A 53,879-nucleotide genomic window follows, 5' to 3' on the forward strand; every position below is an offset into this window, starting at 1 on the left:
GGCGGGCGCTTCCCGCAGGTCGGCGGCATGAGCTTCACCTTCGACCTTTCGCAAGAGGTCGGCAGCCGCGTGAGCGATGTCATGGTGGCCGATGGCGAAGGCTGGGCCCCGATCGACCCGGAAGCGACCTACCTGGTGGTAAGCAACAACTTCGTGCGCAACGGGGGCGATGGCTACGCCATGTTCAAGGACGCCGCCAATGCCTATGACTACGGTCCCGACGTGGCAGAGGTGGTGGCCGATTACCTGGCCGAAAACGCGCCCTACACGCCCTACACAGAAGACCGGATCACCCAGAAGTAAGCACGCGGGCGGGCAGGGGCCTTGTGGCCTCCGCCCGCCCTCCCGGGGCATCCGCCAGACCGACAGGCCCGCGCCCTGGGCCGCAAACAGCAGCGCCCGCCGGAAAGGTTCTTCCGGCGGGCGTTTTGCGCCTTTCGGACCGTGCGCTGCGTTAACCCGGGCAGATACCGACAGAAACACCGACGTAATACCGACGTGATACCGACGCGATACAGACGTGGCTCGGGTGGCTCTTCCCCCTTGTTAACCAGCGTTTCGGGGCTGATTCGCCGCCTCCGTGGCACCGCCGTACCGCGCGGCCCGGTCAGATCCCGTTAACCGGCTTCCCGCCGGGGCCGGGGCTGGCTAGAATGGCCGCGGTCCCGACAAGAACGCGCGCCGGAGGGAAAGCGATGGATCATCCGCTGATCGACCTGATCGATGCCCGGATCCGCGAAGCGGAGGCCCGGGGCGATTTCGATGACCTGCCCGGCGCGGGCAAGCCCTTGCCCGAGTGCGATGATCCGGAAAACGCCCTGCTCAACCGCCTCACGAAAGAGGCCGGCGGCGTGCCGCCCCATGTCCTTCTGGCCCGGGAACTCGAAGCGCTGCGCCTGCAGCTGCGCGAGGAACCCGACCGCACGGAGCGCCGCCGCGTGATGAAGGAGATCTCCATGATGGAAGCGCGGATCGACATGGCCAAGAAAAGCTGGTCACGCTGAACCATGTGCGGCCGTTTCGCCACCACCCTGCCGCCAGAGGCCATGGCCCGGCTCTTCGATGCCGCCCCTGCCAATGACCTGCCGGAGGGCCCTGATTTCAACGTCTGCCCCACCGCCCGGATCAGCGTCGTGCGCGACGGGCGGCGCCTTGTGGCGATGCGGTGGGGCTTCCTCCCGCATTGGTACAAGAGCCCCACGGATGGCCCGCTGCTGATCAATGCCCGGGCCGAAACCATCGCCGAAAAGCCCGCCTTCCGCGCCGCCTGTCGCGCGCGGCGCTGTCTGATCCCGACGGCGGGCTTTTACGAATGGAACCGCGACGGGGCTGAGAAACTCCCTTGGTTCATCCGGCGCACCGACGGGCAACCGCTTGTCATGGCTGGAATTTTCCAGGAATGGCAGCGCGGAGAGGACCATCTTGTCACCTGCGCCATCGTCACCACATCGGCCAACGAGGTGCTGGAGCCCATCCATCACCGCATGCCCGTGATCCTTGAGCCGAAGGACTGGCCGCTCTGGCTGGGAGAGGCGGGGAAGGGCGCGGCGCTGCTGATGAAGCCGGCCGCCGCCGGGGTGCTGGAAAGCTACCGCGTCAGCACCGAGGTCAATTCCAACCGCGCCAGCGGGCCAGAACTGATGGAGCCCGTCGTGGTGGAGTGAGCGCCGCTCAAGGGGCTGTTTTCGGGGATCTTTCCGCGAATCCGGGGCAGGGTGCCGGCAGAAAAGATTGCGCTGCGTCAATCATTATGGAACCTTGGGGCCAAGGCACCGTTGTAACTACAGAATGTGGTTCCCATTGGAGGGTGTTCAAATGGCCGAGGCCAGCGCAACGAAGACTGCCGCGACGACTGTCGCGAATGCGAAGAAAACCGAAACGGACTCTGCCGATATCCAGGCGCAGCTGCGTGAGCTGCAAAAGGATGTCTCTGAGCTGACCAAGCTGATCGGCGAATACGGTCAGGCGCAGAAGTCCTATTACACGGGTGCGGCCAAGGCCAAGGCAGAGCAGCTGCGCGGCGAAGCCGAAGCCCAGTATCACCGGGCAGAAGACCAGGCCCGCGAAGCCTATGCCCGGGCCGAAGGCAAGGTGCGTGAAAACCCCGCCGCCGCAGTCGCCATCGCCTCCGGTGTGGGCTTCCTGATCGGGCTGCTGATGTCCAACCGCAAAGGATAACATGTTCGGATCATTGAAATACGCGGTCTCAAGGGCCGCCCGCAAGGCGGGCTACTCCCTTGGGGCCCTGGTCATGATAATGATCGGGTTGGGCTTCTTGACGGCAGCCGCCTGGCTTTACCTGACAGAGATCCGCTCGTCGCTCTTCGCCGCCTTGGTGATTGGCGGGGTCTACTTCGGGCTGGGACTGGTGCTGATGGCGCTGGCCTCCATCGACCGCCCGGTGCCCATGGCGCATCCGTCCCATACGGAACCGCCCGCCGCCGGCTCCATGACTGGGATCATCACCGCGCTCATGCAGGGTGTCGGCGCCGGGATCGCGGCAGGCAGCGCACGCAAGGCTGCGGCTGCACCGCCGCCTCCGCCGCCGCCACCCCCCGCGGATCCCTATGCACCACGGGGCGGGCCCTACAGCTAAGAATGCTTCGGGACAGGATCGCAAGAGAACCGGAAGAGCGCCCCCAGGGGCGCTTTTTCGCTTTCAACGCCGTCCGATTTGCCGTTCCCTTGAGGGATTAGGTGAAAGCGGGGGTGACATGCAGGTCGCGGTAATCGGCGCGGGCATCATCGGGGTCAGCTGTGCCCTGGCGCTTCAGGCGCGGGGGGCTGAGGTCGTGATCTATGATCGCGACGGCCCGGCAGCCGGGGCCTCGCGCGGGAATGCCGGGGTCTTCGCCACCTATGCCGTGGTGCCGGAATTCACCCCCGGCCTGCTGAAGCAATTGCCCCGCATGCTGCTGGACCCGCAGGGGCCACTGTCGATCCGCTTGCGATACCTGCCGTTCCTTGTGCCCTGGGGGCTGCGGGCCCTCGCGGCTTCTCGCCCCGAACGGGTGGCAGAGGTGACAGAGGCGCTTGGGGCGCTGCTCAGCCGCGTGACGCCGGATGCCGATGCGCTTCTGGCCCGCACCGGCACGCAGGACCTGCGGCGCGACAGCGGCGGCTTGCATATCTTCCGCACAGAGGCCGCCCGGCGCAGCCACGCCGCCGAATGGGAGGAGATGGCGCGCCTTGGCGTAGCCTTCAGGGCGCTCGACGGGGATGGGATCCGCGCGCTGGAGCCCGCGATTTCCGAACGTTATTCAGCGGGTTACCAGCTTCTGGACCTGCAACAGACGGTGAACCCCGAACAGCTGGTGCGTCGCCTCTTCGCGGCCTTCCTGAAGGCGGGCGGGCGGTTCGAACAGGCAGAGGTTCAGGCGCTGGACGGGCAGGGCCTGACCGCCCGGATCACCCTGGCGGGGGGAGAGATCCGTCGGCATCCCCAGGTCGTGGTTGCGGCTGGCATCCATTCGGTCGCCCTGTGCCGCAGCATGGACCTGCGCCTGCCGCTGCAGGCCGAGCGGGGGTACAACACCACCATTCCCAATCCCGGTGTGCGCCTGACCCGCCCGACCTGCGTGGTGGAGTCGGGCTATTACATGAGCCCGATGGACATGGGTCTGCGGATCGGTGGCAAGGTGGAGCTGGCGGGAACGCGGGCCGGGGCGCGCTGGTCGCGGGCCCGGGTCATGGCGCGCCATGCCCAGAAGGTGCTGCCGGGGCTCTCCGTGGCGAATGGCAGGCCCTGGATGGGTCTGCGCCCCTCCACCCCGGACAGCCTGCCGGTGATCGGCCCCGTCCCCGGCCATCCCGCCGTCATGCTGGCCTGCGGGCACAGCCACCTGGGGCTGACGCTTTCCGCGCCCACGGGAACGCTGGTGGCGGATCTGCTGGGCGGCAGGGCACCGGCCATTGATCCCGCACCCTACGGGGTGGAGCGCTTCCTGTAACAGGCTGATTTGATTGGGGGAGAGTTGGAGCGGGTAGCGGGAATCGAACCCGCACGACTAGCTTGGAAGGCTAGGGCGCTACCATTACACCATACCCGCTCAACGGGGATCAGACATATTTCCGACCGCTGTCAGGGTCAAGCGGGTAGTTGCGGCAGGCGCGATCCGAAACCCGTCTGACGGTGCGGATCGGCGGACAATTGACAGGGCAAATTGTCAGATGCCGCTTTCCTGTCTATCTATGACGGCAGGGGAGGAGGCTGATCATGGACAAGACACGCCATATCGACACCGTGATGCAGGCCGTGAACTCGGGCTCCGCGGCTGCGCGGTCCTGGCTGGCGGCCTCCTGGCGGCGCTCGGCAGAGCGGCACGGGCTGGACCCGGCGACGCGCGGCGCGGGCCGCAAGCTGGATGAAGCGGACCTGCGCGATCATCGCCGGCGGCTGGATCGCTTCATGACCGTGGCCGCCCCGCAGCTGGACCAGCTTTTCGGGCTGGTGGGCAACTCGGGCTGCGCGGTGGTGCTGACGGACCAGAGCGGGATCGTGCTGGACCGGCGCTGTGCCATGGCGGATGAAGAGGTCTTCAGCCACTGGGGGCTGACCCCCGGCGCGGACTGGAGCGAGGCGGCAGAGGGCACCAATGGCATCGGCACCTGCCTGACGGAGGAACGCCAGGTCATCATTCACCGCGACGAACATTTCATGGCGCGCAACATCGGCATGAGCTGCATGGATGCGCCGATCTTCGGCACCGATGGCCAACTTGTTGCCGCGCTTGATGTTTCTTCGGCCCGCGCCGATCAGACCGAAGGCTTCAACCGCCTGATCGCGGCCACCGTCGAACAGACCGCCCGCGCGATCGAGGCAGAGTATTTCCGCGCCTCCTTCCCGGGTGCGCGCATCGTGGTGGCCGACAGCGGTGACCAGGCGACCTCCATGTTGCTGGCGGTGGATTCCGATGACATCGTGGTGGGGGCCACGCGCCATGCGCGCAAGGCGCTTGGGCTTGAGCCGACGGGGGCGCTTAAGCCCCGCCCGGCCTCGGACATCTTCGGGCGCGGCGACGGACCGACAGGGTTTGAAAAGGCCGAACGGGCCGCCGTGGTCCGCGCCCTGACCCGCGCGGGTGGCAACGTATCAGAGGCCGCAAGGGCGCTTGGGATCGGGCGGGCCACGCTGTACCGGCGGATGAAGCGCCTGGGCATCAGCGAATAGGCGCAACATGTCTCAGCCCTGAGACAGGTGCGGCCCACCGGCCCGCGCCCCCCTCCTGACGAATCGTCCCCCGCGGGTCCAGATGACCCGGACACCGGGTGGAGGACCCGGCGCAACAGGAGGAGACATCATGAACGAGATGACGCAATTTGCGGGGCACTTCACCTCGCCGTTCAAGACGCGTTACGACAACTTCATCGGCGGCAAGTTCGTGGCCCCGGTGGAGGGTCAGTACTTTGACAACATCACCCCGATCACCGGAGAGGTCGTCTGCCAGGTGGCCCGCTCGGGCGCGGCGGACGTTGAGCTGGCGCTGGATGCCGCCCATGCCGCCAAGGAGGCCTGGGGCAAGACCGCTGCTGCTGAACGGTCCAACATCCTGCTGAAGATCGCGGACCGCATCGAAGAGAACCTGGATATCATCGCCACGGCAGAGACCTGGGACAACGGCAAGCCGATCCGCGAAACCACCGCGGCAGATATTCCGCTGGCCGTGGACCACTTCCGCTATTTCGCCGGGGTGCTGCGCGGGCAGGAAGGCTCTATGTCCGAGATCGACGCGGATACGGTGGCCTATCACTACCATGAGCCGCTGGGCGTGGTGGGGCAGATCATCCCCTGGAACTTCTCCGTCCTGATGGCGGCCTGGAAGCTGGCACCGGCGCTGGCGGCGGGCAATTGCGTGGTGCTGAAACCGGCAGAACAGACCCCGGCAGCGATCCTGGTGCTGATGGAGATCATCGCGGACCTGCTGCCCGATGGCGTGCTGAACATCATCAACGGCTATGGCGCAGAGGTGGGCGGCCCGCTGGCTGAAAGCAACCGTATCGCCAAGATCGCCTTCACCGGCTCCACGGAGACGGGGCGCATCATCATGAAGGCCGCGACCAAGAACCTGATCCCGGTCACGCTGGAGCTGGGGGGCAAGTCCCCCAACATCTTCTTCAGCGACGTGATGGCCAAGGATGACGCCTTCCTGGACAAGGCGATCGAGGGCTTCGTGCTCTTTGCCTTCAACCAGGGCGAGGTCTGCACCTGCCCCTCGCGCGCGCTGATCCAGGAGGACATCTATGAAGCGTTCATCGAACGCGCCATTGCCCGCGTGAAGGCCATCAACCAGGGCGATCCCCGTCTGATGGAGACCATGGTGGGCGCCCAGGCCAGCGCAGAGCAGCAGGAGAAGATCCTGTCCTACCTGACCATCGGCGTCGAAGAGGGCGCAGAGGTGCTGACCGGCGGCGGCGCGGCCAAGGTCGAGGGGCTGGAGAACGGCTATTACATCCAGCCGACCATCCTGAAGGGCCACAACAAGATGCGGGTATTCCAGGAAGAGATCTTCGGGCCAGTCGTCTCTGTCACCACCTTCAAGGACGAAGAAGAGGCCATGGCGATCGCCAATGACACGATGTACGGCCTGGGCGCCGGCGTCTGGTCGCGCGACATGAACACCTGCTACCGCTTCGGTCGTGGGATCGAGGCCGGGCGCGTCTGGGTGAACAACTACCACGCCTATCCGGCCCATGCGGCCTTTGGGGGCTACAAGCAGTCCGGCATCGGGCGCGAGAACCACAAGATGATGCTGGACCATTACCAGCAGACCAAGAACATGCTGGTCAGCTACAACCCCAACAAGCTTGGGTTCTTCTGATCCGCACGTGACGACCGCGGGGCCCGGTGTGGCCCCGCGCATCACCCGGTCCTGAACGGCAGTCTCCCTTGTGCCGCCGGGACCAGGACCGGCGCCGGCCGCGGTTCATCCTCCTTCAGCCCTCCTATGGAGATGACAGCGAAGCGGCTGCGTTCGCCAGCGGGGCGCCCGGGCCCCGACCACGGGTGCGCAGCTGTGGTTCCTGACCATGCCCCAGGCGCCGCACCCGAGCCCCCGTCGCAAGGGGGTAACCCCAGGGCCTATCCCCAGGGCAGCCCCGAAGGGGCGAAGCCGTGACAGCGGCTTCGCCCCTTTCCTTGTTTAGGTGGGGGATTTCGACCCGGTTACATGGAGTTGGGCAGGAACAGCACCAGCACCGGGAAGGCGATCAGCAGCGCCACGCGGATGATGTCCATGAAGACGAAGGGCAGCAGCCCCCGGAAGATCGTGCCCAGCTCCACGTCCTTGACGACAGAGCGCAGGACGAAGGCGTTCATGCCGACGGGCGGCGTGATGTAGGAAATCTCCGTGATGACGACGACGAAGATGCCGAACCAGATCAGGTCAAAGCCAAGCGCCTGCACAACGGGGTAGAAGATCGGCACCGTCAGCATGATCATCGACAGCCCCTCCAGCACGCAGCCCAGCACCAGGTAGATCACCAGGATCGTCAGGATAACCGCCCAGGGACCTTCGCCGAAGAACGTGACGAAATCCTGGATGTCGCGGGTCATGCCCGAGAGGTTGACGTAGTTGGTAAAGGTCAGCGCCCCGAAGAGGATGAAGAACATCATCGCGGTGGTCTTGGCCGCGTCAAAGAGCGTGGCAAAGGCCGTGGAGATCGAGAACTTGCCCGACAGGATCGTCAGCAGCAGCGCCCCCGCAGCCCCCATCCCGGCGCTTTCCGTGGGGGTGAAGACGCCCAGGTAGATGCCGCCCATCACGAAGACGAAAAGCACGATCGCACCCAGCGTGCCGCGCAGCGCCCGGAAGCGCTCGGCCAGGGGCAGCTTGGGTTCGGTTGCCAGCTCAAGCCCGCGGAACTTCACGGAAATCACCACGGCAAGGGTGTAGCCCAGCACGCCCAGCAGGCCGGGGATGATGCCGGCCAGGAAGAGCTTGCCGATGTCCTGCTGGGTCATGATGCCGTAAAACACCAGGATCACCGAGGGCGGGATCAGGATGCCCAGCGTGCCCCCGGCGGCGATGGAGGCCGTGGAAAGCTCATCTGGATAGCCGAAGCGGCGCATGGAGGGCAGGGAGATCCGCGTCATCGTGGCCGCCGTCGCCATGGAAGAGCCGCAGACGGAGGAGAAGCCGCCGCAGGCGATCACCGTGGCCAGCGCCAGCCCGCCCTTGCGGTGGCGCAGCCAGGCATGGGCCGCGTCATAGAGATCCCGCGCGATGCCCGATTGCACCACGAAATTGCCCATCAACAGGAACAGCGGCAGGACGGAAAGCGAGTAGTTGCGCCCCTGGTCGAAGAAGGTCGTGCCCAGCAGCGACAGGGCCGGGTTGAAGCCGATGATCGACACCGTGCCGAACAGCCCGATCAGCGTCAGCGCAACGGAGATCGGCAGGCCGACAAGCAGCAGCACCAGCAGGAGCCCCATGCCAAGGGGCCAGGAGGAAAGGAGGGACATGTGTTACGGCCTTGCGGTCAGCGTTCAGCGACGCAGCGCACGGCGAAGATCGCGCAGCGCCACGTACAGCGTGACAAGCACCGCGACGGCGGCGCAGATGGAGCAGCCCCAGGCGAAGGGAGCCACGGGAATGCGAAGCGAATTGGTGACGCCGTTGTAACCGGCAATCTGGTCTCCGTAGATCCAGAGCCGCCAGGAGATGATGGCGAAGATCCCCGAAGAGACGAGCGCCAGAAGCGCCTTGCGCCAGGGCTGGATCCAGGCGGGCATCTGGCTGGTCACCAGGTCCACGGTGACGTGGTCGTCATCCATGCAGACTGCGGGCAGGCCGATGAAGATCACGGAAACCAGAAGCATTTCCGTCACTTCCGTGGCCCCGAGCAGGGGGGAGTTGAACAGGTACCGCCCCAGAACATCGGCCACGGTCAGCGCCATCATGGCCAGCAGGATCAGCCCGCAGACCACCGCCAGCACGCGGCGTGGCCAGCGGTGATGGCCCGCTCCCGGAGACGTGGACGCCTCCGGGCCGCGGGCAAAGGTTTCAGCCGGGGTCGGGCTCATTCAGTTTCGACCCGGGCGATTTCCTCGCGCATCATCGCAAGGGCCGCATCGGCATCGACACCGGTGGAGGCGATCTCTGCCATCTTGGCTTCGACGATGGGCTCAAGCGCGACGGTCCAGGCATCTGCCTGTTCCTGGGTGGCGGAGGTCACGGTGATCTTGCCCTCCATCGCCTCCAGGCCCTTGGCGTCGGCGCGGTCCCACATCCGCCCGGCCAGGCGGGCCAGGGATTCGCCGGTGACGCTGTCGATCTGCTCCTGCACCTCGGGGCTCAGGCTTTCCCATTTCGCCTTGTTCATGACGATGTAGAAGGAGGTGTTGTAAAGCCCGCCGGGCACGGAGATGCCTTCGGAAAGCTGCGGGATCAGGCCGAAGAAGTTCACCGATTCATAGGGGAAGAAGATCCCGTCCGCCACGCCCTGGCTGAGCAGCTCATAGGCCTTGGAAGAGGGGCCTTCGACCGGGACGGCGCCAAGCGCGGTGGTGATTTCCTGGATGATGCCGCCGCCGACACGCATCTTCTTGCCGTCAAGGAAATCGGTGGCAGAGACATCGCCTTCCTTGACGAAGATCTCGCCGGGGCCGTGGGTGAAGACGGCCAGGACCTTGACCTCATCATATTCGCCGGCGGGCTTCAGCATCTCTTCCCAGGTGCGCCAGTAGGCGACCGAGACGGCCTCTGCGCTGTCCCCGAGGAAGGGCATCTCTGCCAGGTTGGTGGTCTTGAAACGGCCCGGGGAATAGCCCTGCACGCCGAAGGTGATATCGGCTACCCCGTTGACGGCAAAGTCATAATGCGCGGGGGGCGGGCCCAGGGGGGCAGGCAGGATATTGGCGGTGACGGCGCCTGCGGTAGCTTCCTCGATCTGCTCGGTCATCGGCACGATCACCTCGGACACCAGCGGGTGGGTCGGGGGCAGCCAGTTCGCCACGGTCAGCGTGGTCTGGGCAAGGGCGGGGGCCGAAAGTGCCATGACGGCACAGGCGGAGAGGCTAAGCTTCTTGAAGAGCATTGCAGTTTCCCTGTTGAGTTGGAGGTCGGTTTTGCGAATTATAGGAATGTTCACGTGACCATTCTTGGTATTTTTGACGTATTTTCACATAACTTGCCACGTTACGGCAACCTGTGAACGCGGTGCGGCGCCAAGGGGCGAGAAAAGAGGCAGCATGGACAATCTTCCCGACCCGCAGAGCGATGTCGAGGGCCGATTCCGCAAACAGGACTGGCCCTATTATTGGATCACCCGCACCTCTGCGCGCTACTTCCTGACGATGGAAAAGCGGCTGAAGCCGGTGGGCCTGGACGTGCCGCGCTGGCGGGTGCTGATGTCGCTTTACGAGGACGAGTACCTGAGCGTCTCCGAGATCTCGGACCTTTGCATCATCAAGCTCAACACGGCCACGAAGATCATCCAGCGGATGATGGCGGACGGGCTGGTCACCACCCGGTCGCGCCCCAGCGATGCGCGGGTGACGGAGGTGACGCTGACCGCCCTTGGCGATGCGCGCCGCAAGGAGGCACGTGCCATCGCGGACGAGGTCTTTGCCGCCAGTTTCGGCGATTTCACCACCGATGAGCGCGAGGTTCTCAACAGCCTTCTGCAGCGCGTCTTCACGCGGCTTGGGGAACTGCAGGGCCGGGGCGAACCTTAGCGTCATCGCTTAATCCACTGTCAGGTGGTGAAAATCCCGCCCGAACCAGATCAGGCTTTCCGATGGGCCCTCTGCCAGCTCCATCGCCTGGACCTCGCAGAAGAAGACCGTGTGGGAGCCCACGGTAGAGCTGTCGGAGATGCGGCAGTCAAAGGCCACGGGCGCATCGCTGAGCAGCGGCGCGCCGGTGACCATGCGGCGCCATGCGGCGGCGTCAAAGCGTTCCTCTCCGGCGTTGCTGTCGGCGAAGACGCGGGACAGGTCCCGGTGCTTGCCGCCCAGCACGTTGACCGCGATCACGCCGTTTTCGACAAAGATGTCATGGCTGCGGTTCTGGCGATTCACGCAGACCAGCAGGGTTGGCGGGCTGTCGGTCACCGAACAGACGGCAGAGGCGGTCATGCCATGCTGCCCGGCCGGGCCATCGGTGGTCAGCACGGTGATCGCGGCCCCGAGGCGGGCCATGCCCTCCCGGAAGGTCTGGATCTCGATATCGCTCTGGCTCGTCATGGGCGCTCCTTAAATGCCGTGGCCCCGGATCTGCCCTGCCCGCGGGATCCCGGGGCGGGCGGCTGGCAGCTTTCCCCCTGTCTGCCCTGTCCGTCCCCTCAAGGGAAGGGGCAGGGAGGCCGGGGGCTGTTCCTCAAGGACCGCTATTGCCGAAAGGCTTCGGTGTCCGGCGGACAAGTCCTTGGGTTCTCTTGGTATTTCCTCACCGCATGAAGAGCCCGCCATTGACGTCCCAACAGGCGCCGGTGACGAAACTGGCCGCCGGAGAGGCCAGCAGCGCGACAAGCTGGGCGACGAACTTGGGATCGCCAAGATCGCCGACGGGAATGTTTTTCAGGAACCCCTCCATCCGGTCCGCGCCCACGATATCATGCACCATGGGGCTGTCCATCGGGCCGGGAGAGATGCAGTTGCAAGTGATCCCGAAGGGCGCGAGGTCACGGGCAAAGACCTTGGTCAGGGTCATGATCGCGCCCTTGGAGGCCGCGTAATGCGCCCCCGTCGCGGTGCCGCCGTTCTGACCGGCAAGGCTGGCCATGTTGACGATGCGGCCATAGCCCATGTCTTTGAAATGACGTGCGAAAATCTGGGATCCGGCGAAGGTGCCGCCAGCGTTCACGGCCATGATCGCGTTGAACTCCTGGGGCGTGATGTCCAGCACCGGCTGGGCCTTGGTGAGGGCGGCGTTGTTCACCAGCACCTGCACCGCGCCGATCTCTGCGACGGCCTTGTCCAGAACCCTTTGGAAGTCTTCGGGCTTTCCCACGTCGAGCGTTTCGGCGCGCGCCATGTCCAGCGCCGGGTCAAGCTCTGCCGCGAGCGCCTGGCAGCCGGGTTCATCCACGTCCGTCAGCAGGACGCGGAAGCCGGCGCCATGCAGGGCGCGGGCGATTTCAGCGCCGACGCCTCTGGCGGCGCCGGTGATGACGGCGGTTTGTACATCCATTGCCGCGGGCGCTGCCATCAGTGGGTCCCCCGCGTGGTGGGCAGGATGCGGGCTGCGGGCGAAGAAACCCTTACCGCGCCGCGCGCTGGCAGGGTCGTCGGGCCGAAGGACGAGAGGTGAACGGGGGTCATGGTCCGCTCCTTGCTGGAGTGTGCCCCTTGCGGGGCGGTATTGAGGGCCGGAATCTGTGAAAGATTCCGGCGGGTTATTACAGGTCGGGGATTTCCAGCGCGCGGCCCATGCGGGCTTCGACGGTCATGTATTTCCACAGCCGGTCATTGCCCTCGCCCACGACGATGGTGCGCAGCAGGTTGCAGGCGGCCTGCACCGTCTCGCGATCGGGGAAATCGGCCAGGATGTACCAGGTGAAGGGGAAGCCCTGAGAGGCGCCGACCATGGTCTGATCGTCATCGAAAGTACCAACGATCTCAACGCCTTCCAGCTTGGCGATGCCGGACATCAGTTCCTGCGTGGCCTGCCAGACCGGGCCGATCTGGTCAAAGGGCAGGCTGAAAAACGTGCCGTGGTTGTTGAAGCAAAGCAGCGTGCGAAGTGGGTCGGTCATGGGCAATGTCCCTGTCTTTTCTGCCCCGTTTCGGGGCCTGTTTTCGGTGTCGGTACGACGTCTGTTTTGCGTCGGTATCACGTCGGTATTACGTCGGTGCGCTCCGCGCGGGGGCGGAAGGCGGTGTTAAGAAGTCCTCAGGGGAAACCCGGAGGGGTGGGCTGGCCGAACATGCCCGCCCCGGCAGAGGTCCAGCTGCCGGAGTTCATGAAGGCGTGCTGTGCGGCGCAGGCGGTATCCACCATGCAGCGGCCCAGCACATGGCCGGTGCGGATGGAATCCGAGCCCCCCAGCGAGAAGGCGATGCGCGCCACCTCTGCGGAGTCCTGTGCCGCGTGGGTAGAGGCAAGGCGCGTGCGCAGGGTCAGTTCGGGATCGACCTCACCCTGGGTAAGGAGCTGGTCCCAGGCTTCCTCGATCGTTTCGAAGAAATGCGCCCGCGCGCCGCGCAGCTTGGCCTCTGCCTTGGCCACATCGGCCTGGACATGGGGGCGGGCGCCGGGATTGGGCGCGCCGGTGATGGAGGCCCGTTGCGCGGCATCCGATTTCAGCCATTCCAGCGACTCCCGGGCCGAGCCGAGCGCCACGACCGCCACCGCATGGGCGGCCAGGGCCACGGTGGGATAGCGGTAGATCGGGTCGTCCTGCTGCGGCTTGCCGCCCCGGATAAAGGTCCAGTCCATGTCGACCTCGACCCCGTCGATGACGATGTCATGGGAGCCCGTGGCGCGCAGGCCGATGGTGTCCCAGCACTGGTCGATCTCTACCTGGTCGGCGCGGAACAGCGCGGCGCGGGGCAGCGGCGTGGCCTCGCCCTCTATCTTGATGCCGACGCCGATCACATCGGCCCCCATGGAGCCAGAGCACCAGGGCCAGCGCCCCGAGACGACCAGCTTGTCGCCGTTCGGCCTGGCCAGCTGCGGCGGGAACATGGCCCCGGCGAAGGTGGTATTGGGATCCTTGCCGTAGATCTCTTCGAAGGTCGCCGGGGGCAGGGCGGCAAGGTAGGTGCAGGAGATGCCGAAGCTGGCGACCCAGCCGGTGGAGGCATCGGCCATCGAGATCGTCTCGATCAGCTTCAGGTAGTCCTGGGGCGGCAGGGCATCGCCGCCCAGACGCTTGGGCACGATGCCGCGATAGGCCCCGATCGCCTTGAGCTTGGCGACCATGTCACGGGGGACATGGCACTTTGCGTCGAACTCCATCCGGCGGGCGCGGATTTCTTCCAGCACGGCATCAAGGGTGATGGGCTGATCGGGCGCGGGGCTGTCCAAGAGGGTGTCGGGGGTCATGCAATCTCCTTCGCGTGGCAGCTTGGGGCGGTTTGCGGGCCGGAGGGACCTAGCCTTGCGGCGCGGCCTTCGGGGGCGGTGCGGTTGCCCGGCAGAACCCGTCCAGCACGGGCTGCGGGCCGCGCCGGGGCGGCTGGGCAGCAGGGGCTGGGAATCGGGTCAGAGGTCATCGGCTGTCCTTGATTTACGTCAATATTACCGTAATAGCGCTCAACCCAAAGGACTTTCTTTCCCTAGGGTCGGATCCTTGGGCAAAAAACGTGAAAAAGCATGTTTTCCCGGCGGGGCTGGGCAGGGGGGCTGGCTGGCCGGGCGTGGCCTTCGGGCAGCATGGCATTTACGCGCGGCTCTGCGAAGCCTCTGTGGGCGGGGCGCGCTGCACACCGGGGCTTTCCCGGATGCAAGTGCTGGCCTAGCGTGGGCCCGACACGCATCAGGAGAGCCTGCCTCATGGATATAGAAGAGCTGCGCCGCGCCACGCCGGCCATCGGCAATGTCGTGCATTTCAACGCGGCCAGCAGCGGACTGGTGCCGGTGCAGGTGCTGTCGGCCATGGTCGCCCATCTTGAGGCAGAGGCCGGACTTGCGCCGCATGAGGCCGGGGTGGCCTCTGTCCCCGCGCGGGAAGGGGTGCGGGCGGAGGTGGCGGCGCTTATCGGCGCGCAGCCCTCCGAGGTCGCCTTTGCCGAAGGGTCCAGCCAGGCCTGGAACGCGGCCTTCGCGGCGCTGCCCGAGTTGCAACCGGGGGATCGGGTGCTGGTGGGGCGCCATGAGTGGGGTGGCAATGTCTTTACCCTGATGCAGGCCTGCGCCCGGCGTGGCGCGCGGCTTGAGGTCATCCCGGCGGGGCCGGACGGGCGCAGCGATCCGGGCGCGCTGTCGGCGATGCTGGACGATCGCGTGCGGCTGATCGTGATGACCTGGATGCCGGCCCATTGCGGCATCGCGGAGCCGGTGGCCGAGGTCGGCCGGATCGCGCGCGCCGCCGGGGTGCCCTATTTCCTGGATGCGGCCCAGGCGCTGGGCGTGGTGCCGGTGGACGTGACGGCGCTGGGCTGTGACGTGCTGGCCGCGCCGGGGCGCAAGGGGCTGCGCGGGCCCAAGGGTAGCGGCATCCTTTACGTGCGGCAGGATTTCCTGGAGCGGCTCACGCCCGGCGGGCTGAACGTGCGCGCGGCCAGCTGGACCGGCACGGCGCCGGAGCTGCGCGCGGATGCTGGCCGGTTCGAGAGCAACGAATGCGCGCCCGCCGGGATCCTGGGGCTGGGCGCCGCGGTGCGCCTGGCCGCAGAGCTGGGCGTGGCGGCGCTGGCGGAGCGCAGTTTCGGCAAGGCGGCCTCTCTTCGGGGGGCGCTGCGGGCGGTGCCGGGGGTGCGCCTGCGCGAAGAGGGCCTGGCAGAGAGCCATATCACCACCTTCACCCATGTGGCCCTGTCCCCGGCAGAGGTGATGCAGCGGCTGGCCGATCAGCGGATCACGGTCAATGCGGTGCCGGCCGCCTACGGGCCGCTGGTGGATCTGCCGCAGGCCGGGGTGATCCGCGCCTCTGTCAGCTACCTGACCACGGAAGAGGAGATCGGCCACCTGGCAGAGGCCCTTTCGGGGATCTGAGCCGGGGCGGGCGGCTTACTCCCACGCCTTACTCCCACGCCTTATTCCCATGCCGGCAGGTCGGGCGCGTAGCGGCTGCGCAGGTAGCGCGCCAGCGCGGCGATATCGGCGGCAGGGAGTTCGCGGGCAAAGGCGGGCATGTCGTGCAGGGCGGTGCCCTCGGGGGCCAGCAGCCCCTCTGCGATGACCTTTTCGGCGGTTTGCGGGCTGGGCGCGCGCAGGGCCGGGCTGGTGCCAAGGGGCACCTGCGCCACGGTGGCGCTGTCGGCAAAGACCGGTTCATGACAGGAGGCGCAGGCGCTGTCGTAGATCCGCGACATCCGTCCGGGCGGCGGCATCACGCGCTGGGTCAGCGCGGCGGGCTGGCCTGTGCCAAGCGTCGCAAGGTAGGTCGCCATGGCGGCGATATCGGCCGGCGGCAGGGTGGAGAGGCCCGCGATGACCTCTGCCATCGGGCCGGAGGCGGCGGCGCGCCCGGCAGCCACCCCGGTGGAGAGATAGGCGCGCAGCTGGTCCTCTGACCAGCCGCCGGGGACCCTGCCTGCCAGAGGCGGAGCGTACCAGCCGTTGACCTCTGCTCCGGCCAGCGCGGCCACCTCGCGTTCCGCCCCAAGCGCGTTGCGCGGCGTGTGGCAGGCAGAGCAATGGCCGACGGTTTCCACAAGGTAGCGGCCCCGGTTCCACTCGGCGTTGCGCGCAGGGTCAGGGCTCAGCGTGCCGGTCTTCAGGTCCAGGAGGTTCCAGCCCGCCAGCGCGGCGCGGGGCAGGGCCATCTGTGCCTCTGGGATCGCGTTGCGCACCGGCTCAAGCGTCTGGAGGTAGGCATAGAGCGCCTGCAGGTCGTCTTCTGCCATCCGGGTGAAGCTTGTGTAGGGGAAGGCGGGGAACAGGTGGCGCCCATCGCGCGAGATCCCCTGCCGCATGGCGCGGGCGAAGGCGGTATAGGACCAGCGCCCCATGCCGGTTTCCCCGTCCGGAGTGAGGTTGGTGGAATAGACCGTGCCGAAGGGCGTTTCTATCGCGCGGCCCCCGGCACTGGGGGCGCCGCCTTCTGCCGTGTGGCAGGAGGCGCAATTGCCAAGCGCGAACAGGTCCGCCCCGCGCTGGAGCGTGTCGGCTGTGTAGATCCCGGCGGCGGGCGGCGTGGCGGGCGCGATGGCGCGCATGCCGGGCAGAAGCGACAGCCCCAGCCCGAAGACCGCCGCCGCGCTGCCCATCAGCCCTATGAGCTTCAGGTTGCGCCGGCGCGGCTTTTCGGGGCCGGGCAGGGCGGCGGGCCGGGGCGCATGGCCGAGCGCTTCGCGCATCTTTTCCGGCGTGAAGGGGGCGTGGCGCATCCGTACCCCGGTGGCATCCCAGATCGCATTGGCGATGGCCGCCGCTGCCGGGACGGCCGCGCTTTCGCCGGTGCCGAGCGGAGGATCGGCGGGATCGGCGATCACATGGGTGCGGATCTCAGGCAGTTGGTCGAAGCTGGCGACCGGGTAATCGGCAAAGCTGCGGTCGCTGACGGAGATCGCATCAAAGCTGACTTCTTCGCGCAGCACCCGGGCGGCGGTCTGGATGACATTGCCGTGGATCTGCTGGCGCACGCCCTCGGGGTTGATCACCAGCCCCTGGTCCTGGCCGACGGCAACGCGGGTCAGGGTGACCTCGCCGGTTTCGGTATCCACCGCCACATCCGCCACCCAGGCTGCCGCAGCGGCGGCCAGGCCCGGGAAGGGGCCGTGGACATAGGTGGCAAAGGCAAAGCCCTGCCCATAGGCCATGCGCCCGTCGCGCTTCAGGCGCGGGGTGCGGCGGGGCTCCCAGCCGGCCTTTTCGGCGGTTTCGCGGATCAGCCGCGCCTGGCGGGGATCGTCGACATGGCGCAGGCGGAAGGCGACCGGATCCTCCTGGGCCTCTGCCGCCAGCTCATCGACAAAGCTTTCATGGGCGAAGGTATTGGGCAGGGCAGAGACCCCGCGCAGCCAGGAGGCGCGCACGATGGGGGCCATGTCATGGACGGTGATCTGCTTGTGGGGCACCCGGTAGGGCGGGATGATCGTGCGGTCGCCCATGTCCGAGGGGCGCGGCTCGGGGCTGATCCGGCCGGTCAGCAGCAGCGCCAGGTTGGGCCCGCGGTTGGAGGGATACCAGCTGTCGAAGCGGTAGCCGTGGAAGGCACTGTCCCTGAGGCTGCCGGAGACATCCATGATCTGGGCGGCGCCCTTGGGTTCCCAGAGCATTTCCTGCGCGCGCGTCAACTGGACCGAGACCGGCTTGCCGCAGGCGCGCGACAGCAGCAGCGCATCCCCGGCCACGTCATCGGCGCAGTTTCGCCCGTAGCAGCCGGCGGCCTGGTGGCGGCGGATCTCTATCGCCTCTTCGGGCAGTTCCACCAGCAGCGCGAGGTCCCCGCGCAGCATGTGCGGGTTCTGGGTGCCGGCCCAGCCCGGGGGCCGCCCGCCGTTCCAGTCCGCCACCGCGCAGGAGGGGCCAAGCGTGCCATGCATGTGCCAGGGCCAGGAATAGGAGCGGTCCAGCCGCGTGCCCTCTTGCAGGGCGGTGTCGATATCGCCGCTTGCCTCGCAGAGGCGCGGGGTGGAGGGCTGGGCACGGATCGTTTGCGCGGCCTCCTCCATGTCCGGCAGATCCGGGGGCAAGGCCCAGTCCACCGGCAGGGCCTCTGCCAGTTGGCGGGCGATATGGGCATGGGTGGCCAGCACCGCCAGGAAATCGCCGATCCGGTGGACGCCAAGGTAGCCGTCGCGCCCGGAGATGGCGCTTTCGTCGTAGCCCAGCAAGGAGTGGCCGATGAAATCGCCGCTATCGCGCCCGGCGTAGGGCGGGCGGATCACGTGGCCATGCACCATGCCCGGCACGCGGACATCCTGGATGTAGTCGAAGTTCCCGGTCAGCTTGGCGGGCAGGTCGTGGCGCGGGGCGCTGGCGCCCACCACGCGGTAGCTCGCAGGGTCCTTCACCGGGTGGTCGGGGTCAAGCTCCAGCACCACCGGCTCGCGCAGCAGCTCTGCATAGGGCAGGGAGGTGTCGCCGTGCAGGAAGTGGCCATCGGCGCTGTGCAGGGCCTCTGGCGGGGCGTTCAGGCGCAGGGCGGCGGCGGCGCGCAGCCAGGCATGGGCCTGGGCGGCGGCGGTGCGCAGGGGGCGGGCGGTGACCTGGATCGTTTCAGAGGCGATGGTGGGCCCCTGGTCCGGCGTCTGCGCCGTGTCGCCCAGCGTCATGGTGACGGACCCCAGCGGCAGGTCGAGCTCTTCCGCGACGATCTGGGCCAGGGCGGTGGTGATCCCGGTGCCGAGGTCCACATGCCCGTTGAAGCCGGTGGCGGTGCCATCGGCGTGCACCACCAGGAAGGTTTCCGCTCCGCGGGGCGTGGCACGGGTGAGGGTCAGGGTCATCTCGCAGCCTCTGGCGGGCGGAAGGCGGGCGGTTTCGCCGGGGACAGCTCAGTCATCCGCGGCCTGCATCAGCTTGGCGGCGGCACGGACCGAGGCGATGATCTCCACGTGGGCCCCGCAGCGGCAGATGTTGTGGCGCAGGGCATCGCGGATCTGGGCCTCTGACGGGTCGGGCGTGCGCCTGAGAAGCGCGACGGAGGTCATGACCATGCCGTTCAGGCAGTAGCCGCATTGCGCGCCCTGGGCCTTGAGGAAGCCTTCCTGCACGGGATGCAGGGTGCCATCGGGGGCGGCAAGCCCTTCCAGCGTGGTGATCTCGGCGCCCTCGACGCGGTGCATGCGCAGCAGGCAGGACCGCGCGGGCACGCCATGCACCAGCACCGTGCAGGCGCCGCACTGGGCCAGGCCGCAGCCGTATTTCGGCCCGTTCAGTCCAAGCTCTGCCCGCAGCACGTCCAGCAGCATCCGGCCGGGATCGACCGAGAGCGCATGGCGGGCGGCGTTCACCTGCACCGAGATTTCCCGTTTCTCGCCAGTCACTTTGTAATGCCTGTCACCTTTTCACGCCCGTCGCCCTTTGAAGCCTGTCACGCCAGTTCCCTTCCCTTGGTGTTTCGCCCGGATGTTGCCTTCGGGTCTGTCTTGTCACCGTCTTTAGCCTTGCGCCAGTGAGCCACGGATCGGCCTGCTGCTCAACTACCCAGAGGCCTTTCCTGCGCCTTCATCAACAGGCCGGGCCCGGGCGCGGCTGGGCGGAGCGAGATTGTATGCATAGAAACAGATGGCAGGTGGTGCGCGTCAAGCCCGCAAGAGGCCGGATCGGACGGCTTGGGACAAAGTGACCGTTTCGGCGGCATTTGCCCCCATCTGCTTGACCCGGGGCCGCGCGGGGGCCATGAAAACCTTGCCCGCAACCCGGAGGATGGTTTGGCCCGAAGACCCACGACACTCGACACGGCTGCCCTTGACCGTGAAAAATCCCGCCGCGTTGGCGCGCTCAGGCAGCTCTGGCCCTTCCTGAAACCCTATCGCGGCATGATGGCTGGGGCCATCGCCGCGCTGATCCTGACGGCCTCTGTTTCGCTCATCCTGCCGATCGCGGTGCGCCGGGTGGTGGATACCTTCAACTCTGATCAGATCGGGCTGCTGGACAAGTATTTCGGCGCCGCCATCGGGATCGCGGGCCTTTTGGCCATCGGGACCGGGCTGCGCTATGCGCTGGTCACCAAGCTGGGCGAACGGGTCGTGGCCGATATCCGCAAGGCGGTCTTCGCCCGCGTGATCGGCATGAGCCCGGCGTTTTACGAAACCACGATGACCGGCGAGGTGCTGAGCCGGATCACCACGGATACAACGCTGATCCAGTCGGTCATCGGCTCTTCCGTCTCTGTCGCGCTGCGCAACGTGCTGATCTTCATCGGCGGCATGGGGTTGATGCTGTTCACCTCTGCCAAGCTGACGGGGCTGGTGTTGCTGCTGGTGCCGCTGGTGGTGGTGCCGATCCTGACGCTGGGCCGCCGCCTGCGCCGGCTGAGCAAGGAAAACCAGGACTGGATCGCGGCCTCTTCCGGCAATGCGAGCGAGGCGCTGCTGTCGGTCCAGACGGTGCAGGCCTTTACCCACGAGGGGCTGAGCCGCGCCGCCTTCGACCAGGTGACCGAGGAAAGCTACCGGTCCGCCATCGCGCGCATCCTGACGCGGGCGGTGATGACGATCATCGTGATCTTCCTGGTCTTCTCCGGTGTGGTCGGCGTGCTGTGGATCGGCGCGCAGGACGTGCGCATGGGCACGATGTCGTCCGGCGCGCTGGTGCAATTCGTGATCTACGCGGTCATGGTCGCCGGGGCCGTCGCCGCGCTGAGCGAGATCTGGGGCGAGCTGCAGCGCGCCGCCGGCGCCACGGAGCGCCTGGTCGAGCTTCTGTCGGTTGAGGACAGCGTGAAGGATCCGGTCAAGCCGCTGGATCCGCCCGATCCGGTGCGCGGCGAGATCACCTTTGAAAACGTGTCGTTCCATTACCCGTCGCGGCCCGGCAGCCCGGCGCTGGACGCGGTGAACCTGACCATCCGCCCGGGAGAGACCGTGGCGCTGGTGGGCCCCTCGGGCGCGGGGAAATCGACGATCATCCAGATGATCCAGCGCTTCTACGATCCCGCCGAGGGCCGGGTGTTGCTGGATGGCGTGGACCTGAGCGCCATGGCGCGCAGTGATTTCCGCCGCTCCGTCGCGCTGGTGCCGCAGGATCCGGTCATCTTTGCCGATACTGCGCGCGAGAACATCCGCTTCGGCTGGCCCGGTGCGCCGGACGCAGAGGTCGAGGAGGCCGCGCGCTCGGCCGCGGCGGATCAGTTCATCCGCGCCTTGCCGGAGGGCTATGAAAGCCCGGTGGGCGAACGCGGCGTGATGCTGTCGGGCGGCCAGAAGCAGCGCATCGCCATCGCGCGGGCCATCCTGCGCGATGCGCCGGTGCTGCTGCTGGACGAGGCGACAAGCGCGCTGGATGCCGAAAGCGAGCGGCTGGTGCAGCAGGCGATCGAGCGGCTGGCGCAGGGGCGGACCACGGTGATCGTGGCGCACCGCCTGGCCACCGTGAAGAAGGCCGATCGCATCGTGGTCATGGACGAGGGCCGCATCGTCGCCGAAGGCCCCCATGACGAGCTGGTGGCCCAGGGCGGTCTTTACGCCCGCCTGGCGCGGTTGCAGTTCACCGATGGCTCTGCCGCCGCCTGAGCGCTTCGGGCCCAAGGCGCCGTAAAGCAACAGGGGCAGGGGCCGGGTGGCCGCTGCCCCTTTTTCATGGCTGGATCATGGCCGCGGCCTGTGCCCGGGCGCGGCAGAGAGATTGTCTTGGCCCCCCGGAACGCTTATCTGTTTCTTCTGACCTGACGCAGGGTTGCTGCGGTGAGGCGCGCGGGATACGCGACGTTGACGGACCTTCAACGCAGCGTAACACTTGCGCAAATTCCCATCCGGGAAACTCTTGTGCGGACCCTGACCCGCCCTGAGGAGGAGCGGAGGGGAGCTGAATGGGAGGAGAGAACTTGGCCTACACAGGTGTCGAGGGCGCAAAACGCCTGACCAATGAAATGCCATGGGAGGCGCGGGACGTTCCCAAGACCGTCTTCGAGATGATCAGCCGGACCGCCACGGCCTTCCCCGAGCGCAACGCGATTTCCTTCCAGCTTGAATCCGGTCCCGGGGACCGCGCAGAGACGCTGAGCTGGCGGCAGTTCCAGGGCCAGGTGGCGCAGGCGGCGAACATGTTCCGCGCCATGGGCGTGGGGGCGGATGACGTGGTGGCGCTGGTGCTGCCCAATTGCCTGGAGACCGCTGTTGTCACCCTGGGCGGCATGGTCGCGGGCATCGTGAACCCGATCAACCCGCTGCTGGAAGCGGAACAGATCGCCTCCATCCTGCGGGAGACCGGGGCGAAGGTCGTGGTCACGCTGAAGAGCTTCCCCAAGTCCGACGTGGCCCAGAAGACCGCAGAGGCCGTGCGCCATGCGCCGGCCTGTCACACGGTGCTGGAAATCGACCTGAACCGCTACCTGGGCCCGCCCAAGTCCTGGCTGGTGCCGCTGCTGCGCCCCAAGATGCCTGCGCGCTGCCATGCGGACGTGAAGCCGCTGCTGGCCGAGATGGCGAAATATCCCACGACCCTGCAATTCGACGACAGGCCGGAAGACCGCGTGGCGGCCTATTTCCACACCGGCGGCACCACCGGCATGCCCAAGGTGGCGCGCCACCTGGTGTCCGGCATTGTCTACAACGGCTGGCTGGGGGCCACGCTGCTGTTCCGCGAGGACGACAGCATCATGTGCCCGCTGCCCATGTTCCATGTCTTTGCCTGCCAGGTGATGCTGATCGGCGCGGCGACATCGGGCGCGCATATCGTCTTCCCCACCCCTGCCGGCTACCGGGGCGATGGGGTCTTCGACAACTTCTGGAAGCTCTGCGAGCGCTGGAAATCTACCTTCATCATCGGGGTGCCCACGGCCTTTTCCGCGCTGATGCAGCGCCCGGTGGATGCGGACCTGTCCACGGTGAAACTGGCGTTTTCCGGCTCTGCCGCCCTGCCGCAGGAGCTGTTCAAGCGGTTCGAGAAGGCCGCCGGCGTCAAGATCCTGGAGGGCTACGGGCTGACCGAGGCGACCTGCCTGGTCTCCTGCAACCCGGACCAGGGCGAGCGCAAGTACGGCTCTGTCGGGGTGCCGTTCCCTTACACGGAGGTGCGCATCCTGGACAATTCCCAGGGGGAGGTCCGCGAATGCGGGCCCGACGAGGTCGGAGAGATCTGCATCGCCAGCCCCGGCGTCTATCCCGGCTCCACCTACACGGAGGCGGCCAAGAACGCGGACCTGTTCCATTACGATCGCTACCTGCGCACCGGGGACCTGGGGCGGCTGGATGAAGAGGGCTACCTGTTCATCACCGGCCGGGCCAAGGACCTGATCATCCGGGGCGGGCACAACATCGATCCGGCGGTGATCGAGGATGCCCTTGCCTCTCACCGCGACGTGGCCTTTGCCGGGGCGATCGGCCAGCCCGATGCCCGCGCCGGAGAGCTGCCCTGCGTCTACGTTGAGCTGGTGGCCGGTGCCACGGCGGATGCCGAGGAGCTGATGGCCCATTGCAAGGTCCATGTTCATGAGCGCGCCGCGATCCCCAAGCACGTGGAGATCCTGGACGAGCTGCCGAAAACCGCCGTGGGCAAGGTCTTCAAGCCGGACCTGCGCAAGCTGGCGATCAAGCGGGTCTATGACGCGGCCCTGGCGGATGCCGGGGTGGCGGCAGAGGTCACGGAGGTCGTGGATGACCGCAAGCGCGGGCTGACCGCCCGGCTGCGCCGCACGGGCGAGGTGGATCAAGAGAAGCTGCGCCATGTGCTGGGCAACTTCACCCGCCCCTGGGAGTGGGCCGAGGCGACCGAAGCCGCCTGAGCCGCGCCCGCCCGTCGCTGAGGGGCGGCAAGGCACGGGCAGTGAGACCAGATTGGCCGGGCCTTCGGGGCCCGGCTTTTGCGTTGCCGGGCGCGCGTGCAGGCCGCTTTCGCCCATGGCCTGGGCACTCACCTTTCTGACTCTGCAAATATGCGGATCCGGCTGCGCGATTGCCAATTCCCCTTTGACTGTCTATGGCAGCGCCGGATCCTTGGATCCGCAACCGGGGTTTCCGGCTGGCTCATCGGGATGGTCCCGACTGGATGGCGCCATGAATTTCGTGATCTTCGTCAACGGTGTCGCGTTGCTGTTCTCAGCCGCCCTGATGCTTCTGGATGCGCTGATCTTTCCCGACACCGCCCGCATTTTTGCCGAATCCGCGCTGTTCACGGGCTTCCCGGGGATTTTGCTGGCGATCTGCGCCTCTGCGACCTTCACCGGCTTGCAGCGGCTGCACGGGTTCCTGCTGACCTCTTCGATATGGGTGACGGCGGCGCTGGCGGGCGCTGTCCCGCTGTGGATGGCGGGGCTGACGCCGGTGGATGCGCTGTTTGAATCCATGTCCGGAATCACCACCACCGGGGCCACGGTCATGAGCGGGCTGGACCAGACCCCCCATGGCGTCCTGCTGTGGCGGGCGATCCTGCAGGCCGTGGGGGGCGTGGGCTTCATCGTGACCGGCATCGCCCTGCTGCCCGTGCTGCGGGTGGGCGGCATGCAGCTGTTCCAGACCGAAAGCTCTGACCGCAGCGAGAAAGAGATCGGATCGGCGGCCTCCTTTGCGGCGGCGACGCTGGCGGTCTACCTGGGGCTGATGCTGCTCTGCGGGGTCTTCTACGAGGCGGGCGGCATGGGGATCTTCGACGCCACGACCCATGCGATGACGACCCTCTCGACAGGGGGCTATTCCAACTACGACGCCAGTTTCGGCCATTTCGACAGCGCTTACCTGCAATGGGTGGGCACGGGGTTCATGCTGGCGGGGGGGCTGCCCTTTGCCTGGTACATCCGCGGCTGGCGCAAGCGGTCCTTCGGCAACGAACAGGTCGCGGCCATGCTGAAGACCCTCTCCGTGGTGATCGTCGTGCTGGCGGCCTGGCTGATCGTGACCCGGTCCCTGCCGGTGGCCGAGGCCTTTCGCCTGGTGGCCTTCAACGTGGTCTCCGTGGTCACGACGACGGGCTATGCGACCACGGATTACACGGTCTGGGGGCCAGTCGCGCAGGTGGCTTTCCTGGGTCTGACCATCGTGGGGGGCTGCACGGGATCGACATCGGGCGGGGCCAAGGCCCTGCGCTGGCTGATCTTCGCCCGCTCCCTGAAGCGCGCAGTGCGCCATGTCCATGCGCCCCACAGCGTGGGCCAGATCCGCTACGAGGGACGCGCCGTGGCGCCTGATGTGCTGAACGGGGTCATGGCCTTCTTCGTCTTCTACGCAGTCACCGCATCGGTGATCGCCATCGTGCTGGCCTTCTTGGGGATGGAGCTGGACGCGGCGGTCAGCGGCGCGCTGACCGCGCTGGCCAACGTGGGGCCGGGCCTGGGCGAGGTCATCGGCCCCGCCGGCAACTTCGCGCCCCTGGGCGCGGCAGAGAAACTGGTGCTGGTGCTGGGCATGTACCTGGGCCGGCTTGAGCTGCTGACCGTCTACGTGCTGCTGATGCCCGCCTTCTGGCGCGAGGTCCGGGGCTGACACAGCCCGCCCGGCGCGAATCTGCCCTCACGTCATCCGGTATTCCGGGCCGGGCCCCAGCGGGATCGCGTGGGGGTGTGCTGCGCGCGCGAATCCCGAAGGCCGGGTGGTAGCCTTGTTCGCGCGACGCGCCGCCGGCGGATCGCGGGATCCGGCCGGGCGTCCTGCGGGGCAGGGCGCGGGGGACTTGTTGCGCCCCAGGGCGGACGAAACGGCGCGGTATCCCTTGCAGGCTAGGCGGACAGGCGCAGAGAGGCAACCCAGGCGCCGAGCGGAAAAACGTTTTGTTTCAAGGGGATTTATGGTGCCGCAGGGGAGGATTGAACTCCCGACCTCACCCTTACCAAGGGTGCGCTCTACCACTGAGCTACTGCGGCGCTACGTGTCGTCGGAAGCTGCTGTCCCGGTGACCGTGGGCGGCTGATTAGACGCAAACGAAGAGGGGTGCAAGCATAATCTGGACCCTTTTTCGGACCTCGTTTAGAGAAGGGTCATGACAGGCAGGAACGGCAAGAAGGGCGAAAGCCCGCAGACACGGGAAGAGCGGCTGAAAGCGGCACTCAAGGCCAACCTTGGGCGGCGCAAGGCGCAGGCGCGGGCACGGGCCTGCGATGACGCCACGGAAAACCCCGCCGCCGGACCGGATGCCGACAATAAGGAAGGCTAGGAGCAGATGGATTCGATTTTGGTGACGGGCAATGGCCCGCTGAACGGGCAGATCCCGATCGCGGGCGCCAAGAATGCCTGTCTCACGCTGATGCCGGCCACGCTGCTGAGCGAGGAGCCGCTGACGCTGACCAATGCGCCGCGGCTGTCCGATATCCGCACGATGACCGAGCTGCTGCAAAGCCTCGGGGCGGAAGTCACCTCGATGCAGGATGGCAAGGTGCTGGCGATGTCCTCTCATGACATCAACAACCACAGGGCGGATTACGATATCGTCCGCAAGATGCGGGCCTCCATCCTGGTGCTGGGGCCGATGCTGGCGCGCGAGGGCCACGCGGTCGTGTCGCTGCCCGGGGGCTGCGCCATCGGCGCGCGCCCCGTGGACCTGCACCTGAAGGCGCTGGAAGCGCTTGGCGCGGAGCTGGAGCTGAAGGACGGCTACGTTCATGCCAAGGCCGTCGGCGGGCTGAAGGGCGGGACCTTCGAGTTCCCCATCGTCTCCGTGGGCGCCACGGAGAACGCGCTGATGGCGGCGACGCTGGCCAAGGGCACGACCGTGCTGAAGAACGCCGCGCGCGAGCCGGAGATCGTGGACCTGGCCCATTGCCTGCGGCGCATGGGTGCGCAGATCGACGGCGAGGGCACCAGCACGATCACCATCCAGGGCGTCGATCGCCTGGGCGGGGCCACCCATCCCGTGGTCACCGACCGGATCGAGCTGGGCACCTTCATGCTGGCGCCGGCGATCTGCGGCGGCCGGGTGGAGCTGCTGGGCGGGCGCCGTGACCTGGTGGAGGCCTTCTGCCTCAAGCTGGAGCAGGCCGGGGTCCATATCGAGGAAACCGAGAAGGGTCTGATCGTGGATCGCAACGGGTCGCGGGTGAAGGCGGTGGATGTGACCACCGAGCCCTTCCCCGGCTTCCCCACCGATCTTCAGGCCCAGATGATGGCGCTGCTGTGCACCGCCGATGGCACCTCTGTGCTGGAAGAGAAGATCTTCGAGAACCGCTTCATGCATGCGCCGGAACTGATCCGCATGGGCGCCAGCATCGACGTGCAGGGGGGCCATGCCACGGTGCACGGGGTCGAGAAGCTGAAGGGCGCGCCGGTGATGGCCACCGATCTGCGGGCCTCTGTCAGCCTGATCCTTGCGGGGCTCGCCGCAGAGGGGGAGACCGTGGTAAACCGCGTCTACCACCTGGACCGCGGCTACGAGCGGGTCGAGGAGAAGCTGGAAGGCGTGGGTGCGAAGATCGAAAGGGTGACGGGCTAGATCATGGTCGAAGACGCAAGGTTCGAGGACGGCGGCGAGAAGGCACTGAACCTGGGGGCGCTGGCCCCCGAGGATCTTCAGGTGATCTCTGCCCTGATCCAGGACGCGGTGATCCCCGCGGCAGAGATGCGCTACCTGCCCAAGGAGCGCCGCTTTGCCATGTTGCTGAACCGGTTCCGCTGGGAAGACGGCGCCCGCGACCGCCACGGGGCGGAGCGGGTGCAATCCCTGCTGATGTTCGAGAACGTGGAAAGCGTCTCCTCGCAAGGGGTCGAGCGCGGCAACCCCGAGATCGTGCTTTCCACCCTGGCGGTTGAGTTCGTTCCCGGGGAAGAGGCGCCCTCGGGGCATGTGCTGGTGACGCTGGCCGGTGACGGCGCGATCCGCCTGAAGGTGGAGGCGCTGGAAGCGGTGCTGCGCGATGTGACGCGGCCCTATGTGGCGCCCTCTGGCAAGGTGCCCGACCACCCGCAGTAGCGCCGCTTGAAGCGGCCCCTCCCCACCGTTAAGGAGGCCCGAACCCCAGGGCGGCCGGTATTCGGGCGCATCGGGACCCGGCCCCGCAGGATGGCGCAATGACCTATTTTCTGTCCACGGACACAGACGATTTCGAGACCCGCTTCACCGAGCTGCTGGGCGCCAAGCGCGAGGACAGCCCGGATGTGGACGATACCGTGGCGGCGATCATTGCCGATGTGCGCGCGCGCGGCGATGCGGCGCTGATCGAGCTGACGGCAAAGTTCGACCGGCTGGAGCTGACCCCGCAGACCCTGCGTTTTTCCGAGGCCGAGGTGGATGCGCTGATCGCCCAGGTGCCGACGCGCGAGCGCCAGGCGCTGGAACGCGCGGCCGAGCGGATCCGGGCCTACCACGTGCGCCAGATGCCGGGGAACGACAAGTGGACCGACCCGGATGGCGCGACGCTGGGCTGGCGCTGGTCGGCGGTCTCTGCCGCCGGGCTCTACGTGCCGGGGGGGCTGGCCTCTTACCCCTCTTCGGTGTTGATGAACGCGATCCCGGCCAAGGTGGCCGGGGTGGAGCGCCTGGCCATCGTGGTGCCGACGCCGGGGGGCGTGGCCAATCCGCTGGTGCTGCTGGCCGCGCGCATCGCCGGGGTGGACGAGATCTACCGCATCGGTGGCGCCCAGGCCGTGGCGGCCCTGGCCTATGGCACGGAGAGCATCGCGCCGGTGGACAAGATCACCGGGCCGGGCAATGCCTTCGTGGCGGCTGCCAAGCGCCGGGTCTTCGGCAAGGTGGGCATCGACATGATCGCCGGCCCGTCCGAGATCCTGGTGATCGCGGACAAGGACAACGATCCCGACTGGATCGCGCTGGACCTGCTGAGCCAGGCCGAGCACGACGAAAGCGCGCAATCGCTGCTGATCACCGACAGCCCCGCGCTGGCAGAGGCGGTGACCGCCGCCGTGGAAAAGCGCCTTGAGACGCTGGAACGCCGCCAGATCGCCCGCAAGAGCTGGGACGATTTCGGCGCCGTGATCATCGTGCGCGACATGGCAGAGGCGGCAGAGCTGTCCAACCGCATTGCGCCGGAACACCTTGAGCTTTGCGTGGCCGAGCCCGAGGCCCTGGCAGAGCATTGCATTCACGCCGGCGCGCTGTTCCTGGGCGCCTGGACGCCGGAGGCCATCGGCGACTACGTCGGCGGCCCGAACCACGTGCTGCCCACGGCGCGTTCTGCGCGATTCTCTTCCGGGCTTTCGGTGCTGGATTTCCTCAAGCGGACCACGATTGCGCGGATGACACCGGGCGCGCTGGCCGCCATCGGACCGGCCGCAGAGGTGCTGGCCCAATCGGAAAGCCTTGAAGCGCATGGGCTTTCTGTACGTGCACGGCTGGACAAGCTGAACGGCAAGTGACGCTGGGGCAAAAGATCACTCTAATGTTAACTTTTTATAAAGATCAGGTGGAAATTTTCTGCGTTGCAGCATAGATTACAGGGAGGAGTGGCCTCCCGACCTGACTGGCCGAGCTGACTGGAAAAAATGACAATGTCGCGCATAGCCCAAATCGAGCTGGATGACCGCAACCTGCCGCCTCCGACCCCGGAGATCGAGCAGGAACGGCGTGTTGCCCTGTTCGACCTGCTGGAGGAGAATTCCTTTTCTCTGCCGCAGCGCGATGACCGGGTCGTGCCCGACGGGCCTTACAAGTTGGCCCTGTCGATCCGCGACAAGCGGCTGGTTTTCGACATCGTCACAGAGGCCGGCGAGCCCGCGGTGCAGTTCCTTCTGTCGCTGGGGCCGTTCCGCCAAGTGGTGAAGGATTACTTTGCAATCTGCAAAAGTTACTTCGATGCCGTGAAAAATCTCCCTCCCGCGCAGATTGAGACCATCGACATGGCCCGCCGGGGCATCCATGATGAAGGGGCGCGCATTCTGGTCGAGCGACTCGAAGGGAAGGCGATCGTGGATCACGACACGGCACGCCGGCTTTTCACTCTGGTTTGCGTGCTGCACTTCGGAGGATAAGACGGCTTGGCAGCGGCACTCCCGCAATCGGTCCTATTTTGCTGCGACCATAACGCGGTGCGTTCTCCCATGGCGGAAGGGCTGATGAAGCGCATGTACGGGACCGGGGTCTACGTGCAGTCCGTGGGGGTTCACAACGATCTGGAAATCGACGGTTTCGCCATTGCGGTCTGCGGGGAGTTCGACGTGGAACTGGCCCGCCATCGGTCGCGCTCCTTCGAGGAAATGCAGCAATGGGGCGATGACCTGAGCAGCTTTGACCTGGTCGTCGCGCTGTCGCCGGCCAGCCAGAGATCCGCCCTTGAGCTGACGCGCTTCTTCCATCTTGAGGTCGAATACTGGCCGATCATGGATCCCACCGGGATCGGAGAGACGCGCGACCAGAAACTGAACGCCTATCGCCAGAGCCGGGACCAGATCGTCGCCCGGCTGACAGAGAAATTCGGACCGCCGCCCCATGCGTTGCGGGCGCAGAAATTTCAGGACTGACCATGACCCAGACCATTCGCCGCTACTTCGCCGCCTTCAACGCGGGCGACACGGATACCATGCTTGACTGCCTGTCCGAGGACGTGGCCCACCACGTCAACGAGGGCAAGATCCGCCGCGGCAAGGCGCTGTTCGCGGAGTTCAACGACCACATGACCCGCTGCTACCGCGAGGAGCTGACGGACATGGTGATCTTCGAGGCCGAAGAGGGCCGCCGCGCCGCCGCGGAGTTCATCGTCAACGGCACATACCTGGTCACGGACGAGGGCCTGCCGGAGGCCAAGGGGCAAACCTATCGCCTGCCGGGGGGGTCCTTCTTCGAGCTGGACGAGGCCGGGCTGATTTCCCGCGTGACGACCTATTACAACCTGGCCGACTGGGTGGCCCAGGTTTCCAAATGAAGGTCGAGGTCCTGACGGGCGAGGCGCTGGAGGGGGCCCTTGAAGACGTGGCGCGGCTGCGGATCGAGGTCTTTCGCGACTGGCCCTACCTTTACGACGGCGACCTGGACTACGAACGCGATTACCTGAAGGTCTACACCGGGCGCAGCGCGGTGGTTGTCGCAGCCATCGACGAGGGCCGGATCGTGGGCGCGGCGACGGGCATGGGCATGGAGTATCATGCCGCCGATTTCGCGGAGCCCTTCGCCACCCGCCCCGAACCGCTGGAAGAGATCTTCTATTGCGCGGAGTCGGTCCTGCTGCCGGCCTATCGCGGGCAGGGGCTTGGCCATGCCTTCTTCGATGCGCGCGAATCTCATGCCCGCAAGCTGGAGCGCCGCTGGTCTGCCTTTTGCAGCGTCTTGCGTCCGAAGGATCACCCGATGCGCCCCGAGGGCTATCGCCTGCTGGACGGTTTCTGGCAAAAACGCGGCTATGCACCCCTGCCGGGAATCGTGGCAAACTTCAGGTGGACCGATATCGGCACCAAGGGTGAGTCCGATCACCTGCTGCAATTCTGGATGAAGGAACTGGGATGAAAATCGCTGCCGCCGCCTATCCGCTGGATGTTTTCACTGACTGGGCCGCCTATGAGGCGAAGCTTTCCGCCTGGGTGGCCGAGGCCGCAGGGCAGGGGGCGGACCTGCTGGTCTTTCCCGAGTACGGCGCGATGGAGCTGGCCTCGCTCAGCGAAGAGGCCGTCTGGACCGATCTGCAGGCCGCGAGCCGCTTCATCAGCGACCTGATGCCAGAGGTGAACGCCCTGCACCTGCGGCTGGCGGCGGAGCACGGGGTGCATATCCTGGGCGCTTCCGGTCCGGTGCTGGAGGGCGGGCAGATCGTCAATCGCGCCCACCTGCACACGCCGGATGGCCAGACGGGTTTCCAGGACAAGCTGATCATGACCCTTTGGGAGCGCGCGCCCTGGGGTGTGGTCGGGCAGGGGCCGCTGAAGGTCTTTGAGACCGCCCTCGGCCGAATCGCGATCAACATCTGCTATGACAGCGAATTCCCCCTGCTGGCCCGCGCCCAGTCAGAGGCGGAGATCCTGCTGGTTCCCTCCTGCACGGAAGCGCTTGAGGGCTACTGGCGGGTGCGCATCGGCGCCATGGCCCGCGCGCTGGAAGGGCAATGCGTGGCGGTCATGTCCTCTGTCGTGGGGGTCTATCCCCTGCTGGAGGCGGTGGATGTCAATTGCGGCACCGGCGGCATCTTCGGCCCGCCGGACCGGGGCTTTCCGCCCACCGGCGTTCTGGCCGAAGGGGTGCTGGACGCTCCCGGCTGGACCTATGCCGAGGTCGACACGCAGGCCATCGCCGAGGCCCGCGCGGCAGGAAATGTACGCAACCGGGCCCATTGGGCAGAGCAACCTGCCGTCACTCCGTCCGAATCCGTACCGCTTGGAGCGATTCAAAGCTTGAAACTCTCCGCGGAAAGGCCCATTTAGCCGTCATCCTGCCGTCCGCGGCGGGTTCATCAATTCAGGAGACCACATGGCCAAGGAAGATATTCTCGAATTCCCCGGCGTCGTGAAGGAACTCCTGCCGAATGCGACATTCCGGGTCGAGCTCGAGAACGGCCATGAAATCATCGCACATACGGCAGGCAAGATGCGCAAGAACCGCATCCGTGTCCTCGCAGGCGACAGGGTCCAGGTTGAAATGACCCCCTACGATCTGACCAAGGGTCGGATCAACTATCGCTTCAAGTAATACGAGGCCGGGTTTGAAACTCGTCCTCGGTTCGGGAAGCCCCCGGCGGCTGGAGCTTCTGGCCCAGCTGGGGGTGACACCCGACGACATCCGCCCCCCCGATATCGACGAAACACCGACACCCGGCGAATTGCCGCGCCCCTATTGCGCGCGCATGGCCCGGGAAAAGGCCTGCGCGGTCAAGGCTGCGGGGGATGAAATCGTGCTCTGCGCCGATACCACCGTGGCCCTGGGCCGCCGCATCCTGGGCAAGCCCGAGAACGCGGGCCAGGCGGCAGAGTTCCTCTGGGCGCTGTCAGGCCGCCGGCACCGTGTCATCACCGCCGTGGCGGTGAAGGCGGGCGACCGGCTTTGGGAACGCGACGTCGTCACCCAGGTGCGCATGAAGCGCCTGAGCGATGACGAGGTGAACGGCTACCTGGCCAGCCAGGATTGGCAGGGCAAGGCCGGCGGATATGGTATACAAGGCCTGGCCGGGGCGCTCGTGCCCTGGATCCAGGGCAGCTATTCCGCCGTGATGGGGCTGCCCGTGGCAGAGACCGCCACTTTGCTTACCGCGGCCGGATGGCCGCTCTGGAAGGACCGGACATGACGGATCGGCAGATCGTACTCGACCATTTCAAACGCGATGCGGACACGGAGGTCGAGATGGCGGCGCTGATCGAGGAGGGGCGGGTGACCGACCTTTTGATCGATGACCCTTCGGTGCCGGCGCCGGGCACGATCTACCGCGCCATTGCCGACCGTCCCGTGAAGGGGCAGGGCGGCATGTTCGTGAAGACCCCCGATGGCTCCGGCTTCCTGCGCCAGGTGCGCGGGCTGAAGCCGGGCCAGGCGCTGCTGGTGCAGGTCACCGGCTTTGCCGAACCGGGCAAGGCGCTGCCGATCACCACCAAGGTTCTGTTCAAGAGCCGCTATGCCATCGTCACGCCCGATGCGCCGGGGATGAACATTTCCCGCGCCATCAAGGATGACGACCTGCGCGACAGCCTGATGGAAGTCGCCCACGAGGTCTTTGCCGATCACCCGATCGCCGCTGACGGCGCCGGGCTGATCCTGCGCTCTGCCTGCGCGGAAGAGGTGGACCTGGACGTCATCGCGGAGGATATCGCCGCCATGGCCGACCTGGCCGCCAACGTGATGGCGGACGAGGGCAGCGGCCCCGAGCTGCTGGTGGATGGTCCCACGGCCCATGAGCTGGCCCTGCGCGACTGGGAGCCGGGGCAGGTGGTCTCGGGCATGAGTTCGGACAAGCTGGCGCCTTTCGAGGCCGCGGGCGTGCTGGACCTGCTGCAACCCTTCATCGGCGGCGCGGCCCTGCCCGGGGGCGGCCAGATCTTTGTCGAGGCGACCCGCGCCTGCGTCAGCGTCGATGTGAACACCGGCGCCGATGGCAGCCCCGCCGCGGGCTTCAAGGCCAACCTGGCGGCGGTGCGTGAGCTGCCCCGCCAGCTGCGCGTGCGCGGGCTGGGCGGCATCGTCTACCTGGACTTGGCCCCCATGGGCAAGAAGGACCGCCGGCAGTTCGAAAGCGCCCTGCGCGCGGCTTTCCGCAAGGACAGCGTCGAGACGGTCCTGGCCGGCTGGACCCCCCTTGGCGGATACGAGCTGCAGCGCAAACGGGCCCGTTTGCCCCTGGGGCCGATTCTTGCGAAACTGGCTGGATGACCTGCCCGATCTGCAAATCCGATTCCGATCCGAAGTACCGCCCGTTCTGCTCGAGCCGCTGCGCGGATCGTGACCTTGCAAGCTGGATGAACGGCAGCTACGCCGTGCCCTCCCGCGATCCCGAAGACATCGAAGCCGCGCTGGACGCGGTCGAGGAAGAGGTCGAAAAGGCCCTGCGCGAGGGCCGATTTTCCTAGTCTTCGCAGGGCCTTCGCGCGCAGCCAGGCGGACGTGAGGGAATGTTGTTGGTTTTTGCGAAAAACCCTCTGGACACTCCCCCCAGCCTCGCCTAGAACGCCTCCACCCAACGGCAGATGCCGTTCCCGTGCCCGGGTAGCTCAGGGGTAGAGCAGTGGATTGAAAATCCTCGTGTCGGTGGTTCGATTCCGCCCCCGGGCACCACTTCCTTCGGCCAACTTATTGATACGCCTCGCATCTTTTGCGACGGAGGCCTGTGGTAGGACATGGCGTATGACATTTCGGTGCCCCATTCATTCACCAAGCGCGGAATCTTCTACTTCGAACGGCGTGTGCCGAGCGATCTGAAGCAGCACTATTCGTCCGGCAAGATCTGTTACTCGCTGCGTACCAAGTCCGCGCCTGTCGCTGCCTCACGCGCTCAGCGAGCAGCGCAGCGGCTCGACGAATACTGGTATTACCTGCGGGTCCAGGATCAGGATCTTCCCGGCAAGCATTTGCTGCGGCGCAAGGAAAACATGCAGGTCGCGACAGTCGTAGCCTCAGAGCCTGACAGCCCTTCCGTAACGCTGTCCGAGGCCGTCGGGATCTACCTGCGTCTCAAGGGGGCAGGGCGCCCGCTCACCTTCGCCCGCGCCGCCGAGCTCTCCTGCGGCTACGTGATCGACGCTTGTGGCGACAAGGACCTGACTAGGTACCGCAAGACGGATGCAACGGCCTTCTGGGATGCCCTGATCGCGAAGGGGCTGACCGGCAGCAGCATTACGCGGATCTTCGGGACCGTTCGCGCCGTCATCAACTTCGCCATCAGCGAGGTCGGTCTTGAGATGACCAATCCCTTCACCGGCGTCTACTACGACCGCTCCCAAGGCGTGAAGGAGCGCAAGCCCCTGAGCCGGAAAGCCGTGCTGCGTGTCCAGTCCCAGTGTCGGAGGCACGATGACGAGTTGCGCTGGCTTGTCGCCCTGATCTCGGACACCGGGATGCGACTGGCAGAGGCTGCCGGTCTGAAGCGGGACGACATCGTCCTTTCCTCCCAAATCCCGCATGTCGTGATCCGGCCCCATCCCTGGCGGCGGCTGAAGACCAGGTCCAGCGGACGGAAGGTGCCCCTGGTCGGAGAATCCCTCTGGGCGGCGCACCGTATCCTGTCTGCGGGGCCTGCGTGGGACTACGCCTTTCCTCGCTACACGGATGGCAAGGTCACGAATGCCAACTCGGCCAGCGCTGCGTTGAACAAGTGGATCAAGCAACAGGTCAAGGAAGGCGGAACGATGCATGGCTTCCGCCACGCGATGCGGGATCGGCTGAGAGCCGTTGAATGTCCGTCGGATGTGGCGGACCAGATCGGGGGCTGGGAGACGGACGGGGTAGGGCAGTCCTACGGACAAGGCTATCCGCTGCAGGTCCTCCGGAAATGGCTCCAGCTGGGGGTGGAAGAGCTCTAGGCCGGGGGCGGGCCTTTGGCTCGCATCTTCCACGGTAGCATTCGGTAAACTGTCTTGCCGGTCTGCGAAGGCCTTCGGGCAACGCCATGTCCTACCACAGGCCTCCGTCGCAAAAGATGCGAGGCGTATCAATAAGTTGGCCGAAGGAAGTGGTGCCCGGGGGCTGCGTGATCTGAAGCCGTACTCTCACAGGATCTGCTGTCCGCCGTGCGCGCCGCCGTTGCCGCCGCCCTCGCTCAGCGCGTGTTCCGGGGGACCAGCACCGCACGCCGCGAGGGGGCGGTGCTGGAGAGATCAGGGGCAGGGCGCCTTTTCAGCGCCCCGCCATGTCTTCATCTCAGGTCATCACGTCGGGGCCATCACGGCCGGAGCGGGTCTTGAGGTTCGTGAGCGCGTCGATGGCCTCGACCAGCGGTGTCAGGGCTTCCTGGGTTTCGATGCCAAGGTCGCCATCGGCGGGGGTGTATTGCTCCAGGTAAAGACGGATGGTCGCGCCCTCCGTGCCGGTGCCCGACAGGCGCATCACCGCGCGGGCACCGCCCTCGAAATAGACGCGCATCCCCTGGTTTTCAGAGACGGAGCCATCGACCGGATCCGTGTAGGAGAAACTGTCGATCTTCTCGATCCCCTCGGGCGGGGTTTCGATCGCCTTCAGGTCGTCCATGATCGCATTGGCGACACCGGCATCCACGGCCTCGTAATCGTGGCGGGAATAGTAATCGCGCCCGTAGGTCTTCCAGTGATCCATCAGGATCTCTGCCACGGACATTTTCCGCACGGCGAGGATGTTGAGCCAGAGCAGCACGGCCCAGAGGCCGTCCTTTTCGCGCACGTGGTCAGAGCCGGTGCCGGCACTTTCCTCTCCGCAAAGCGTCGCCTTGCCCGCGTCCAGCAGGTTGCCGAAGAACTTCCAGCCGGTGGGGGTTTCATAGGCCTCGATCCCCAGCTTCTGAGCCACGCGGTCAGCCGCGCGGGAGGTGGGCATGGACCGCGCCACCCCGGCAAGGCCGCGGGCGTAGCCGGGGGCCAGGTGCGCATTGGCGGCCAGCACGGCAAGGCTGTCCGACGGGGTCACGTAGACGCCCTTGCCCAGGATCATGTTCCGGTCGCCATCTCCGTCGGAGGCGGCGGCGAAATCGGGGCCGTCCGGGGCCATGACCATGTCGACCAGCGGCTTGGCCCAGATCGGGTTGGGATCGGGGTGGCCCTTGCCGAAATCGACAGAGGGCTCGCCGTTCAGAACGGTGCCCGCCGGTGCGCCCAGGGTGCCTTCCAGGATCGCCTTGGCATAGGGGCCGGTGACGGCGTGCATGGCGTCGAACTTCATGGTGAAGCCGCTGGTCAGCAGGGTGCGGATCGCGTCGAAGTCAAAGAGCGTCTCCATCAGCGCGGCGTAATCCGTCACCGGGTCGACGATCTCTACCACCATGTCGCCCAGTTCGGCCTCGCCCAGGGCGGTCAGGTCCAGGTCCGGGGTCTCCAGCGTCTTGTACTCGGAGAGGGTCTTCGTCTGCTCGAAAATCGCGGCGGTTACGCCTTCGGGTGCGGGGCCGCCGTTCGAAATGTTGTACTTCAGCCCGAAGTCCTCATCGATGCCGCCGGGATTGTGGCTGGCCGAAAGGATCAGCCCGCCATCGGTGCCGCGCTGGCGGATCAGGTTGGAGGCCGCGGGGGTGGAGAGCAGGCCGCCCTGGCCGACGATGCAGCGCGCCGCGCCATTGGCGGCGGCCATGCGCAGGATGGTCTGGATCGCCTCGGCGTTGAAATAGCGCCCGTCACCGCCCACGACCAGCGTCTTGCCCTGACAGCCGTCGATGGCGTTGAAGATGGACTGGACGAAGGCTTCGACATAGCCGGGCTCCATGAAGACGCGGGTCTTCTTGCGCAGGCCCGAGGTGCCGGGCTTCTGGCCATCGAAAGGGGTTACCGGCTTAATTTTCACGTCCATGAATTCTGTCGTCCTTAATATTTCGCGGAATGCGGCCCGCGGAAATCTTGCGGTCTGCATGGGGGTCAAACTATCGCGATTGCATGACTTTGACATGATGTCAGCGCAGATTCTGTCGCGCATGGCAGCAAAACGCCTTTCGACCGGGCAGGAGGGGCCGTCCCGCCGCCCGAAAACCCGGATCGCTGCGTTTATGCCGGCTCCAGGCGGCGGCTAGCGGGGCGGGGCAGAGCGGAACGGCCCTGCTTCCGCAGGGTAAGGTATTCCAGACTACGCGACTGGCGCGAAAGGGCGCAGGCTTGCTGCATTGAACAAGACCCATTTTTCAACGGAAATCATTTGGAGGACGTGAGCCATGGCAAGACGTATGGGATCCTGGTGGATCAAGGATGGAGTGGACGGTCGTCGGATCGAGGCGCAGAGCTTCGCGTCGACCTTCGACATGGTCGCCGGCTATGACTGGTCGGAAGATCACGGCGACAGCGCGGTGCTGGAGAAGGACTTCGTTGTCACCGCGAACTATGACGAAAAGTCCGATAACGTGGACTGCCTGATGATGTCCTCGCACGGATCGCCCGGCAGTTTCAGCGTCTGGGACGGCGCGGTCAGCACCTCTGACAGCATCGACTTCGGCGCCGGCGACCTTGAGGTCTGGGCCAGCCATGCCTGTCAGGTGCTGCGCCATGACGCCAACAACAGCACCTGGGACTGGATCCCGGCCTGGAGCCGCCTGCATTACATGTGCGGCTTCCACACCAACTCCTTCTCTGGGGGCGGGCGTGACAAGCGCGGCTTCTGGTTTGCCTGGTACGGGGGCGTCGGCCATGCCCTGGTGCCCTTCTTCTACAGCCACAACACCATCCGCAGCGCCTGGAAAAAGGCCAATCGCATGGTGGAAGGGTCGAACGTGGACTGGGCCTACATGCGCGCCTCCGGCAACACGAGCGGCGGCAGCTACACCAGCACCTACAACGAGAAATTCCGGACCAGCGAACCCTCCGATCCCGTGACGGGGCGGACGTTCTTCTGGGCCCGCGGCACCTGCTGAGAAGGAATTGAACAGATGACATTGAACATGAAAGCCATTCGTTTCGATACGGAGATCCCGGAGATTCCCGAGGCCCTGCCGGTCGTCCATTGCACCGCCCCCGATTTCGAGGCCCGTGCCCGCGGCGTGGAGGGCCTGGCAGAGCGCCTGGACCTGGGCAAGCTGCACGAGGTGGACACCGAACATGGCCGTGCGCGGACCTCAAAGAGAGGCACGGTCGAGGTCTTTGCCGCCTCCGGCGCAGTCTGGTCGGAAACCACCGTCCACGACGAGGAGGGCCGGGACGAGTTCCTGGACTGGCCCGACCTTGAAAAGGCCCGCGACCGGGACGGAGAGGCCGTTCTGACGCTGGGGGAAAAGGCCGCCGCACGGGCGATGGACCTGGCGGCGGAGCTGGCAGAGATCGGCCAGTTCGACATGAAGCACGCAACCCGCCCGGAGCTGCGCCTGGTGCAGGTGGCCGAAGCCGACGATAAGGGCGAACCCCTGCGCAGCGGTGCCGGAGAGGCGACCGTGGTCATGGGCTATGAGCTGGAAGGGCTGCCCGTGATCGGGGCCGGGGCGAAGACCCTGGTCGACATGATCCCCGGCGATGGCGGGGTGATCCCGACCGGGGCCATCAACGTCTGGCGCCAGCCAAGGGGCGTGGGCAAGGTCCGGATCGGCGGGCAGGAGGCCGCGCTGGCCGCTGGCCTGCTGGAAGATCCCGACCTGATGATCGCGGCGGAAAAGGGTGGCCGCATCACGATCCAGCGGATGCGCCTGGGCCTGATGGCGATGCCCGCCGCTGTCTTCCAGGGGGTGCTCTTCCCGGCGCTGGAATACGAGGCGCGCGTGGATTTCCCGGACCGCAAGCAGGATCATTACTTCATCGGGCGGGTCGCCCCGGTGGCCGGTGCCAAGGCCTATGCAGAGCTTGGCCTGGGCTCTGCCCATTTCTCCCTGGGCATGAACTGACGCCGCGCCGATCCGGTTGATGAACAGTGGCGCACTGCAAGGTGCGCCACTGCCTGTTTTCGCGGTGAGACCCGGGTGGCGCAGGCGCAACGGCTGTGATCCGAAGGTGTGGGGTATGCCCGCAAGGGATGAAAAAGGACGCAATATCCCTTATTTACCTAGCGGAACGTTGACACTGTTGCCGCAGATATTCTTCTCTTCCTATAATAGGTGAGCCGCAAGGCGCGTCCGGCTGAAGCAGCACAGGACAGCCGGCTTTGCCCCGGCCGATGGCTGCGGCGCAGTGTGGTGGAACTGGGGGAAACGGATGACATGAAAGCCCGACTGTCGCATCATGATATCTATGATGCCGTGCTGGATGACTCCCTTTTCGAGACGCTGCCGGCCCGGATGGCACAGGAGATCGAAGCCCCGTCCTCCGTCTTTTTCTGGCTGCACCCCGGGGATCTTCAGGAAGTGACCGCCGGCACCCAGCCCGAGGCCCATTCCGATTACGAAGACTTCATGGACAGGGACCCCTGGATGGCGGTGGTCAGCGACGATCTCATCGGGGCGGGGGCCTTTCGGCTGACCGATTTCGTCAGCGCTGAGGCCTTTCAGAAAAGCGAGATGTACAACGACTACGTGCTCAAGAACCGGCTGGACCGGTTCTGGTGCATGGGGCTGGTGCAGGCCACGCGGGATGGCATGGTCGCCACGGCCTTTCACAAGGGGAAGAGGGCGGGGGATTTCAGCGATGAGCAGCTGGGCTTCGTCAATCGCCACGCGGCGGACCTGGGGCGGCTGCATGCCATTCGGCGGGAGCTGATCCGCAACGACATTCACGAGATCGCCGCGGCGGATCGCACCCTGATGAACGATCTGCCCGTGCTGGAGCTGGATCACGAGGGGCGGCTGTTGCGGCTTAACGGGATGGCAGAGCAGCTTCTGCTGATCCATCCCTTCGTGCAGATGCGCCACAGCCGGCATCTGTCCGTCTCTGGCCCGCAGGCAAGGGCCTATCGCCAGGCGGTCGGGGTCGCGGTCAGCGCAGAGGTGCGCCATGCCGGTATGGTCGAGCTTCCCCCGGTACGGGCCAATGACGGGCGCCTCTTGCCTGAGCTGCGCCTGAACCTGCTGCCGCGCACGGATGGCGGGCGCCGCGTGCTGGTCATCATCACGACGCAGGATCCGGTCAGCCTGCCCAACACCCTTGAAAACCCTCAGGAAAAGATCGTTCTCTCGGCGCGCGAGAGAGAGGTGCTGGAAGGGCTGATCCGGGGACTGCGGCGCGACAAGCTGGCCCATGACCTGGGGCTGGCGATCCCGACGGTCGACCTGCACATGGCCAACCTGCGCCGCAAGCTGGGGGCAAGGACCATGCCGGAAGCCATCGCGACGGCCTTCCGCATGGGCGTGCTGTGAGGGGCCGCCGCAGACGGGCGGCCCGCGCTTACTGCTGGATGCTTTCGAGGTAGGCCAGCAGGCCCGCCAGCTCCCTTGGGGTCGGGGTCATCGTGCCTTCGATATCCACGGGGACCAGGTCATCGCCCATGGCATCGCCGAATTCGGGCATGACGCGGGCCAGGTGACTGTCTTCGGGATCGCCGTAGATGAAGCTGAGCACCCGGGCCTCAGGGAAGGTGCCGCCATTGTCACGGGCCAGCGTGGTCAGATCGACGGGCGCATCCGCAAGGTCTGCGGCAAGCGGGCCGTCCCCGCGGGCGTCTGCGCCATGGCAGGACACGCAGTTTTCGGCAAAAAAGGCTGCCCCATCAGTGCGATCCGGCATTCTTGCCGTGGTGCAGGCGACCAGCGTCAGCCCCATGATCGTGGAAACTCCAAGGATGATCTTGCGCATGTTTTCCCCTGTATTGCCGGTCTGCTCTTGCCGCCTTCATGGCGTTCTCAGGGGCAGGATACACGGGCAGGCCGGATAAGAAAACGGCTCCGCCAGCCGGTGTTGCGCTTTTGACAGGGGGTGGGCCCACGTGTCACGGGGCGAAAGGCGGCGGTGCCATGGATGGCGGGTAAGGCGCAGTAATAAAGCGAAAAATCACCCATCGCGCCTTGCATTCCCGCGCGTGAAACTGTCACGCTAGCCGCGTCGGAGACCATCACCGGGGAGCGCCGCCTTTGCTGATACATGTGGGTCAGGACCGCAATGTGGCGGTCGATCTCAGGCTGGCCGCCTGGCTGGCGCTGGTGGCCGGGGCGGTCAATGCGGCCGGGTTCCGGGCGCTGGGCTATTTCTCTGCCAACATGACGGGCAACCTGTCATCGCTTTCGGATTTCCTGGCGCTGGGCCGGGTGCAGGTGGCGCTGTGGTTCCTGGCGCTGATCGTCGCGTTCATCCTGGGCGCCTTCCTGTCCGGGGTGCTGGCAGAGATCGGGCGCAAGCTGGAGATCCGGGGGATCTATGCCTTCAGCATCCTGCTGGAGGCGCTGGTGCTGCTGGGCCTGGCCATCGCGGACCTGATCTGGCCCGAACGGCTGGGGGGCGGGGCGCTGATGATCTGCCTGAGCGCGCTTATGGGCTTGCAGAACGGGGCCACCACGCGGATCTCTGACGGGCGGGTCCGCAGCACGCATGTCTCTGGAATCGCCACGGATATCGGGCTTGAGGTCGCTCGGCTGATGGTGGCGCCGGGACGGGGAGAGCGCAGGCGGCGCCAGGTCATGGGCGCGCGGCTGACGCTGCATCTGACCACGCTGGCGGCCTTTTTCCTGGGCGGTTTGCTGGGCGTCTGGGGCTATGAACTGGCCGGGCCGCTGGTCTATGCGGTCATTGCCGGGGTGCTGCTGCTGCTTGCCCTGCCGGCCCTGAAAAGCGCGCGGAAGGTGCAGGGGTGAGGTCCTTTCCAATCACGGGAGGACCGGCAAAACGGCCTCTGACCGGCGGGCTGGAGAGCTGCGGTTAACGAAACCTTCCCGGGCGGGACGGTGCCCGGGGCGCCGGGTTTGGGCGAATCGGCGTGGAACCCCTGGTTAACAAGGGGCTGGGGGCGCAAAACCGACGTCTGTATTGCGTCGGTATCACGTCGGTATCGCGTCGGTATTATTGTCGGTATTTGACTCGGTTAACGCAGCGCGCGGTGGAATGGTCCGGTTGGGACCTGCGGCACTGCCATCGGGTTGACCCTGACGGGCCAGTGCCGATGATGCGGGGATGCCCTCCGCGCCGGTCGCGGGACTTGGACGAGAGTGGGCCACAGAACCGGCCCAACAGACAGATGGCCCAAGAGCTGGCCGCCACCCGCAAGCAGCGCCCCGGTGGCGCACCCCGCAAGACGCACCAGCCAAGACTCCCCCACCAAAAACGGACGCCTGAATGACTTCACTGACTTCGCAGATCCTGCCCGCGCTCGAATCCTTCGGGCTCTGGTCCTATTGGCTGATCGGGGCCGCGGCCTTGCTTGAGGGGTGGTGGGTCACTGGGCTGGTCGCCCCGGGCACGCTGATCGTGGATGCCGGCGGGGCGCTGGTGCGGCTGGGCTACCTGGATTTCATCGACCTGGCCTGGTTCGTGGCCCTTGGCGCGATCCTGGGCGGAGAGGCCAGCTGGTTCAGCGGGCGCTGGCTGGGCGATCGGATGCCGCTGCCAAGCGGGCGCGCGTTTCAGCGGGCGCAGGATCTGGTGCGCCGCCACGGCGGGCCGGCGCTGGTCATCGGGCGCTTCCTGGGGCCGGTAGCGAGCCTCGCGGCCCTTGCGGCGGCGCTGTCGGGCATGGAGCGGCGGCGCTTCGTGCTGTGGAACATCATCAGCGCGGCCTGCTATGCGCTGGCCCACCTGGCCCTGGGCTATGTGGCGGGCGATCTGCTGGCGCGGGTGGGGCCCTACCTGCCGCGCCTTGTCCTGCCGCTAGTGGCGATCGGGGTGCTTTGTCTTTTCACCTGGATCGTCGTGCGGCAGGCGCGCCATGCCATTCCCTGGCTGCGGGCCCTGGGGGCAGCGGCGCGGGTGCGGCTGGCGGGCTGGCCGCTGCTGCAACGCGCCGCGGCGCGCTTTCCCGGCACCGCGGCCTTCCTGGCCCGGCGGTTTGACCCCGGCCATGGCGGCGGGCTGCTGGCCACGGCGGCGCTGGCATTGGTGATCTACCTGACCGGGGTCTTCATCGACGGGGCGCTGGATCTGACCCTGGTGCCTGAGACGCAGGCGCTGGATCAGCGGGTCGCCAACCTGGCCCATGCCTACTGGAGCCCGGGTGGGCTGGCGCTGGCGGGCTGGTTCACCCAGTCCGGCCATGTGCCGGTGGCGACCCTTGTGGCCCTGGGGGCGGTGCTGGGTCTTCTCTCCTTCGGCTACCGGGCCGAGGCCACGGGGCTGGCGGTTGCGGTGATCGGGGGTGCGCTGACGGTGACCGGGTTGAAGCTGGCCTTTGGCCGCGCGCGCCCCGAGATTTCCTATTTCCTTGAGACCTCGAACAGTTTCCCCTCTGGTCACGCGGCGATCTCTGTTGCGCTTTACGGCACGCTGGCACTGACGCTCTGGCGGATGCGGGCGCTTGGCCCGGTGGTGGCGATCCCCTTCGGGATAACCATGGCCTTCGGGCTGGGGCTGACGCGGATCTACCTGGTGGAGCATTTCCTGTCAGACGTGCTGAATGGCTGGGTCGTGGGCGCGATCTGGATGGTGATCGGGCTGGCCCTGGCCGAGCAGTTGCGCTGGCGGCAGCGATTGTCTGCGGCGGGCACGGAGGCGGGACCTGCGCGCCGGGTCTCCCCGCTGTGGCGCGGTGTTGGCGTGGCGGCGATGCTGGCCTGTTTCGGCTCTGCGCTCTGGATCGGGGTGGCCCATCGCCAGACCCCGATCGAGCGCGGAGAGATCGCGCCGCCGATGTTCGAGGACCTGCGCAGCGCCATCGCCACCCGGACCCTGCCGCTTGAGGTCGTGGCCCTGGGTGGCGCGCCCCTGCCGCCGGTCTCCGTCGTGGTGACGGGGATGGGCCTTGAGGAGGTGCAGGCGCATTTGCTGGCGGGCGGCTGGTCTGCGGTGCCGGAGGCCGGCCTGTGGTCGATCTGGGCCGCGTTGCGGCGGGATGTGACCCATCGCCCGCAGGCCGGCGCGACAGAGCCGCTGGCCTTCCGCGATGCCAGCCCGGCGGCGCTGACCCTGCGCGCCCCCGACGGTGACAGCGCGCTGCGGATCTGGAGATCGGGCGTCACCAAGGCGGGGCAGCCGGTGCTGGCCCTGGCCTTGGCGCCAGAGGCCAACAGCGCGCGCTGGCAGCCCGAAGCGGCCCGGGCGCAGCTGCTGAAGGCCCTTGGCGGGCAGCAGGAGGAGCTGCCGCATCAGGTGGTTCTGGTGACGGCGGGCGGCTAGCCGGGCTCGTGGGCTAAAGGGGGCCGGGTCACGCTGCGCCCGTCAGGGCAGGTATCCAAGGCGGCTGAGGCCGGGTCGGGCGGCCTGGGTCAGCGCGTCGCGTTGCGCGGGCGGCAGGCTGGCGGCCCGGGAACGGGTGGGACGGATCATGGTGGCGACCTCGTCCAGCCAGGCCTCATCGACAAGGGAGGGGTCGATGAAGCGGATCAGCGCCTCCATCCTGCTGCGGGGATCGTCGGCAAGATCGGCGAAGGCCAGGGTGAACAGCCGCTCGGGCGGGAGGTCGGCGAAGGCATCGAGCCCGGTTTCGATCAGGTCGCTCCAATAGGCGGCAAGGTCCGGATCCGTCACCCCGTCGGCCAGCTTGCCGGGATCGGTGAGGCGGAAGAACAGGGCCTGGAACCAGACATCGGCCATGCTGCCCCGGTCGCTGCGAAAGGCGCGCGCGGGGTCAAGTCCAAGGGCGCGGCAGCGTTTCAGCCCGCCAACAAGGACGCGGAAGTTGTGGTGCTTTGCCATGGACAGGGCCACGTCGCGCCCGTCGCGGTGGACATGGATCACCCGGGCCTCCGGGAAGAGCCGCAGCATGCGGCGCGCCAGCATCAGCGAACTGCCGGAGCGTTCGACCCAGACGCGGCGCGACAGCCGTTTTTGCAGGAAGGCGAAGACCACCTGCAGCTGATCCGCAAGCGGGGCGGCGGGCAGCGGGCGCACGACATCGCCCAGCTCATCGTAAAGGCTTTCGTAGTCCGGTGTCAGATGCGGTAGGGCCACGGTCATGATCGGGGGCACATCGGCCAGGCTGAAGCGCGCCTTGGGGTCGTCGACCGGGTAGAGCCCTTCGTCGACCATCTCGCCGTTGCGGAACATGGCCCTGAGCCCGGCGGACTGGCAGCTGAAGATGCGCCAGAGCTGCGCGCCGGTGAGCCGGCGGTGGGCAAAGATCTCTGGCCCCAGGGTGGCAAAGAACTCCGACAGGCTGAGCACCTCTGGGTGCTTGTTGAGCATCTGGGAGACCAGCGTGGAGCCGCAGCGCCCGGTGGACAGGACGAGGACGGGCGAGATCGGTTCATCAATCGGCATCAACACATCGCAGGATTGTGGCGGGACAGGGGGTGCCAGGCGGGCTTGCCGCGAGGGTAATCAATAAGGCGGGGCCTGTATATATACTGCGCAGGCCCGGGGAAGATCAGGCCCGAGGAAGATCAGGGCTGGGGGATCAGGGCGGCGGCAGCGCGGCCGGAGACCAGCGCGCTTTCCAGCGTGCAGGGCAGGCCGGTGGCCTGTTGCGCGCCCGCGAGCAGCAGGTTGGCAAGCGGCCCCTGCGCACCGGGGCGCTGGCGCACCTCCTGCGGGGATTGATCGAAGGTGGCCTGGCGCATGCGGATCAGCCGCGAGGCCAGGGGCCGGGCGGCGGGCGCCCCGGCGGCCTGGGCCACCTCTGTCCAGATGCGCTCCAGCGCCTGGCCGGGTGGCAGCGGATCGAGGGGCGAGGCTTCTGCCGCGGAAATGGTGACGGAGAGCACGTCATCGCGGCGGAAGATCCATTGCGCGGCCCCGCCCAGCAGGCCCAGCAGGGGCGGCTGGGCAGCGGCCAGAGTGGGCTCTACCCGGAAATGGGCGTTCAGGATCGCCATGCCCGGCGCCGGGGTGCGGGCCTGGGGCAGCAGCGCCTTCTGCGCCTGGGGCGGCAGGGCCAGGATGACGTGATCGCGGGGCCCGAGCGCGATGCGCGCGCCATCGGAAAAGCACAGCGCCGTGGCGCGCCCATCGGCCTGTTCCAGCGCAGTGAGAGGGTGACGGAAGTGCAGCGCGGCGCCGCGCGCGCGCAGCTGCGCCACCGCCGGATCGACCAGCGCCGGGCCAAGGCCCGCGGGCGCGAAGACCGGGCGGCAGGCGGCGGCGCCCTTCAGGAAGGTCAGCTTCAGCGTGTCGCGCAGCAGCCGGGCAGAGGCCTGTTCGGGCGGGCAGTTCAGCACGCCGATGGTCATCGGTTCCCAGAAACTGCGCCAAAGCGCGCCGCGCCGCCGGATGACCTGCGCCACGGTCTGATCCGCCCCGGCGGTCAGCAGGCGGGGCAGATCGGCAAGGTCCGACAGGCGGGTGCCCGGCGGGCGGGTGCCGGGGCGCAGCGCGCCCAGCGGATGATCCGGCACCCGCAGCTGCCAGCTGGTCGCGCTGGCGAGGTCATGGAAGGGAAAGAGCGGCTCTGCCAGTGTCAGCCGCTCCGCCGCACCGATGCGCGCGGCATGGTCCAGCACCGCCTGGTTGGCCGAGAGCATCAGGTGGTTGCCGGTGTCGATGACCCGGTCCAGCCGTGCGTCATGGTAGCTGCGGCAAAGCCCGCCGGCATTGGCCGTCGCCTCGTGCAGGGTCACGTGCAGGTCCGGCCGCCCCGCAAGATCAAGCGCGGCGGCCAGCCCGGCCAGCCCGGCCCCGATGACATGCACCTGCGCCAGGTCGCGCACCGGATCAGCGCCCCGGGGCAAGGGCAAAGCCCAGCCCGTCCACCAGCTTGCGCCAGCCCGGTCTTGCGGGGGGCAGGCGGGACCAGTCCTCTTCCATCCGGCTGAGAAGGCGGACATAGGGGCCGGCCATGACCAGCGCGGGGAACAGCGCGCGACGCGGGTGAGAGGGGGCCTCTGCCAGGGCCTGGGCCAGGCTGTCGCGGGCCATCTCTCCCAGCAGGCGGCGGGCCTGTGGCAGGGCGGGATGGGTGACGGCCAGGGCGGGATCGGCGGGCAGGCCGGTTTCGGCCAGCACCGGCGCGGGGATGTAGAGACGGCCCATGGCGGCATCTTCGGAGACATCGCGGATGATGTTCACCAGCTGCATGGCCCGCGCCAGCGACAGGGCAAAGCGTTCGGAGGCCGCGCCCTGCCAGCCGCCGAAGATCCGCATGGCCAGGATGCCCACGGCCCCGGCGACGCAGCGGATGTAACGCTCTAGCTCCTCCTGGGAGGGGGCGATGATGGGGGTGGCGTCCATGGACATGCCTTCGACCACCAGCGCGAGTTCCGCCTGCGGCAGATCGAAAAGCGGCGCGACATGGGCCAGTTCGGCCCCGATGGCGGTTTCGGGCCTGCCGGCATAGGCGCGGGCGAGTTCGGCGCGCCAGTAGTCCAGCCCGGCCTGGCGATCGGGCAGCTGGCTGTCGCCATCCGCGATGTCATCGACCACCCGGCAGAAGGCATAGACGGCATAGATCGCGCGGCGGCGGGCGGCGGGCAGCACGCGCATGCCCACCGCGAAAGAGGACCCGGCAGCGGTCACGCTGCGGCGCACCTCTTGCTCGGTCGTGGAATCTGCCTTGCGCGGGGGGCTCATCGGTTCGTGAGCTCCGCTGTGGTCAGGCGGGGGCGTCCGGGGCGCAGGCTGCGCAGCCCGCCGGTCAGCCCGGCGCGCAGGAAGGCGAGGGGCGAAGGCGCGATGCGGCGGGCCAGGGGATCGCCGCGCCGCAGCCGGGCCGATAGATCGCGCGCCAGCCACAGGATCGTGGCGGCTTCGCCCGCCAGCCCGCGCGCGGCGATGCGCCGGGGCAGGGGCGCGGCGCGCAGCAGCAGCCCGTCGGTCAGGTCCAGCAGCCCGTCGATCACCCGGCGCAGCCCGTCAGAGCAGGCAGGTGCGGTCAGATCCGCCTGAGTGACCCCGGCCTCTGACAGCCGCTCGCCGGGCAGGTAGCAGCGGTCCAGCCGCGCCTTGTCCTGGGCGATGTCCTGCAGGTGGTTGAGGATCTGAAGCGCGGTGCAGAGCGCATCCGAGGGGCCGTGGCAGGCGGCGTCTTCGCCATGCAGCGCCAGCAGGAAGCGCCCGACCGGATCGGCGGAGTGGCGGCAATAGGCCAGCAGGTCCGCATCCTGTTGATAGGCAAATCCCCGGCTGTCCTGGCGGAAGGCCGTGAGCAGGGCGCGGGGGTGCTCCAGCAGGGCCGGATCGCGCGCGGTCAAGTCCCGGTGCAGGGCCAGCCCCTCTGCACTGCCGGAGGGGTCGCCGTCCAGCCCGGCTTCGCAGCGCTCCAGCAGGGCCAGGCGCGTGGCGGTGTCGCGGGTGGGATCATCGGCGATGTCATCGGCGGCGCGCGCAAAGGCATAGAAGGCCATGACCGAAGGGCGCAGGTCCCGCCGGATCAGCAGGGAGGCCACGGGGAAATTCTCTGTGGCGGCGGAAGCCTGGGCTGTCTTGGATCGTTTCACAGGCCCCTGTCCCTCCTCCTGGCGCGCCGGGTGTCTACGGGGCTGTGCCGCCGGCAAATCTGAGCCGGAAACTGTCATAACCGACCATGCCTGCACAAGGTGTTATCGTGCCTGTCATCCCGCGTGCTGCGGCCCGGCAAGGCCGCCGGGGGCGGTTACAGCAGGCCGTCGCGTTCGGCGTGCAGGTGGCGGGGCAGGCGGTAGCCGATCCCTTCGGGGTCATGGAAGGAGACATCGAGCATGGTCTGGAACTGCTTGGCGCGGTTGCGCGCGCCCAGCTTGGGCACCATGCGGTAGAGCAGCGCCTCGCCCCGGTTCTTGGCCCTGATCGTGGTCAGCGTGCCGAAGGTGCGCATGCGTGGGTAGTTCAGGGCATCGGCCATCTCGTCCCCGATCATGGCGCGCGACACCCGGTAGATGTAGCGCGTCAGCGCCTTGCGCGACCGGGGCTTGTCGATCCCGGCCACCACGGGGGCGGAGTTGATCAGCCCGTTGCAAAGCAGGATCGCTTCCAGCGTTGGGGGCGGTTCGCAGATATGACCGATCTTCTGGAGGTGCAGCGCGCTGTCGAGCGAGCCGCATTGCATCTCTTCCGGCACGCCCATCAGGTGACCGGAATAGCGCCAGATCATCATGAAGCTTTCTTCTTCCTCGGGCGTCAGGTGCACGCCCAGCATCCGCGCGCGGTAGAGCAGCAACCCCGAGAAGGCCGCAGTGGCATAGGAGATATGGGCACTGCTGAGCGGCAGGCCCCAGTCCGGGTCCCAGTCGGGCGCGCCGTCCAGCATGTGGCGGACGCGGGCATGGACCAGGCGGATGCGGATCGACAGCTTCCAGCCGTCGCCGTCGCGGTCCAGCCCGCCGGGCATGAAGATCTCCACCAGGTGGCGGTTGTTCTGCTTCAGCCGCCGGACGCCGGAATCCACGATCCGCCCGGTGATCGAGAAGGATTGCGAGATCAGGGTGGAGAACCCCTCGATCAGGACGGCCCCGACGAAGGCGCCCAGGAACATCTCTGAATGGCGGTGAAAGCCCCGGCAGCCGGGGCCGGTGCGGGCCGGGTCGAACCAGTCCGGCGGGGTTTCCACGGCCTCGAAGAAAGCGCGCGTGGCGGGGGGCGCGTCGGGGATGGCGGCAAGCCCCTGTTCGATCCCGGTGGCGATCCAGTGCTGGGCCTCTTCGGCGCTGTGGTTGGCCAGTTCGGCCACCACCGCATCGGCCAGGGGATCCCCCATCCGGGTATGGGCGATGTAGCGGTCTGCCATCTGCGGGTCGATGGCACGGGCGCGGGCGTAGCCGTCACGGTAGGCACGCGGCACCTCGGTCTGGGATGCGCCGCTGGCAGGTCCGTCGGTCATGCAGTCTTCCCCGGTGGCAGGACCGGCGGTCCGGTCGACTGACAGTCAGCTTAGAAAGTCTGCCTGTTTGTGGCAAGCGTTCGGGCAGGGCGCCGGGACGGGCCGGGCACAGGTGCCGCCTGCGTGGTCGGCTCAGTCCGAATGGAAGACGAAGGAGCGCATGGAGACCGAGGCAAGGTCGATGCTGTCGGTCATGAAGGTCAGCGCATCGCGCGCGTCCGAGGCCCCGGCGATGGTGAGCGCGGGCAGGTAGTGATCGAGCGAGGGATGCGCCATGTTCAGCAGCGGCCCCAGGCCCTCGCGGTCCGAAAGGGCGGCGAAATCGCGGTCTTCCAGCCGGTCGGCAAAGAGCGCGTCGAATTCCAGCGCGAAATCATGCGGCTGGCCGCCGCGCCGCATGGCGCGCAGGTTGTGCACCACGTTGCCCGAGCCCAGGATCAGCACGCCCCGGTCACGCAGCTGGGACAGCGTGCGCCCGATGGAGAGCTGGTGATCAAGATCCCGGCTCATGTCGATGGAGACCTGGAAGACGGGCAGATCGGCCTCTGGATAGAGGAACTTCAGCACCGCCCAGGCCCCGTGGTCCAGGCCCCAGGTGTCATCTTCCTGCGCGTGGTGGCTGGCCAGCAGCGCGGTGACTTCCCGGGCCAGCTCCGGCGCGCCGGGGGCAGGGTATTGCTGGGCGAAAAGCTCTGCCGGGAAATTGCCGAAATCGTGGATCGTGCGCGGCAGTTCGGAGACATCGACCAGGGTGGAGCCGCGCGTCATCCAATGGGCCGAGACCACGAGGATCGCCCGGGGACGCGGCAGGCTTTGGCCCAGCCGGGTCCAGGCGCGGGTGTAGTCGGTCTCCTCGATCGCGTTCATCGGGCTCCCGTGGCCCATGAAGACCAGCGGCATCCGATCAGAGGGCGCGAAACGGTCGCGCAATGTCTCAAGGGTTACCTGGCGCATGGTCTGTCCTTTCCCGGGCTTCATGGGGCCCCGGGTGTTCCGGGGGCACCCCACGTCATTGTGCCGTGCGGGGGCGGGGATGGAAAGGCGGTCAGGCGCGCGGGCCCCGGCGCTTGTCCAGCGCCGGGGCCCGTGGGGCGAAGAGGGAGGACACCCGGCAGGCGGATGTCCCGTGCTGGTTACAGGTGCGGTTCTCAGCGGGCCTGGAAGGCGATGGGCCACATGAAATCAAGCGATTTGAACCCCTGGCCCAGGTAGCGCACGACGCCATCCTTGGCGCTGGCGTTATAGGCGGGGGTCAGCGCGCCGGTGGGCACCGAGAAGGGGAAGAACAGGTCCAGATCCGGGTTGTAGGAGGCGCTGGCGTGGCAGCTGTGGCAGCTGGCCTCGAAATGGGTCCAGTAGCGGGGCTGGGCGGTATTGGGCGCGCCGGCGAAATCCTCCATGTCCGTATGGCCCAGGATCACGGGCACCTCGCCGGTGCCATCCACGGTAAAGCGGATCTGGGTGCCGTTGGGCGCATAGTTTTCAAAGCCGAAGTCGCCGATGCCCGCGTCCGAAAGGATCGTGTCGATCTCATCCATGGAGAGGGGCGCGCGTTGTGTGATCAGCGTGTCGCGCACATGGCCCACGCCGGGGTTGTCGTTGAATTCGAAGGTGGACCAGAACCAGGTGGGTTCCTCTGAATAGAAGACATCGCCGGGGGTCGAGAGCGTCTGCATCTTCATCATCAGATGCAGGCCGCGCCACCAGTATTTGCCCCCTTCGAAGGTGAAGGTCAGCGCGCCCTCGGGGGCCGGGCTGCCATCTGTCACCTGCAGCCAGGAGGCCTTGAGCTCGATCGAGCCGACGGGCATCTCGACGTAGTCGTTGGTCTTGAAGAACTCCGCCACGTCGATCTTGGTCGTGAGGCCGCTGTCGATCAGGTAGTCGTAGCTGATCTTGTTGCGGGTGACCTGTTCATTGGCCCCGTCGGGATCGGCGGTGCTGACGCGTCCGGCGGCCAGGTCCTTCTTTTCTGCCGTGGGGTTCATTTCGTCGTCCATGGCGGCGTTGAAATCAAAGGCCTTGTTGGTGTCGAAGGTGTCCGGATCCGTGGGCCAGGCCATCCAGAGCGGGACCTTGCCAGAGCCCGACATGCCGCCCGTTTCGGGGTCCGCAGGATCCGGGATCAGCTGGTTGACCATGGCAAAGATGTACCAGGCCAGGGTTTCGCGCGCCTTCAGATCATCGCCAAAGGCAACGTCCAGGCAGCTTTCGGCGAGCTTGGCGTGGTCCATGGTGCGCGACCAGTCCTGCGCGACGCAGCCGGGACTGTCGGAGGCGGTGTCGCTTTGGGCCTGGGCGGAGAGCGCCGGCAGGGCAAGGGCAGCGGCGGTCAGCATGAGACGGGCGTGGCGGGTCATCGAAATCTCCTTTGGTCGAAAGGCCTGAATGAAATCAAGCGGATACGCAGGTAGCGGAAGGCTGCCGCGCGATGGTCCATACGGTGGAGGATTGCACCTAACCCTGCGTCAATCAACCTTTGATTGCATCCTGTGTACCGCAGATGGGTCGGGCCGGGCCGGCGCAATGTTGCGCCCGGCGGAAAGCGGAGGCGGAGGCGTCTGGTGCTTTCGGGCGGAATGCCTATCTGTCACAGGGCGGGCAACGGGAAGGGGGGCCATGGGCAGGGAGCAGCAGGCAGAGCCATCCGAAGGAGCGGCCGTGCCGACGCGCGCGGAATTCGACGCGGCGCGCGGGCGGATCGACGGGTTCGTCGCCCGGCATTTCTCTTTTCGCGGGGCGCTTGGCCTGCATCGCCGCGCCCTTGGCGGGGATCTTCTGCGCGCGCCGCTCAATGTCTTCCTGGCGCCGCTGCATGCTCTGACCCGGCTGGCGGGGTTTCTGTGCCGTCTTTGCGGCGCGCGGCGCGCGGCGGACTGGCTGGGCGCGCGGGGCTTCATCCTGACCACGCGGGTCGCGGCCGAGGTCGAAGCGCGCCTGCTGGAGGACCTTCTGGCGCTGCCCGCAAGCGGGCGCGGCACCCCCCTGGCCACCCGGCTGGAGGCCCTGGCCCCCGAAGGGCTGGCAGAGCCCGACCGCAGCGCTTTTTTTTTT

General features: G+C 67.0%; 51 protein-coding genes and 3 tRNA genes (1 of these 54 running past the window's edge). 34 read left to right on the plus strand and 20 right to left on the minus strand.

Annotated features, from left to right (window positions below; all coding sequences use genetic code 11):
* From HCZ97_RS00505 to HCZ97_RS00530, 6 genes are all read left to right on the plus strand, one after another.
* Nucleotides 1-303 carry the final stretch of a bifunctional UDP-sugar hydrolase/5'-nucleotidase gene (locus tag HCZ97_RS00505; RefSeq protein ID WP_167686694.1) on the plus strand. Its footprint begins 1,266 nt before the window's first position, so 303 of the gene's 1,569 nt are visible here — the last part of the coding sequence; its start codon lies beyond the left edge, outside the window; its stop codon occupies nt 301-303.
* A gap of 392 nt (nt 304-695) precedes the next feature.
* On the plus strand, nt 696-1,004 hold the full coding sequence (locus tag HCZ97_RS00510) for a DUF1992 domain-containing protein (RefSeq protein ID WP_167686695.1): 309 nt from the start codon (nt 696-698) through the stop codon (nt 1,002-1,004).
* A 3-nt stretch (nt 1,005-1,007) separates the two neighbouring features.
* Complete coding sequence (locus HCZ97_RS00515; RefSeq protein WP_167686696.1) at nt 1,008-1,664, plus strand: SOS response-associated peptidase; 657 nt, start codon at nt 1,008-1,010, stop codon at nt 1,662-1,664.
* Nucleotides 1,665-1,815: 151 nt separating this feature from the next.
* Nucleotides 1,816-2,178: a YqjD family protein gene (locus HCZ97_RS00520; RefSeq protein WP_167686697.1), complete on the plus strand. Its 363-nt coding sequence runs from the start codon at nt 1,816-1,818 to the stop codon at nt 2,176-2,178.
* Between the two features lies 1 nt (nt 2,179).
* Nucleotides 2,180-2,596 carry a phage holin family protein gene (locus HCZ97_RS00525; RefSeq protein WP_167686698.1) on the plus strand — a complete coding sequence of 139 codons (417 nt, stop codon included), beginning with the start codon at nt 2,180-2,182 and terminating at the stop codon, nt 2,594-2,596.
* A gap of 118 nt (nt 2,597-2,714) precedes the next feature.
* The gene (locus HCZ97_RS00530) at nt 2,715-3,950 is read left to right on the plus strand and encodes an FAD-binding oxidoreductase (RefSeq protein ID WP_167686699.1); all 1,236 of its coding nucleotides are present in this window, start codon (nt 2,715-2,717) and stop codon (nt 3,948-3,950) included.
* 25 nt (nt 3,951-3,975) lie between these two features.
* Here the strand turns inward: HCZ97_RS00530 and HCZ97_RS00535 are convergent.
* A tRNA-Gly gene (locus tag HCZ97_RS00535) sits at nt 3,976-4,049 on the minus strand.
* A 167-nt stretch (nt 4,050-4,216) separates the two neighbouring features.
* Here HCZ97_RS00535 and HCZ97_RS00540 point away from each other — a divergent pair.
* Nucleotides 4,217-5,170 carry a GAF domain-containing protein gene (locus tag HCZ97_RS00540; RefSeq protein WP_167686700.1) on the plus strand — a complete coding sequence of 318 codons (954 nt, stop codon included), beginning with the start codon at nt 4,217-4,219 and terminating at the stop codon, nt 5,168-5,170.
* A gap of 130 nt (nt 5,171-5,300) precedes the next feature.
* On the plus strand, nt 5,301-6,818 hold the full coding sequence (gene adh / locus HCZ97_RS00545) for an aldehyde dehydrogenase (RefSeq protein ID WP_167686701.1): 1,518 nt from the start codon (nt 5,301-5,303) through the stop codon (nt 6,816-6,818).
* A 344-nt stretch (nt 6,819-7,162) separates the two neighbouring features.
* Here the strand turns inward: adh and HCZ97_RS00550 are convergent, their stop codons facing one another.
* From HCZ97_RS00550 to HCZ97_RS00560, 3 genes are read right to left on the minus strand one after another with little or no spacing between them, the layout of a single operon-like run.
* On the minus strand, nt 7,163-8,461 hold the full coding sequence (locus tag HCZ97_RS00550) for a TRAP transporter large permease (RefSeq protein WP_167686702.1): 1,299 nt from the start codon (nt 8,459-8,461) through the stop codon (nt 7,163-7,165).
* Nucleotides 8,462-8,485: 24 nt separating this feature from the next.
* Complete coding sequence (locus HCZ97_RS00555; protein ID WP_167686703.1) at nt 8,486-9,022, minus strand: TRAP transporter small permease; 537 nt, start codon at nt 9,020-9,022, stop codon at nt 8,486-8,488.
* Nucleotides 9,019-10,035 (minus strand): TRAP transporter substrate-binding protein, encoded by a 1,017-nt coding sequence (locus HCZ97_RS00560; RefSeq protein WP_167686704.1) that lies wholly within the window; start codon nt 10,033-10,035, stop codon nt 9,019-9,021. Before HCZ97_RS00560 ends, HCZ97_RS00555 begins: the two co-directional genes overlap by 4 nt.
* A 154-nt stretch (nt 10,036-10,189) precedes the next feature.
* On the opposite strand from HCZ97_RS00560, the gene HCZ97_RS00565 reads away from it, so the two are divergent.
* Nucleotides 10,190-10,675, plus strand: a complete 486-nt coding sequence (locus tag HCZ97_RS00565) for a MarR family winged helix-turn-helix transcriptional regulator (RefSeq protein WP_167686705.1) — start codon at nt 10,190-10,192, stop codon at nt 10,673-10,675.
* Between the two features lie 9 nt (nt 10,676-10,684).
* On the opposite strand, the gene HCZ97_RS00570 is transcribed toward HCZ97_RS00565, so the two are convergent.
* The 4 genes from HCZ97_RS00570 to HCZ97_RS00585 form a co-directional block, all read right to left on the minus strand.
* Nucleotides 10,685-11,185, minus strand: coding sequence for a flavin reductase (locus tag HCZ97_RS00570; protein ID WP_175581604.1), 501 nt, complete (start codon nt 11,183-11,185; stop codon nt 10,685-10,687).
* A 202-nt stretch (nt 11,186-11,387) separates the two neighbouring features.
* A complete protein-coding gene (locus HCZ97_RS00575) occupies nt 11,388-12,131 on the minus strand; it encodes an SDR family NAD(P)-dependent oxidoreductase (RefSeq protein WP_254871268.1) in 744 nt (247 codons plus the stop codon).
* Nucleotides 12,132-12,339: 208 nt separating this feature from the next.
* Nucleotides 12,340-12,696: a hypothetical protein gene (locus tag HCZ97_RS00580; protein WP_167686707.1), complete on the minus strand. Its 357-nt coding sequence runs from the start codon at nt 12,694-12,696 to the stop codon at nt 12,340-12,342.
* Between the two features lie 137 nt (nt 12,697-12,833).
* Nucleotides 12,834-13,988 (minus strand): acyl-CoA dehydrogenase family protein, encoded by a 1,155-nt coding sequence (locus tag HCZ97_RS00585; protein WP_167686708.1) that lies wholly within the window; start codon nt 13,986-13,988, stop codon nt 12,834-12,836.
* 450 nt (nt 13,989-14,438) lie between these two features.
* Here HCZ97_RS00585 and HCZ97_RS00590 point away from each other — a divergent pair, with 450 nt between their 5' ends.
* Nucleotides 14,439-15,599, plus strand: a complete 1,161-nt coding sequence (locus HCZ97_RS00590) for an aminotransferase class V-fold PLP-dependent enzyme (RefSeq protein ID WP_167686709.1) — start codon at nt 14,439-14,441, stop codon at nt 15,597-15,599.
* 41 nt (nt 15,600-15,640) lie between these two features.
* Here the strand turns inward: HCZ97_RS00590 and HCZ97_RS00595 are convergent, their stop codons facing one another.
* Both HCZ97_RS00595 and HCZ97_RS00600 read right to left on the minus strand, forming a co-directional pair.
* Complete coding sequence (locus tag HCZ97_RS00595) at nt 15,641-19,000, minus strand: molybdopterin cofactor-binding domain-containing protein (RefSeq protein ID WP_167686710.1); 3,360 nt, start codon at nt 18,998-19,000, stop codon at nt 15,641-15,643.
* Between the two features lie 48 nt (nt 19,001-19,048).
* The gene (locus HCZ97_RS00600; RefSeq protein WP_368484298.1) at nt 19,049-19,540 is read right to left on the minus strand and encodes a (2Fe-2S)-binding protein; all 492 of its coding nucleotides are present in this window, start codon (nt 19,538-19,540) and stop codon (nt 19,049-19,051) included.
* Between the two features lie 387 nt (nt 19,541-19,927).
* Here HCZ97_RS00600 and HCZ97_RS00605 point away from each other — a divergent pair, with 387 nt between their 5' ends.
* The 3 genes from HCZ97_RS00605 (at nt 19,928) to HCZ97_RS00615 (ending at nt 25,633) form a co-directional block, all read left to right on the plus strand.
* The gene (locus HCZ97_RS00605; RefSeq protein WP_167686711.1) at nt 19,928-21,730 is read left to right on the plus strand and encodes an ABC transporter transmembrane domain-containing protein; all 1,803 of its coding nucleotides are present in this window, start codon (nt 19,928-19,930) and stop codon (nt 21,728-21,730) included.
* 296 nt (nt 21,731-22,026) lie between these two features.
* On the plus strand, nt 22,027-23,940 hold the full coding sequence (locus HCZ97_RS00610; RefSeq protein ID WP_167686712.1) for an acyl-CoA synthetase: 1,914 nt from the start codon (nt 22,027-22,029) through the stop codon (nt 23,938-23,940).
* A gap of 271 nt (nt 23,941-24,211) precedes the next feature.
* On the plus strand, nt 24,212-25,633 hold the full coding sequence (locus HCZ97_RS00615) for a TrkH family potassium uptake protein (RefSeq protein WP_167686713.1): 1,422 nt from the start codon (nt 24,212-24,214) through the stop codon (nt 25,631-25,633).
* A gap of 302 nt (nt 25,634-25,935) precedes the next feature.
* Here HCZ97_RS00615 and HCZ97_RS00620 read toward each other — a convergent pair.
* A tRNA-Thr gene (locus HCZ97_RS00620) sits at nt 25,936-26,010 on the minus strand.
* 116 nt (nt 26,011-26,126) lie between these two features.
* On the opposite strand from HCZ97_RS00620, the gene HCZ97_RS00625 reads away from it, so the two are divergent.
* The 15 genes from HCZ97_RS00625 (at nt 26,127) to HCZ97_RS00695 (ending at nt 36,019) form a co-directional block, all read left to right on the plus strand.
* Nucleotides 26,127-26,300, plus strand: coding sequence for a hypothetical protein (locus HCZ97_RS00625; protein ID WP_167686714.1), 174 nt, complete (start codon nt 26,127-26,129; stop codon nt 26,298-26,300).
* Between the two features lie 6 nt (nt 26,301-26,306).
* Nucleotides 26,307-27,572, plus strand: a complete 1,266-nt coding sequence (gene murA, locus HCZ97_RS00630) for a UDP-N-acetylglucosamine 1-carboxyvinyltransferase (protein ID WP_167686715.1) — start codon at nt 26,307-26,309, stop codon at nt 27,570-27,572.
* A 3-nt stretch (nt 27,573-27,575) separates the two neighbouring features.
* Entirely contained in the window at nt 27,576-28,049 is a 474-nt protein-coding gene (locus HCZ97_RS00635) for a DUF2948 family protein (RefSeq protein WP_167686716.1), read from the plus strand.
* Between the two features lie 98 nt (nt 28,050-28,147).
* Complete coding sequence (hisD, locus tag HCZ97_RS00640) at nt 28,148-29,452, plus strand: histidinol dehydrogenase (protein ID WP_167686717.1); 1,305 nt, start codon at nt 28,148-28,150, stop codon at nt 29,450-29,452.
* Between the two features lie 132 nt (nt 29,453-29,584).
* Nucleotides 29,585-30,064 carry a UPF0262 family protein gene (locus HCZ97_RS00645; RefSeq protein WP_167686750.1) on the plus strand — a complete coding sequence of 160 codons (480 nt, stop codon included), beginning with the start codon at nt 29,585-29,587 and terminating at the stop codon, nt 30,062-30,064.
* A 6-nt stretch (nt 30,065-30,070) separates the two neighbouring features.
* Nucleotides 30,071-30,553, plus strand: a complete 483-nt coding sequence (locus HCZ97_RS00650; protein WP_167686718.1) for a low molecular weight phosphatase family protein — start codon at nt 30,071-30,073, stop codon at nt 30,551-30,553.
* Nucleotides 30,554-30,555: 2 nt separating this feature from the next.
* A complete protein-coding gene (locus HCZ97_RS00655; RefSeq protein WP_167686719.1) occupies nt 30,556-30,954 on the plus strand; it encodes a ketosteroid isomerase-related protein in 399 nt (132 codons plus the stop codon).
* Nucleotides 30,951-31,532 (plus strand): GNAT family N-acetyltransferase, encoded by a 582-nt coding sequence (locus HCZ97_RS00660; protein ID WP_167686720.1) that lies wholly within the window; start codon nt 30,951-30,953, stop codon nt 31,530-31,532. Before HCZ97_RS00655 ends, HCZ97_RS00660 begins: the two co-directional genes overlap by 4 nt.
* Nucleotides 31,529-32,440 (plus strand): carbon-nitrogen hydrolase family protein, encoded by a 912-nt coding sequence (locus HCZ97_RS00665; RefSeq protein WP_167686721.1) that lies wholly within the window; start codon nt 31,529-31,531, stop codon nt 32,438-32,440. Before HCZ97_RS00660 ends, HCZ97_RS00665 begins: the two co-directional genes overlap by 4 nt.
* A gap of 46 nt (nt 32,441-32,486) precedes the next feature.
* Nucleotides 32,487-32,705 carry a translation initiation factor IF-1 gene (gene infA, locus HCZ97_RS00670; protein ID WP_007792573.1) on the plus strand — a complete coding sequence of 73 codons (219 nt, stop codon included), beginning with the start codon at nt 32,487-32,489 and terminating at the stop codon, nt 32,703-32,705.
* Nucleotides 32,706-32,718: 13 nt separating this feature from the next.
* Nucleotides 32,719-33,297 (plus strand): nucleoside triphosphate pyrophosphatase, encoded by a 579-nt coding sequence (locus tag HCZ97_RS00675; RefSeq protein WP_167686722.1) that lies wholly within the window; start codon nt 32,719-32,721, stop codon nt 33,295-33,297.
* Complete coding sequence (locus tag HCZ97_RS00680; protein WP_167686723.1) at nt 33,294-34,373, plus strand: ribonuclease E/G; 1,080 nt, start codon at nt 33,294-33,296, stop codon at nt 34,371-34,373. Before HCZ97_RS00675 ends, HCZ97_RS00680 begins: the two co-directional genes overlap by 4 nt.
* Nucleotides 34,370-34,570, plus strand: coding sequence for a DNA gyrase inhibitor YacG (locus HCZ97_RS00685; RefSeq protein ID WP_167686724.1), 201 nt, complete (start codon nt 34,370-34,372; stop codon nt 34,568-34,570). The genes HCZ97_RS00680 and HCZ97_RS00685 overlap by 4 nt, the downstream gene beginning before the upstream one ends.
* A 130-nt stretch (nt 34,571-34,700) precedes the next feature.
* A tRNA-Phe gene (locus tag HCZ97_RS00690) sits at nt 34,701-34,775 on the plus strand.
* Nucleotides 34,776-34,855: 80 nt separating this feature from the next.
* On the plus strand, nt 34,856-36,019 hold the full coding sequence (locus HCZ97_RS00695) for a DUF6538 domain-containing protein (protein ID WP_368484299.1): 1,164 nt from the start codon (nt 34,856-34,858) through the stop codon (nt 36,017-36,019).
* 337 nt (nt 36,020-36,356) lie between these two features.
* On the opposite strand, the gene HCZ97_RS00700 is transcribed toward HCZ97_RS00695, so the two are convergent.
* Nucleotides 36,357-37,967 (minus strand): alpha-D-glucose phosphate-specific phosphoglucomutase, encoded by a 1,611-nt coding sequence (locus HCZ97_RS00700; RefSeq protein WP_167686726.1) that lies wholly within the window; start codon nt 37,965-37,967, stop codon nt 36,357-36,359.
* A gap of 355 nt (nt 37,968-38,322) precedes the next feature.
* On the opposite strand from HCZ97_RS00700, the gene HCZ97_RS00705 reads away from it, so the two are divergent.
* The 3 genes from HCZ97_RS00705 (at nt 38,323) to HCZ97_RS00715 (ending at nt 41,376) form a co-directional block, all read left to right on the plus strand.
* Complete coding sequence (locus HCZ97_RS00705) at nt 38,323-39,015, plus strand: DUF6345 domain-containing protein (RefSeq protein ID WP_167686727.1); 693 nt, start codon at nt 38,323-38,325, stop codon at nt 39,013-39,015.
* A 27-nt stretch (nt 39,016-39,042) separates the two neighbouring features.
* The gene (locus tag HCZ97_RS00710; protein WP_167686728.1) at nt 39,043-39,972 is read left to right on the plus strand and encodes a hypothetical protein; all 930 of its coding nucleotides are present in this window, start codon (nt 39,043-39,045) and stop codon (nt 39,970-39,972) included.
* A gap of 312 nt (nt 39,973-40,284) precedes the next feature.
* Nucleotides 40,285-41,376: a LuxR C-terminal-related transcriptional regulator gene (locus HCZ97_RS00715; RefSeq protein ID WP_167686729.1), complete on the plus strand. Its 1,092-nt coding sequence runs from the start codon at nt 40,285-40,287 to the stop codon at nt 41,374-41,376.
* 28 nt (nt 41,377-41,404) lie between these two features.
* Here HCZ97_RS00715 and HCZ97_RS00720 read toward each other — a convergent pair whose 3' ends face one another.
* Nucleotides 41,405-41,812 (minus strand): cytochrome c, encoded by a 408-nt coding sequence (locus HCZ97_RS00720; RefSeq protein ID WP_254871272.1) that lies wholly within the window; start codon nt 41,810-41,812, stop codon nt 41,405-41,407.
* A 275-nt stretch (nt 41,813-42,087) separates the two neighbouring features.
* Between HCZ97_RS00720 and HCZ97_RS00725 the strand changes: the two genes are divergently transcribed.
* The gene (locus HCZ97_RS00725) at nt 42,088-42,804 is read left to right on the plus strand and encodes a YoaK family protein (protein ID WP_217701706.1); all 717 of its coding nucleotides are present in this window, start codon (nt 42,088-42,090) and stop codon (nt 42,802-42,804) included.
* A gap of 478 nt (nt 42,805-43,282) precedes the next feature.
* A complete protein-coding gene (locus HCZ97_RS00730) occupies nt 43,283-45,274 on the plus strand; it encodes a bifunctional DedA family/phosphatase PAP2 family protein (protein WP_167686731.1) in 1,992 nt (663 codons plus the stop codon).
* A 42-nt stretch (nt 45,275-45,316) separates the two neighbouring features.
* On the opposite strand, the gene HCZ97_RS00735 is transcribed toward HCZ97_RS00730, so the two are convergent.
* The 7 genes from HCZ97_RS00735 to HCZ97_RS00765 form a co-directional block, all read right to left on the minus strand.
* The gene (locus tag HCZ97_RS00735) at nt 45,317-46,357 is read right to left on the minus strand and encodes a sulfotransferase (protein WP_167686732.1); all 1,041 of its coding nucleotides are present in this window, start codon (nt 46,355-46,357) and stop codon (nt 45,317-45,319) included.
* Nucleotides 46,358-46,479: 122 nt separating this feature from the next.
* Nucleotides 46,480-47,763 (minus strand): hydroxysqualene dehydroxylase HpnE, encoded by a 1,284-nt coding sequence (gene hpnE, locus HCZ97_RS00740; RefSeq protein ID WP_254871273.1) that lies wholly within the window; start codon nt 47,761-47,763, stop codon nt 46,480-46,482.
* On the minus strand, nt 47,747-48,601 hold the full coding sequence (locus HCZ97_RS00745; RefSeq protein ID WP_167686733.1) for a squalene/phytoene synthase family protein: 855 nt from the start codon (nt 48,599-48,601) through the stop codon (nt 47,747-47,749). The genes hpnE and HCZ97_RS00745 overlap by 17 nt, the downstream gene beginning before the upstream one ends.
* Complete coding sequence (locus HCZ97_RS00750; RefSeq protein WP_167686734.1) at nt 48,598-49,467, minus strand: squalene/phytoene synthase family protein; 870 nt, start codon at nt 49,465-49,467, stop codon at nt 48,598-48,600. Before HCZ97_RS00750 ends, HCZ97_RS00745 begins: the two co-directional genes overlap by 4 nt.
* A 155-nt stretch (nt 49,468-49,622) precedes the next feature.
* A complete protein-coding gene (locus HCZ97_RS00755; protein WP_167686735.1) occupies nt 49,623-50,825 on the minus strand; it encodes an oxygenase MpaB family protein in 1,203 nt (400 codons plus the stop codon).
* A 132-nt stretch (nt 50,826-50,957) separates the two neighbouring features.
* Complete coding sequence (gene ygiD / locus HCZ97_RS00760; RefSeq protein WP_167686736.1) at nt 50,958-51,779, minus strand: 4,5-DOPA dioxygenase extradiol; 822 nt, start codon at nt 51,777-51,779, stop codon at nt 50,958-50,960.
* A 194-nt stretch (nt 51,780-51,973) separates the two neighbouring features.
* A complete protein-coding gene (locus HCZ97_RS00765; RefSeq protein WP_167686737.1) occupies nt 51,974-53,185 on the minus strand; it encodes a hypothetical protein in 1,212 nt (403 codons plus the stop codon).
* Between the two features lie 301 nt (nt 53,186-53,486).
* On the opposite strand from HCZ97_RS00765, the gene HCZ97_RS00770 reads away from it, so the two are divergent.
* Nucleotides 53,487-53,879 (plus strand): DUF6635 family protein (locus HCZ97_RS00770; protein ID WP_368484300.1); only part of this gene is annotated, 393 nt, incomplete at its 3' end.

This window comes from Pseudooceanicola sp. HF7, assembly GCF_011806405.1.
Lineage (GTDB): Bacteria > Pseudomonadota > Alphaproteobacteria > Rhodobacterales > Rhodobacteraceae > Pseudooceanicola.

Excerpts from the sequence above, each read along its gene's own strand:
- HCZ97_RS00700 (WP_167686726.1), bottom strand. The coding sequence starts at position 37,967 with ATGGACGTGAAAATTAAGCCGGTAACCCCTTTCGATGGCCAGAAGCCC.
- HCZ97_RS00585 (WP_167686708.1), bottom strand. The coding sequence starts at position 13,988 with ATGACCCCCGACACCCTCTTGGACAGCCCCGCGCCCGATCAGCCCATC.
- HCZ97_RS00645 (WP_167686750.1), top strand. The coding sequence starts at position 29,585 with ATGTCGCGCATAGCCCAAATCGAGCTGGATGACCGCAACCTGCCGCCT.
- HCZ97_RS00610 (WP_167686712.1), top strand. The coding sequence starts at position 22,027 with ATGGGAGGAGAGAACTTGGCCTACACAGGTGTCGAGGGCGCAAAACGC.
- HCZ97_RS00665 (WP_167686721.1), top strand. The coding sequence starts at position 31,529 with ATGAAAATCGCTGCCGCCGCCTATCCGCTGGATGTTTTCACTGACTGG.
- HCZ97_RS00685 (WP_167686724.1), top strand. The coding sequence starts at position 34,370 with ATGACCTGCCCGATCTGCAAATCCGATTCCGATCCGAAGTACCGCCCG.
- HCZ97_RS00715 (WP_167686729.1), top strand. The coding sequence starts at position 40,285 with ATGAAAGCCCGACTGTCGCATCATGATATCTATGATGCCGTGCTGGAT.
- HCZ97_RS00570 (WP_175581604.1), bottom strand. The coding sequence starts at position 11,185 with ATGACGAGCCAGAGCGATATCGAGATCCAGACCTTCCGGGAGGGCATG.
- HCZ97_RS00530 (WP_167686699.1), top strand. The coding sequence starts at position 2,715 with ATGCAGGTCGCGGTAATCGGCGCGGGCATCATCGGGGTCAGCTGTGCC.
- HCZ97_RS00680 (WP_167686723.1), top strand. The coding sequence starts at position 33,294 with ATGACGGATCGGCAGATCGTACTCGACCATTTCAAACGCGATGCGGAC.
- HCZ97_RS00580 (WP_167686707.1), bottom strand. The coding sequence starts at position 12,696 with ATGACCGACCCACTTCGCACGCTGCTTTGCTTCAACAACCACGGCACG.
- HCZ97_RS00515 (WP_167686696.1), top strand. The coding sequence starts at position 1,008 with ATGTGCGGCCGTTTCGCCACCACCCTGCCGCCAGAGGCCATGGCCCGG.
- murA (WP_167686715.1), top strand. The coding sequence starts at position 26,307 with ATGGATTCGATTTTGGTGACGGGCAATGGCCCGCTGAACGGGCAGATC.
- HCZ97_RS00560 (WP_167686704.1), bottom strand. The coding sequence starts at position 10,035 with ATGCTCTTCAAGAAGCTTAGCCTCTCCGCCTGTGCCGTCATGGCACTT.
- HCZ97_RS00565 (WP_167686705.1), top strand. The coding sequence starts at position 10,190 with ATGGACAATCTTCCCGACCCGCAGAGCGATGTCGAGGGCCGATTCCGC.
- infA (WP_007792573.1), top strand. The coding sequence starts at position 32,487 with ATGGCCAAGGAAGATATTCTCGAATTCCCCGGCGTCGTGAAGGAACTC.
- ygiD (WP_167686736.1), bottom strand. The coding sequence starts at position 51,779 with ATGCGCCAGGTAACCCTTGAGACATTGCGCGACCGTTTCGCGCCCTCT.
- HCZ97_RS00575 (WP_254871268.1), bottom strand. The coding sequence starts at position 12,131 with ATGGATGTACAAACCGCCGTCATCACCGGCGCCGCCAGAGGCGTCGGC.
- HCZ97_RS00710 (WP_167686728.1), top strand. The coding sequence starts at position 39,043 with ATGAAAGCCATTCGTTTCGATACGGAGATCCCGGAGATTCCCGAGGCC.
- HCZ97_RS00720 (WP_254871272.1), bottom strand. The coding sequence starts at position 41,812 with ATGCGCAAGATCATCCTTGGAGTTTCCACGATCATGGGGCTGACGCTG.
- hisD (WP_167686717.1), top strand. The coding sequence starts at position 28,148 with ATGACCTATTTTCTGTCCACGGACACAGACGATTTCGAGACCCGCTTC.
- HCZ97_RS00635 (WP_167686716.1), top strand. The coding sequence starts at position 27,576 with ATGGTCGAAGACGCAAGGTTCGAGGACGGCGGCGAGAAGGCACTGAAC.
- HCZ97_RS00730 (WP_167686731.1), top strand. The coding sequence starts at position 43,283 with ATGACTTCACTGACTTCGCAGATCCTGCCCGCGCTCGAATCCTTCGGG.
- HCZ97_RS00525 (WP_167686698.1), top strand. The coding sequence starts at position 2,180 with ATGTTCGGATCATTGAAATACGCGGTCTCAAGGGCCGCCCGCAAGGCG.
- HCZ97_RS00540 (WP_167686700.1), top strand. The coding sequence starts at position 4,217 with ATGGACAAGACACGCCATATCGACACCGTGATGCAGGCCGTGAACTCG.
- HCZ97_RS00705 (WP_167686727.1), top strand. The coding sequence starts at position 38,323 with ATGGCAAGACGTATGGGATCCTGGTGGATCAAGGATGGAGTGGACGGT.
- HCZ97_RS00765 (WP_167686737.1), bottom strand. The coding sequence starts at position 53,185 with ATGACCCGCCACGCCCGTCTCATGCTGACCGCCGCTGCCCTTGCCCTG.
- HCZ97_RS00555 (WP_167686703.1), bottom strand. The coding sequence starts at position 9,022 with ATGAGCCCGACCCCGGCTGAAACCTTTGCCCGCGGCCCGGAGGCGTCC.
- HCZ97_RS00590 (WP_167686709.1), top strand. The coding sequence starts at position 14,439 with ATGGATATAGAAGAGCTGCGCCGCGCCACGCCGGCCATCGGCAATGTC.
- adh (WP_167686701.1), top strand. The coding sequence starts at position 5,301 with ATGAACGAGATGACGCAATTTGCGGGGCACTTCACCTCGCCGTTCAAG.
- HCZ97_RS00735 (WP_167686732.1), bottom strand. The coding sequence starts at position 46,357 with ATGCCGATTGATGAACCGATCTCGCCCGTCCTCGTCCTGTCCACCGGG.
- HCZ97_RS00655 (WP_167686719.1), top strand. The coding sequence starts at position 30,556 with ATGACCCAGACCATTCGCCGCTACTTCGCCGCCTTCAACGCGGGCGAC.
- HCZ97_RS00745 (WP_167686733.1), bottom strand. The coding sequence starts at position 48,601 with ATGAGCCCCCCGCGCAAGGCAGATTCCACGACCGAGCAAGAGGTGCGC.
- HCZ97_RS00520 (WP_167686697.1), top strand. The coding sequence starts at position 1,816 with ATGGCCGAGGCCAGCGCAACGAAGACTGCCGCGACGACTGTCGCGAAT.
- HCZ97_RS00660 (WP_167686720.1), top strand. The coding sequence starts at position 30,951 with ATGAAGGTCGAGGTCCTGACGGGCGAGGCGCTGGAGGGGGCCCTTGAA.
- HCZ97_RS00625 (WP_167686714.1), top strand. The coding sequence starts at position 26,127 with ATGACAGGCAGGAACGGCAAGAAGGGCGAAAGCCCGCAGACACGGGAA.
- HCZ97_RS00510 (WP_167686695.1), top strand. The coding sequence starts at position 696 with ATGGATCATCCGCTGATCGACCTGATCGATGCCCGGATCCGCGAAGCG.
- HCZ97_RS00755 (WP_167686735.1), bottom strand. The coding sequence starts at position 50,825 with ATGACCGACGGACCTGCCAGCGGCGCATCCCAGACCGAGGTGCCGCGT.
- HCZ97_RS00615 (WP_167686713.1), top strand. The coding sequence starts at position 24,212 with ATGAATTTCGTGATCTTCGTCAACGGTGTCGCGTTGCTGTTCTCAGCC.
- HCZ97_RS00550 (WP_167686702.1), bottom strand. The coding sequence starts at position 8,461 with ATGTCCCTCCTTTCCTCCTGGCCCCTTGGCATGGGGCTCCTGCTGGTG.
- HCZ97_RS00595 (WP_167686710.1), bottom strand. The coding sequence starts at position 19,000 with ATGACCCTGACCCTCACCCGTGCCACGCCCCGCGGAGCGGAAACCTTC.